General features: G+C 63.9%; 47 protein-coding genes and 3 pseudogenes. 29 read left to right on the forward strand and 21 right to left on the reverse strand.

Translation table 11 applies throughout. The annotated features are described in order from the left end of the window. The first annotated feature begins 281 nt into the window (after positions 1 to 281). Positions 282 to 773: a hypothetical protein gene (locus tag DXK94_RS07335; protein WP_115524443.1), complete on the forward strand. Its 492-nt coding sequence runs from the start codon at positions 282 to 284 to the stop codon at positions 771 to 773. Positions 774 to 775: 2 nt separating this feature from the next. Here DXK94_RS07335 and DXK94_RS07340 read toward each other — a convergent pair whose 3' ends face one another. Further along, positions 776 to 2,188 carry a PLP-dependent aminotransferase family protein gene (locus tag DXK94_RS07340; protein WP_115524444.1) on the reverse strand — a complete coding sequence of 471 codons (1,413 nt, stop codon included), beginning with the start codon at positions 2,186 to 2,188 and terminating at the stop codon, positions 776 to 778. On the opposite strand from DXK94_RS07340, the gene DXK94_RS07345 reads away from it, so the two are divergent. Beyond that, complete coding sequence (locus DXK94_RS07345) at positions 2,187 to 3,164, forward strand: DMT family transporter (protein ID WP_115524445.1); 978 nt, start codon at positions 2,187 to 2,189, stop codon at positions 3,162 to 3,164. The two genes, DXK94_RS07340 and DXK94_RS07345, sit on opposite strands and share 2 nt — an antisense overlap. A gap of 4 nt (positions 3,165 to 3,168) precedes the next feature. Then, entirely contained in the window at positions 3,169 to 3,822 is a 654-nt protein-coding gene (locus DXK94_RS07350; protein WP_115524446.1) for an FMN-binding negative transcriptional regulator, read from the forward strand. Here the strand turns inward: DXK94_RS07350 and DXK94_RS07355 are convergent. The 3 genes from DXK94_RS07355 to DXK94_RS07365 form a co-directional block, all read right to left on the reverse strand. Then, complete coding sequence (locus tag DXK94_RS07355) at positions 3,806 to 4,630, reverse strand: SDR family NAD(P)-dependent oxidoreductase (RefSeq protein ID WP_115524447.1); 825 nt, start codon at positions 4,628 to 4,630, stop codon at positions 3,806 to 3,808. The two genes, DXK94_RS07350 and DXK94_RS07355, sit on opposite strands and share 17 nt — an antisense overlap. 156 nt (positions 4,631 to 4,786) lie before the next feature. Beyond that, positions 4,787 to 6,190, reverse strand: coding sequence for a GntP family permease (locus DXK94_RS07360; protein ID WP_115524448.1), 1,404 nt, complete (start codon positions 6,188 to 6,190; stop codon positions 4,787 to 4,789). Between the two features lie 46 nt (positions 6,191 to 6,236). Then, the gene (locus tag DXK94_RS07365) at positions 6,237 to 6,782 is read right to left on the reverse strand and encodes a gluconokinase (RefSeq protein ID WP_115524497.1); all 546 of its coding nucleotides are present in this window, start codon (positions 6,780 to 6,782) and stop codon (positions 6,237 to 6,239) included. A 191-nt stretch (positions 6,783 to 6,973) separates the two neighbouring features. Here DXK94_RS07365 and DXK94_RS07370 point away from each other — a divergent pair, with 191 nt between their 5' ends. Next, positions 6,974 to 7,708, forward strand: a complete 735-nt coding sequence (locus DXK94_RS07370; protein ID WP_115524449.1) for a FadR/GntR family transcriptional regulator — start codon at positions 6,974 to 6,976, stop codon at positions 7,706 to 7,708. A 196-nt stretch (positions 7,709 to 7,904) separates the two neighbouring features. Here DXK94_RS07370 and DXK94_RS07375 read toward each other — a convergent pair whose 3' ends face one another. After that, on the reverse strand, positions 7,905 to 8,108 hold the full coding sequence (locus DXK94_RS07375; protein WP_009372930.1) for a cold-shock protein: 204 nt from the start codon (positions 8,106 to 8,108) through the stop codon (positions 7,905 to 7,907). Between the two features lie 304 nt (positions 8,109 to 8,412). Between DXK94_RS07375 and DXK94_RS07380 the strand changes: the two genes are divergently transcribed. The 4 genes from DXK94_RS07380 to DXK94_RS07395 all read left to right on the forward strand — a co-directional run bounded on the left by DXK94_RS07380 (position 8,413) and on the right by DXK94_RS07395 (position 10,903). Next, a complete protein-coding gene (locus DXK94_RS07380) occupies positions 8,413 to 8,967 on the forward strand; it encodes a hypothetical protein (RefSeq protein WP_115524450.1) in 555 nt (184 codons plus the stop codon). An 84-nt stretch (positions 8,968 to 9,051) separates the two neighbouring features. Continuing rightward, a complete protein-coding gene (locus DXK94_RS07385) occupies positions 9,052 to 10,137 on the forward strand; it encodes a C2 family cysteine protease (protein ID WP_115524451.1) in 1,086 nt (361 codons plus the stop codon). Between the two features lie 8 nt (positions 10,138 to 10,145). Continuing rightward, the gene (locus DXK94_RS07390; protein WP_147294358.1) at positions 10,146 to 10,415 is read left to right on the forward strand and encodes a hypothetical protein; all 270 of its coding nucleotides are present in this window, start codon (positions 10,146 to 10,148) and stop codon (positions 10,413 to 10,415) included. A gap of 89 nt (positions 10,416 to 10,504) precedes the next feature. Then, positions 10,505 to 10,903: a TfoX/Sxy family protein gene (locus tag DXK94_RS07395; protein WP_115524453.1), complete on the forward strand. Its 399-nt coding sequence runs from the start codon at positions 10,505 to 10,507 to the stop codon at positions 10,901 to 10,903. Positions 10,904 to 10,998: 95 nt separating this feature from the next. Here the strand turns inward: DXK94_RS07395 and DXK94_RS07400 are convergent, their stop codons facing one another. From DXK94_RS07400 to DXK94_RS07410, 3 genes are read right to left on the reverse strand one after another with little or no spacing between them, the layout of a single operon-like run. Further along, positions 10,999 to 11,694 carry an aspartate/glutamate racemase family protein gene (locus tag DXK94_RS07400; protein ID WP_115524454.1) on the reverse strand — a complete coding sequence of 232 codons (696 nt, stop codon included), beginning with the start codon at positions 11,692 to 11,694 and terminating at the stop codon, positions 10,999 to 11,001. Between the two features lie 36 nt (positions 11,695 to 11,730). Beyond that, positions 11,731 to 12,786 carry a 2,3-butanediol dehydrogenase gene (locus DXK94_RS07405; RefSeq protein ID WP_115524455.1) on the reverse strand — a complete coding sequence of 352 codons (1,056 nt, stop codon included), beginning with the start codon at positions 12,784 to 12,786 and terminating at the stop codon, positions 11,731 to 11,733. Between the two features lie 15 nt (positions 12,787 to 12,801). After that, positions 12,802 to 14,601, reverse strand: a complete 1,800-nt coding sequence (locus DXK94_RS07410) for an NAD(P)/FAD-dependent oxidoreductase (protein ID WP_115524456.1) — start codon at positions 14,599 to 14,601, stop codon at positions 12,802 to 12,804. 149 nt (positions 14,602 to 14,750) lie between these two features. Between DXK94_RS07410 and DXK94_RS07415 the strand changes: the two genes are divergently transcribed. The 7 genes from DXK94_RS07415 to DXK94_RS07445 all read left to right on the forward strand — a co-directional run bounded on the left by DXK94_RS07415 (position 14,751) and on the right by DXK94_RS07445 (position 23,729). Next, on the forward strand, positions 14,751 to 16,043 hold the full coding sequence (locus DXK94_RS07415) for a GAF domain-containing protein (RefSeq protein ID WP_115524457.1): 1,293 nt from the start codon (positions 14,751 to 14,753) through the stop codon (positions 16,041 to 16,043). A 99-nt stretch (positions 16,044 to 16,142) separates the two neighbouring features. Continuing rightward, positions 16,143 to 17,723 (forward strand): alkaline phosphatase, encoded by a 1,581-nt coding sequence (locus DXK94_RS07420; protein ID WP_115524458.1) that lies wholly within the window; start codon positions 16,143 to 16,145, stop codon positions 17,721 to 17,723. A gap of 171 nt (positions 17,724 to 17,894) precedes the next feature. Continuing rightward, positions 17,895 to 19,472: a sugar ABC transporter ATP-binding protein gene (locus DXK94_RS07425; protein WP_115524498.1), complete on the forward strand. Its 1,578-nt coding sequence runs from the start codon at positions 17,895 to 17,897 to the stop codon at positions 19,470 to 19,472. Further along, on the forward strand, positions 19,469 to 20,515 hold the full coding sequence (locus DXK94_RS07430; RefSeq protein WP_115524459.1) for an ABC transporter permease: 1,047 nt from the start codon (positions 19,469 to 19,471) through the stop codon (positions 20,513 to 20,515). The genes DXK94_RS07425 and DXK94_RS07430 overlap by 4 nt, the downstream gene beginning before the upstream one ends. Next, on the forward strand, positions 20,512 to 21,624 hold the full coding sequence (locus DXK94_RS07435) for an ABC transporter permease (RefSeq protein WP_115524460.1): 1,113 nt from the start codon (positions 20,512 to 20,514) through the stop codon (positions 21,622 to 21,624). The genes DXK94_RS07430 and DXK94_RS07435 overlap by 4 nt, the downstream gene beginning before the upstream one ends. After that, positions 21,624 to 22,847, forward strand: a complete 1,224-nt coding sequence (locus DXK94_RS07440) for a substrate-binding domain-containing protein (RefSeq protein WP_115524461.1) — start codon at positions 21,624 to 21,626, stop codon at positions 22,845 to 22,847. Before DXK94_RS07435 ends, DXK94_RS07440 begins: the two co-directional genes overlap by 1 nt. 33 nt (positions 22,848 to 22,880) lie before the next feature. Next, positions 22,881 to 23,729: a sugar phosphate isomerase/epimerase gene (locus DXK94_RS07445; protein ID WP_115524462.1), complete on the forward strand. Its 849-nt coding sequence runs from the start codon at positions 22,881 to 22,883 to the stop codon at positions 23,727 to 23,729. Positions 23,730 to 23,734: 5 nt separating this feature from the next. Here DXK94_RS07445 and DXK94_RS07450 read toward each other — a convergent pair whose 3' ends face one another. The 4 genes from DXK94_RS07450 to DXK94_RS07465 all read right to left on the reverse strand — a co-directional run bounded on the left by DXK94_RS07450 (position 23,735) and on the right by DXK94_RS07465 (position 27,870). Then, positions 23,735 to 24,571: a CPBP family intramembrane glutamic endopeptidase gene (locus tag DXK94_RS07450; protein WP_181884759.1), complete on the reverse strand. Its 837-nt coding sequence runs from the start codon at positions 24,569 to 24,571 to the stop codon at positions 23,735 to 23,737. Positions 24,572 to 24,740: 169 nt separating this feature from the next. Further along, positions 24,741 to 26,186, reverse strand: a complete 1,446-nt coding sequence (locus tag DXK94_RS07455; protein WP_258868474.1) for an amidase — start codon at positions 26,184 to 26,186, stop codon at positions 24,741 to 24,743. Between the two features lie 344 nt (positions 26,187 to 26,530). Then, on the reverse strand, positions 26,531 to 27,418 hold the full coding sequence (locus tag DXK94_RS07460; protein ID WP_115524464.1) for an SDR family oxidoreductase: 888 nt from the start codon (positions 27,416 to 27,418) through the stop codon (positions 26,531 to 26,533). Next, positions 27,415 to 27,870 (reverse strand): nuclear transport factor 2 family protein, encoded by a 456-nt coding sequence (locus tag DXK94_RS07465; protein WP_115524465.1) that lies wholly within the window; start codon positions 27,868 to 27,870, stop codon positions 27,415 to 27,417. The genes DXK94_RS07460 and DXK94_RS07465 overlap by 4 nt, the downstream gene beginning before the upstream one ends. A gap of 100 nt (positions 27,871 to 27,970) precedes the next feature. Here DXK94_RS07465 and DXK94_RS07470 point away from each other — a divergent pair, with 100 nt between their 5' ends. Then, positions 27,971 to 28,645: a TetR/AcrR family transcriptional regulator gene (locus tag DXK94_RS07470; protein WP_115524466.1), complete on the forward strand. Its 675-nt coding sequence runs from the start codon at positions 27,971 to 27,973 to the stop codon at positions 28,643 to 28,645. A gap of 81 nt (positions 28,646 to 28,726) precedes the next feature. After that, entirely contained in the window at positions 28,727 to 28,993 is a 267-nt protein-coding gene (locus DXK94_RS07475) for a type II toxin-antitoxin system Phd/YefM family antitoxin (RefSeq protein WP_115524467.1), read from the forward strand. A gap of 201 nt (positions 28,994 to 29,194) precedes the next feature. On the opposite strand, the pseudogene DXK94_RS21890 reads toward DXK94_RS07475, so the two are convergent. The 3 genes and pseudogenes from DXK94_RS21890 to DXK94_RS21895 all read right to left on the reverse strand — a co-directional run. Then, a pseudogene (locus DXK94_RS21890) lies at positions 29,195 to 29,326 on the reverse strand (hypothetical protein); the annotation flags it as partial. Between the two features lie 41 nt (positions 29,327 to 29,367). Then, positions 29,368 to 29,631: an antitoxin MazE-like protein gene (locus tag DXK94_RS21610; protein ID WP_258868475.1), complete on the reverse strand. Its 264-nt coding sequence runs from the start codon at positions 29,629 to 29,631 to the stop codon at positions 29,368 to 29,370. A gap of 340 nt (positions 29,632 to 29,971) precedes the next feature. Continuing rightward, positions 29,972 to 30,397 (reverse strand): annotated as a pseudogene (locus tag DXK94_RS21895) (SRPBCC family protein); the annotation flags it as partial. Between the two features lie 212 nt (positions 30,398 to 30,609). Here DXK94_RS21895 and DXK94_RS07490 point away from each other — a divergent pair. From DXK94_RS07490 to DXK94_RS07500, 3 genes are all read left to right on the forward strand, one after another. Then, positions 30,610 to 31,059, forward strand: coding sequence for an SRPBCC family protein (locus tag DXK94_RS07490; RefSeq protein ID WP_115524470.1), 450 nt, complete (start codon positions 30,610 to 30,612; stop codon positions 31,057 to 31,059). A gap of 13 nt (positions 31,060 to 31,072) precedes the next feature. Continuing rightward, a complete protein-coding gene (locus DXK94_RS07495) occupies positions 31,073 to 31,837 on the forward strand; it encodes a bifunctional 2-polyprenyl-6-hydroxyphenol methylase/3-demethylubiquinol 3-O-methyltransferase UbiG (RefSeq protein ID WP_115524471.1) in 765 nt (254 codons plus the stop codon). An 82-nt stretch (positions 31,838 to 31,919) separates the two neighbouring features. Further along, positions 31,920 to 32,702 carry a GntR family transcriptional regulator gene (locus DXK94_RS07500; protein WP_115524472.1) on the forward strand — a complete coding sequence of 261 codons (783 nt, stop codon included), beginning with the start codon at positions 31,920 to 31,922 and terminating at the stop codon, positions 32,700 to 32,702. A 21-nt stretch (positions 32,703 to 32,723) separates the two neighbouring features. Here DXK94_RS07500 and DXK94_RS07505 read toward each other — a convergent pair whose 3' ends face one another. Then, the gene (locus DXK94_RS07505; RefSeq protein WP_115524473.1) at positions 32,724 to 33,983 is read right to left on the reverse strand and encodes a S8 family serine peptidase; all 1,260 of its coding nucleotides are present in this window, start codon (positions 33,981 to 33,983) and stop codon (positions 32,724 to 32,726) included. A gap of 167 nt (positions 33,984 to 34,150) precedes the next feature. Between DXK94_RS07505 and DXK94_RS07510 the strand changes: the two genes are divergently transcribed. From DXK94_RS07510 to DXK94_RS07525, 4 genes are all read left to right on the forward strand, one after another. Beyond that, on the forward strand, positions 34,151 to 34,876 hold the full coding sequence (locus DXK94_RS07510) for a hemerythrin domain-containing protein (RefSeq protein ID WP_115524474.1): 726 nt from the start codon (positions 34,151 to 34,153) through the stop codon (positions 34,874 to 34,876). Between the two features lie 95 nt (positions 34,877 to 34,971). Beyond that, complete coding sequence (locus DXK94_RS07515; RefSeq protein WP_181884760.1) at positions 34,972 to 35,745, forward strand: alpha/beta fold hydrolase; 774 nt, start codon at positions 34,972 to 34,974, stop codon at positions 35,743 to 35,745. Positions 35,746 to 35,915: 170 nt separating this feature from the next. Then, positions 35,916 to 37,613, forward strand: coding sequence for an amidohydrolase (locus DXK94_RS07520; RefSeq protein ID WP_115524475.1), 1,698 nt, complete (start codon positions 35,916 to 35,918; stop codon positions 37,611 to 37,613). 109 nt (positions 37,614 to 37,722) lie between these two features. After that, complete coding sequence (locus DXK94_RS07525) at positions 37,723 to 38,889, forward strand: MFS transporter (protein WP_115524501.1); 1,167 nt, start codon at positions 37,723 to 37,725, stop codon at positions 38,887 to 38,889. 85 nt (positions 38,890 to 38,974) lie between these two features. On the opposite strand, the gene DXK94_RS07530 is transcribed toward DXK94_RS07525, so the two are convergent. Further along, complete coding sequence (locus tag DXK94_RS07530; protein ID WP_115524476.1) at positions 38,975 to 40,000, reverse strand: nucleoside hydrolase; 1,026 nt, start codon at positions 39,998 to 40,000, stop codon at positions 38,975 to 38,977. A gap of 25 nt (positions 40,001 to 40,025) precedes the next feature. Beyond that, the gene (locus DXK94_RS07535) at positions 40,026 to 41,465 is read right to left on the reverse strand and encodes an MFS transporter (RefSeq protein ID WP_115524477.1); all 1,440 of its coding nucleotides are present in this window, start codon (positions 41,463 to 41,465) and stop codon (positions 40,026 to 40,028) included. A 143-nt stretch (positions 41,466 to 41,608) separates the two neighbouring features. On the opposite strand from DXK94_RS07535, the gene DXK94_RS07540 reads away from it, so the two are divergent. From DXK94_RS07540 to DXK94_RS07560, 4 genes and pseudogenes are all read left to right on the forward strand, one after another. Beyond that, positions 41,609 to 42,475 (forward strand): ribokinase, encoded by an 867-nt coding sequence (locus tag DXK94_RS07540; RefSeq protein ID WP_115524478.1) that lies wholly within the window; start codon positions 41,609 to 41,611, stop codon positions 42,473 to 42,475. A gap of 119 nt (positions 42,476 to 42,594) precedes the next feature. Beyond that, positions 42,595 to 42,777, forward strand: a pseudogene (locus DXK94_RS21615) (GNAT family N-acetyltransferase); the annotation flags it as partial. Between the two features lie 941 nt (positions 42,778 to 43,718). Continuing rightward, positions 43,719 to 44,018, forward strand: a complete 300-nt coding sequence (locus DXK94_RS21900) for a TauD/TfdA family dioxygenase (protein WP_395928550.1) — start codon at positions 43,719 to 43,721, stop codon at positions 44,016 to 44,018. Then, positions 44,015 to 44,938, forward strand: a complete 924-nt coding sequence (locus DXK94_RS07560; RefSeq protein ID WP_115524480.1) for a hypothetical protein — start codon at positions 44,015 to 44,017, stop codon at positions 44,936 to 44,938. Before DXK94_RS21900 ends, DXK94_RS07560 begins: the two co-directional genes overlap by 4 nt. A gap of 371 nt (positions 44,939 to 45,309) precedes the next feature. Here the strand turns inward: DXK94_RS07560 and DXK94_RS07565 are convergent, their stop codons facing one another. After that, on the reverse strand, positions 45,310 to 46,809 hold the full coding sequence (locus DXK94_RS07565; RefSeq protein WP_115524481.1) for a DUF6119 family protein: 1,500 nt from the start codon (positions 46,807 to 46,809) through the stop codon (positions 45,310 to 45,312). A gap of 466 nt (positions 46,810 to 47,275) precedes the next feature. Between DXK94_RS07565 and DXK94_RS07570 the strand changes: the two genes are divergently transcribed. Then, positions 47,276 to 47,935, forward strand: a complete 660-nt coding sequence (locus DXK94_RS07570; protein ID WP_220272958.1) for a DUF4231 domain-containing protein — start codon at positions 47,276 to 47,278, stop codon at positions 47,933 to 47,935. 499 nt (positions 47,936 to 48,434) lie between these two features. Here DXK94_RS07570 and DXK94_RS21205 read toward each other — a convergent pair whose 3' ends face one another. Both DXK94_RS21205 and DXK94_RS21210 read right to left on the reverse strand, forming a co-directional pair. Beyond that, positions 48,435 to 49,229 carry an HNH endonuclease gene (locus tag DXK94_RS21205; protein ID WP_147294360.1) on the reverse strand — a complete coding sequence of 265 codons (795 nt, stop codon included), beginning with the start codon at positions 49,227 to 49,229 and terminating at the stop codon, positions 48,435 to 48,437. A gap of 742 nt (positions 49,230 to 49,971) precedes the next feature. After that, a complete protein-coding gene (locus tag DXK94_RS21210; protein WP_147294361.1) occupies positions 49,972 to 52,017 on the reverse strand; it encodes a hypothetical protein in 2,046 nt (681 codons plus the stop codon). Positions 52,018 to 52,115: the final 98 nt, after the last annotated feature.

The raw sequence follows: 52,115 nt of genomic DNA on the forward strand, positions 1-52,115 counted from the left end.
TATGACAACCAACGGCCCCAGCGCCCTGATCCACAATGTGCCCATTGCCGAGCACCCCTCACTGACCGGCTGCAGAAGCGGGCTGACCCGTTCCGGCAGAGCTCTCGACCAGCGACCCCTAGCGTCCGCACTGTCACTGGTGCACCCCGAGGAGCGACACCAACCCCATCATGCTCCCGGGCACGGGCGGGGTCCAGTGTTCTGGTCCAGATTAAGGACGGGTTAAGCCGCCGGAGCCATTCTTGAGCCACTCAACCGAGTAAATCTGAAAGGAAGATCCCATGAAAACTGCTATAGCCCGCACACTGGCCCCCGCCGCCCTTGCCGCAGCAGCCCTCGTGGCGCCGGCACCTGCGGCTGTTGCCGCTGCCGTCCCCGGCCCGATCGAAGGCTCGTTCACAGTGTCCTGTCCTGGCTTCAAAGTGGTGCTCACTGCCGAGGGCAAGATCGGAGTCATCACACTGCCCGGCGAGCGCGAAAAGATCATTTGGCCGGGGCTCAGCATGACTGTCACTAATAAGGAGGGCGAATCCGTCACCTATACGGGCGCCTCAGGCGTGACCCACATCCAGTACCTGGAGGATGGCAGCCAGCTCGTTACCGCTACCGGACCCAATCTCATCACTGTTCCACGGGCGAACGGACACCCGGTGGGGGTTTACTTCACTACCGGCACGGTCAGTTGGACGCTCGACCGTAGGGGAAAGGAAGTCGGGGGCATGTTCACTGGAACGGGCACGGTGACTGACGTCTGCGCGGCCCTGGCCGACTGATCCTAAGTCAGGTTCTGCTCCAGCATCCGGCCAATGATCCGGGCGCCTTCCGGGAAGGCGCCCGGATTCGTGCCCGAGAAATTGAGCCGGATGAATGGACCCGCCGGTTCCGCGGGAAACCATTCGTCCCCCGGGGCGATGATGACCCCGGCGGCTTCGCAGTCCCTGGTCAGACGCTGCAGGTCCGTCCCATCAGGCAGCCGCAGCCACAGGTTCAGGCCACCCTTGGGCACCTGCACGATGTGGGCATGGGGAGCGTACTCGCGCAGGCTGGTGACCAGCAGGTCCCGGCGGGACTCGAGCTGGTGCCGGAGGCTGCGCAGGTGCGTCTGCCACCCGGGCTGCGTGACGACGTCGAGCGCTGCGGCCTGCAGCAGGCCACTGACGTACATGGATTCGGCCGCGCGGTCGGCCAAGATGCGTTCCCGCGCCGGACCCCGGGCAATCACCGCTGCCACCCGGATAGATGTGGACACACTTTTGGTCAGCGAGCGCAGGTAGACGACGTGCCCGGAGTCGTCACGCGAAGCAACCGGCACGGGATTCGACGTGATGCCGAAATCGTGCGCCCAGTCGTCCTCCACCAGGAACGCGCCCTTGGAACGGATCACGTCCAGGACCTGGTCGCGGATCTGGGCCGACCACTGCGCGCCGGTGGGGTTTGCATAGTTGGGCTGTGCGTAAAAGAGCCGGGCACCGGATTCGTCGAAGGCGCGAGCCAGCTCTGCCGGGTCCGGCCCGTCGGTCCCGGTGGGCACCGGGACAACGCGCACTCCGGCCTGAGCGGCCGCCAGGATGGCACCCCAATAGGAGGGCGATTCCAGCAGCAGCGGCTGGCCCCTCCCCACCAGGGCGCTGAAAATGGAGCTCAGCCCGCTCTGGCTGCCGGGGAGTACGACGACGTCGCTCGGGTTGGGCGGCGTGGTCCCGGCCGGCGTGGACGCGCCGAGCTCGTGCGCAAACCACGACTGCAGCTCCGGCATTCCGGCAGCCGGCGGGCGGGACAGCGCGGCGTCACCACGTGCAGCACGGGTGAGGGCTGCCCGCACCAGGCGCTCGGGCAGGAGCTCACGGGCCGGGTATCCGGAATGGAAGGAGATGGCGTCAAGCGGCACGTCACGCATGGTCGAAGAGGCCGATGGCAGTGAGGCCAGCGGTGAGCGGAGGGCCGCCGTCTGCCAGCCGTAGTCCGATGGGCGGGCTGTGCGTATCGCACGCACGAACGTCCCGACGCCAGGGCGGCTCTCGATCAGCCCCTGGGCCGTGAGGGTTTGCAGGGCCTTCTGCACCGTGACGGGGCTGGCCTGGTATTCGGCTACCAGGGAACGGGTGGACGGCAGCTTCGCTCCGGGGGCGGCTGCGGTCATCCAGGATTTCAGGTGCGCCACGATCCGCGAACTGCTATCGTTGTTCATGAGAGACAATAGTAGCGCTACTCATCCACAGCGCATAGTGTTATCCAGCGCGAAGCCCTCCGGAGTATGGCTGGGCTTCATCGGCGTGGCGGCCTTCTCGTTCACTGTTCCGTTCACCAAGGTTGCCGTGGCCGGCCTGTCCCCGCTGTTCATCGGCTCCGGCCGCGCAGTGGTGGCAGCCCTACTGGCAGCCTTTGCCCTCGCGCTTACCCGGCAGCCGCTCCCCCGCGGCGCGCAGTGGGTGCGTGTCGCGGTGGTGGCTGCCGGCGTCGTCGTTGGCTTTCCGCTAACCACTTCCTTTGCCCTGACAACCGCCCCCGCAACCCACGGCGCAGTGGTCATTGCCCTGCTGCCGGCCGCGACGGCCACCGCCGCGGTCATCCGAGGGCGGGAACGTCCACGGCCCGCCTTCTGGCTCATTACCGCTATGGGTGCCCTGGCAGCGATCAGCTTCGCTTCCATGCAGTCCGGCGGCTTCGGTCAGCTGCACTGGGCGGACCTGCTGCTCCTGGGCGCCGTCGTCGCTGCGGCAATCGGCTACGCCGAGGGCGGCATGCTGGCCCGCGAGCTCGGCGCGTGGCAGACCATCTCCTGGGCCTTGGTCCTCGCTGTGCCGCTGATGCTGGTCCTGGCCGTGCTCTCCATTGCCCAGCAGCCGCCGTCGGCCTCCCCCGCCCAGTGGGCGGCGTTTGCCTACCTCGGCGTGGTGAGCATGTTCCTCGGCTTCTTCGCCTGGTACCGGGGCCTGGCCATCGGCCCCATCGCCCAGGTCAGCCAGATCCAACTTATCCAGCCCGTCCTGAGCATCTGCTGGGCCGCCGTCCTGCTGGGCGAGGACCTGACGTGGACCACCATTCTCGGTGGTGTGGTTGTCATCCTGTGCGCCGGCGCCGCCGTGCGCGTCCGGCTCAGACCTGCCACTCCCAACCATGCCCTGCCGCCCATCACCAGAACCCTCCAGCCCGTAAAGGACTAGCACCATGTACATTCCAGCCCATTTCGCTGTCACCCCCGACGACGTGCAAGACCTGCTCACCCGGCCGGGCGCGCTGAACCTGGTCACCATGACCCCGCAGGGCCTGCTCGCCACACTCCTGCCGTTTGTTTTCGATCCCACCGTTGGGGAGCACGGCGCACTGCAGGGCCACGTTGCCCGGAACAACACGCAGTGGTCCGAGCCTGTCACCGGAGAGGCCCTGGCCATCATCCAGGGCGAAGATGCCTACATTTCGCCGTCCTGGTACGCGTCCAAGGCTGAGCACGGGCGGGTTGTCCCCACGTGGAACTACACCACCGCCCACGTCTACGGCAGGCTCGTCATTCACGACGATCCGGAGTGGCTGGAGCCGCAGGTCAGGCGGCTCACCGGAGTCCATGAGGCCGGCTTTGAGCACCCGTGGAGCATGGACGATGCGCCCGAGCGCTTTATTTCCGGCCAGCTCCGGGCCATCGTGGGGGTGGAACTGGTCATCGCCCGCATCGAGGCGAAGGCGAAGCTGAGCCAGAACCGGCCCGAGGCCGACGTTGACGGCGTGATTGCAGGCCTCAGCGGCCGGGGGCACGCAGAGTCTGCCGCCGACGTCGAACGCGCCCGGGAAGCAACCCGCGCGGGCGGTCTCAGGCAGCAGGCTTGACCAGCTCCTCGCTCTTCTCCCACAGGCCGCGCGCCAGCTCGGCGTCGTACGCCTGCGGATTGGCCTTGGCCAGGGCACGCTTGGCGTAATAGGCCCCCGAGATCCAGTCGGTGCCGGGCGTGCCGTTGATCAGCCAGAGCATGGTGTCGGCGCCCTGGTCGGGAGTGAGCATAAAGCGGTTCAGCAGCGTCTTGTACGCGTGCCGGAACGGGCTGGTGGACTCTGCCGCGAAGTTGGTGCGGACCACGCCCGGGTGGAACGCCGCCGTCGTAATTCCCTGCCCGCTGAAGCGGCGGTGCAGCTCGGACGTGAAGAGGATGTTGGCCAGCTTGCCCGTGCCGTAGGCGCGGTTGGTGGAGTAGCTGTGCTCGGAGTTGAGGTCGAACAGGTCCAGCTTGCCGATGCCGTTGGCGCCGCTGGCGGTGTTGATGACCTTGGCGTTGCTGGCGGTGAGGGTGTCCATCAGCAGCGTGGTGAGCAGGAACGGCGCCAGGTGGTTGATCTGGAACGTGGACTCGTTGCCGTCCACCGTGAGTTGGCGCTTGCCCATGATGCCGCCGGCGTTGTTGGCGAGGACGTCGATGCGCGGATAGTCGGACGTCAGCTGCGCGGCGAGGGTGCGGACCTGGTCCAGTTCGGCGAAATCGGCCACGAAGTAGTCCGCGTTGATGTCCTTGGCGACGGCACGGGTCTTCTCGTCGGATCGGCCAACGACGACCACCTGCTCCCCCGCCTCGCTCAGGCTCCGCGCGGCTGCTGCGCCGATGCCGTCGCTGGCGCCGGTGATCACGATGGTGCGTTGGGTCAAGGGGTGTCCTTTGGTCGGTTCGTTCCCGAAGAGGGTGACTCTGGCACAACGACGCCGGGCCGGCCGGCGTTCCCCGCCCTCACATGCAAGTAGCGCCAAGTGCCGTTTTGGGGGTTCAAAACGGCACTTGGCGCTACCTGGTTGGGAGAAGGGAAGCTAGCCTGCCACCCCGGCCACCAGGAAGATCACTGCGGCGATGGCGAAGCCCATCACACCGATCAGCGTTTCCATCACGGTCCAGGTCTTCAGCGTGGTCTTGACGTCCATGCCGAAGAAGCGGCCCACCAGCCAGAAGCCGGAGTCGTTGACGTGGGAGACCACCACGGAACCGGCTGCAACGGCGATGACCATGGCGGCAACCTGCATTCCGTTCAGCCCGGCGGCAGCGACAGCCGGGGCGATCAGGCCGGCGGTGGTGGTCAGTGCCACGGTTGCAGAACCCTGGGCGATCCGGAGGATGGAGGAGATCAGGAAGCCGGCCAGGATGAGCGGGATGCCCAGGTTGCCCAGAACGTCGGCCAGGGCCGCGCCGATGCCGGAGGTCCGCAGGACGCCGCCGAACATGCCGCCAGCGCCGGTTATCAGGATGACGGAGCAGACCGGGCCCAGCGAGGACTCGAGCAGCTTCTCCAGTGCTCCGGCGTCCTTGCCGCGCTTGGCTCCCAGGACGAACATGGCCACCAGCACGGCGATCAGCAGGGCCACCGGGGTCTCACCGATGGTGCGCAGGACCTGGAACCACTGCTGGTCCTTGGTGCCTTCCGCCAGCACGCCGGAGGAGGCCAGGGTGTTCAGACCGGTGTTGAGGAAGATCAGGACCAGCGGCAGGAGCAGCAGGCCAACGATGGTGCGGAAACGCGGCGGGTGGGCTTCGGCTTCTGCCGTGGCGTGGCCCAGGATTTCGGGCACGGGCAGAACCAGCTTCTTGCCGGTGTAGAGGCCGTAGAGGTAGGCGGTGACGTACCAGGTGGGGATGGCCACGAGGAGGCCGGCGATCATGACCAGGCCGACGTTGGCTTCGAAGAATGCGGAAGCGGAGACCGGGCCCGGGTGCGGCGGCAGGAAGATGTGCATCACGGAGAACGCACCGGCGGCGGGCAGGCCGTAGCGGAGCACTCCCCCGCCCAGGCGGTGGGCGACGGCGAAGACGACGGGCAGCATAACCACCAGGCCGGCGTCGAAGAAGATGGGGAAGCCGAAGATCAGCGAAGCGAGGCCCAGCGCGAACGGGGCGCGCTTTTCACCGAAGACGCCGATGAGGTAGTCGGCCAGCACCTTGGCGCCGCCGCTCGTTTCCACGATGCGTCCGAGCATTGCGCCCAGGCCCACCAGGAGTGCCACGGTGCCAAGGGTTGTTCCGAAGCCGTTGATCAGCACCGGGACCACCTGGTTGGCGGGGATGCCGGTGGCGAAAGCGGTGGCCAGGCTGACCAGGATCAGGGCGAGCAGGGCGTGCACGCGCAGCTTGATGATGAGGAACAGCAGGACGACGATCGCGGCTGCGGCGATGAGCAGCAGGGGGCCTGCTCCCAGCGTCTGGGTCCATCCTTCGATGGTCATGGTTCTCCTTTGAAACAGAACTGTTGGTGGGGAATTGAGGGGGTGCTTAGGGGGTGCAGGGCGCCTGGCCGGTGGGAAGCTTCAGGGCCTCCACGACGGCGGCGACCAGCTCCTCCGGTGAGCGCGAGATGTCCAGGCGGAGGCTGCCGGCGTCGAGCTCTTCCTGGCTGAGCGCCTCGAGCGTGGCCAGCTGGCTGGGCAGCAGTGTGGGCGGCATGAAGTGGCCTTCGCGGCCCTGCATGCGCTGGCTGATCAGGTCAGCGCCGCCGTCGAGGTGGAGGAAGAGGACACGGCCTTCGGCTTCGGACAGGAGCTGGCGGTAGCTCTTCTTGAGCGCGGAGCAGGTGAGGACGGTACTGCAGCCGGCCTGGGCCTGGGCGGTCATCCAGTCGCGGATTTCCCGGAGCCAGGGCCAGCGGTCCTCGTCCTGCAGCGGAATGCCTCGGGACATCTTGGCGATGTTGGTATCCGGGTGGAACTCGTCAGCCTCGGCGCAGGTCCAGCCCAGCTGCTTGGACAGGGCCGCCGCCAGGGTGGATTTGCCGGACCCGGCAACGCCCATGACCACAAGATGCGTGGGTGGATACTGCATGTTCATACCTCCGGAGAAGACGTCTTTGGCTTTCGAAGAAGCTCGCTGCGTGCCCGTGATGAAGTGGGCTACGCCATAAGGTATCACCTTTCGATACCAAAGATACTATCTTTTGGTGTCACAAGTCATACCTTTTCTAATTTTCGCTATCCTATAAGGGCGCTGCGGCGCGGAGAGAGGCGGCGAAAACAATGTCGACGGCGACAGCAGGGGACGCGGACAACGCGTACGACGGCGGGGCCTCCCCCGCGATGCATGAACGCGTTCTGGAGGCGGTTGGCATCGCCGTCGCGTCCGGAAGCCTCCCGCCAGGAAGCAGGCTGACCCTCGAGGGGCTGCAGCAGGAGTACGGAATTTCCCGCACGGTGGCACGGGACACCATGAAGGTCCTGGAATCGATGAACCTGGTCTATTCGCGCCGGCGGGTGGGCATCGTGGTGCAGGAGCCCGATCAATGGAACGTCTTCGATCCCAAGCTGGTGCGCTGGCGCCTGGCGTCGGACCGGCGCGAGATCCAGTACAGCAGCCTGACGGAGCTGCGCATCGCCGTCGAACCCATCGCCGCGGCCGGGGCGGCGCGTAGGGCCAGCGCCGCCGAACGCGCACAACTGGTGGCCCTGGGAGCAGAGCTGCGGCGGCTGGGCGAGGCCGGTGATCTTCAGGCCTTCCTGGCGGCGGACATCGAGTTCCACCAGCTGCTGCTCCGGAGCTGCGGCAACGAGATGTTCCGGGCGCTGGAGGGCATGGTGGCCGAGGTGCTCACCAGCCGCACCCAGCAGGGGCTGATGCCGTTCAAGCCGCGGAACGAAGCACTGCAGGCGCATGAGGATGTGGCTGCGGCAGTGGCCCGCGGCGATACGGTGGTGGCCGAACGGGCCATGCACCACATCCTGGACGAGGTCCGGAACGCAATGGGGCTGGGGTAGCCCGGCGGCTGGTGGTTGAGCCTGTCGAAATTACGAACGGCCCTGAACCGCATGAACGGTGCTGCCCAGCGCCGCTTGTGCGGTTTGGGACCGCTGATGCCATTTGCCTTTCGGCACACCCGGGTTAACAAAAGCAGGGCCTGCCCGGAGGCAGACCCTGCTTGAAGAAACCTAACGGTCCCGGAACTCTAGGAAATTAGAGAGCCTGGATGTTGGTTGCCTGGGGACCCTTGGGGCCCTGCTCGGTGTCGAAGGAAACCTTCTGGTTCTCTTCGAGGGAGCGGAAACCGTTGGAGTTGATCGCAGAGTAGTGTGCGAAAACATCCTGTGAGGAGTCATCGGGGGAAATGAAGCCGAAGCCCTTTTCAGCGTTAAACCATTTGACGGTACCAGTAGCCATTATTTTTGTCCTTCGTGAAGGTGGAGGGAAAATCCCGACTTTCGGGCCCTCCGGCGTGGGGTGTTCAAAAACCGCTACTTCAGAAGAACGCGGACTTTCGACCGCGCGTACTGCCTGAACTACCAACTGCATAAACACAACAACAAGAACCACACTACAGGAGATTCCACCGGCGTCGAGCCAAGTACGTCACAGGGCGCCCTCCCGTCATCGGGATTGTTGTCCCCATCGCCATATCCGCAACAGCTGTGAAAGCATTCCCTGTGGGCCGTTCAGGAGGTCCGTCATCAGAATTGGGGGCACGATGAACCGCCGAACGAACCGGCTGCCGCAACACTTTCTGGCAACCCTCCTGGTGCTGGGGACAACCGTTGTGGTTGGCTGCACCGCGCCGGAGGGACCCGCAACGGAGACAAGCAGCCCGCCGCCTGTCACCGCGTCCGCCGCTCCCGTGGCCGAAAGCTTCCCTAAATATGACGCGGTGCGCGCGGGGATGGTGGCCGCCCTGGAAGAGAAGATGCCGGATATCAGCTGGACCGTGGACGAACCCGCCACTCTGGCCCGGGTGAAAGACGGCCGGTGCATGCTGTACCCGCAAACCATGAAAAGCAACATGGACGTTGTGCAGCCGTCGAACCAGTTCGCCGACATCTTCTCCGCGGGCGACCCCGTCCTGGCGCAGCACGGCTTTCCCGCTTTCAACGGAACAGACACGGTAGCCGGCGGCTGGGTGGTAGCCCGCAGCACCGACGCGGCCGGCGCCACCCTGACCATTGAATCCAAGAGCCCTGCCTACCTTCGCATCAGCGTCCCGGTGGACTCCCCGGCCTGCGATCCAAACGAAATTCCCGCGGGCTGACGGGGAAGTTCTCCCCATCGCGGCATGCACCGCTGCACGAATAGCATGACTGTGGCTTGAAGCTCATCAAAGGGGGACTCACGGATGCCTGGATTCTACGGCGCCGATACTGAACAGCTGCGGGCACTGGCCAAAACAATGTCGCAGCATTCCGAGAAGATGAAGGCGCTGTCCATGGAACTGGGCCAACTCCTGGCCCGGACCCGGTGGGAAGGCCGTGACGCCACCGCTTTCCAGGCCGCGTGGGACTCGGAACACCGGCCAATGTTGAAGCGCGTTGCCGCGGATCTCCAGAGCCAGGCGGAGGAGCTGAACCGGAACGCCGACCAGCAGGACCAAACCAGTACCGGTGCAACGGGATCCGGCACCTCGGGAACGCCGGACTCAAACCCGCCCGGAGACCCGGGGCCGCTGGATCCGGACCGCCCTGATGTGGACGTCCCCGGCGATGTCCGTGAAGACCCTGACGCCGGCGATCCCGCAGATATCCAGCAAGGCCAGATCGGCGACTGCTGGCTCCTGGCAGGAATCGGCTCGGTTGCCCAGATGCTGGAGCGGGAAGGCAAACTTGATGAGTTCCTCGCCGAGCACCTGAAACCTGTGGGAGATCCACCCACGCACTGGGTGGTGACCCTGTACGAGGACGGCGAGCCTGTGGAGGTGACCGTCGAGGCCAAGTCCACCTCCGGCGGCGTCCGGGGTGCGGACGGCCAGCCAAACTGGCTGTCCATCTACGAACGCGCAGCGGCGGAGCACCGGGGCGGTTCCTATGACGACATCGACGGCGGTTTCAGTCACGAGGCAATGGAGCTCATGACGGGAAGGTCCGCGGACAGGGACGGCGAGCTGGACCTGGACGAGATCGAGGACAGGCTTGGTGATGGCCAGGCCGTGTCCGTGGGGACTGAAGACACCAAGGATGACGACTTCGACTGGGTCTGGGAGTCCGATGAGGTCAACCGGACCGACGTTGTCCCCAACCACGCCTACGTCGTGGTCGACGTGAAAACCAACGACGACGGCGACAAGGTCATCGTCCTGGCCAACCCGTGGGGCCCCTCCGGCGGCTACATGGGCGGCGATGACGACCACAAGTCCGGGACGCTCGAACTGACCGAGGATGAGTACAAGGAAAACTTCGACTCCGTGTACTCCGTGGACACGAAGTAAGGATGGCCGTGGAACAGCTCGTCACAGTGAAACAGGGCATGCAGCCCAGGTTCGGCGATGTCCTGGTGGGGATCGTGAAGATCGGCGTGGCCGACGGCGCCCCGGCCATCCAGGTCTGGATCCGGACGGCGGAGCAGGAACGCAAGCAGGCGTTCCGCGAAGGCCAGTCCGTGGCCCTGCCCGGCGCCGGGACCCTGCGTTTTGATTCGATCAGCCCCGCCGGGGCCGGCACCGCAGCATCGGCCGTCCTGGCCTACGACGCCGTCGCGTCCGCCTGACCTGCGGCAGGAGGCCCGAACCTCTGTACCCCGGCGGCGGTGCGGGCATATCCTGCAAACCAGACTGCCCAACTGACGGGAGAAGAACCATGGAGATGCCCAAGGCGTCCGACGCCGACAAGGAACGCTTCCGCTCGATTGTCCCCGACCATCCGGAGGTGGCGGTGAAGCCGATGTTCGGCAATTTGGGGGCGTTCGTGAACGGCAACATGTTCGCCGGCCTCTTCGGATCCACGGTTGGCGTCAAGCTGTCCGAGGACGACCGGGTGCTGCTGGAGTCCTCCGAGAGGACCCTGCCGTTCGGCCCTGCGGAGCGTCCCATGGCCGGTTACTCCGGTCTGCCTGAGATGTGGAATGAGGAGGGCGACGGCGACGACGCCCGGGCAAAGGCATGGGTCACCAAGGCTTATGAGTACGTTGCCACGCTGCCGCCGAAGGAGCCGAAGGCCCCAAGGGCCAAAGCTGCCAAGACGAGATCCGATGGCTGAGTCCACCTCCGGCGGTTGAGCCAGCCGAGCCCCGGTGGTTGAGCCTGTCGAAACCCCGACTGACCCTGCCGAGCTAAGTGCCCGCCGCGCCGGGACTAACGTAAGTCGGGCGTTTCGGTCCCTGTCGGCATTGCAGCCCCGACCGCTTCGACGGCGGAGCGCGGGCTGGTAAGGACAGTGACCGAGAGTTCGGTGAGCAGGGCGGCAGCGGGTTCCATGCTTGCCTGTGCGAGGACGACGACGTCGCAGCGGCCTGCGAGCGCACGCGCCGCCCGGGCGATGCGCGAGTGGTAGGCGTCCGCATCGCCGGCCAGGAAGGCGTCCCACGCATTCTCGACGACACTGACTTCGACGCAGATATCCGATCCTGCGTCTGCGGCTTCCTCGGCGAGGACGCGGGTGGTGGGCTCGACGGTGCTCGTCAGCGCCACAAGGACACCGACCCGTGGACCGAGACCCACGGCCCGGCGAAGCATCGGCCGATCGATACGGATCACCGGCATCCCATCGCCCGACAGTTCCTCCGCCACCTCGCCGAGCGTGGAGCAGGTGCACAGGACCACCGCGCAGCCAGCCGCGCGGAGTTCCTCGAGATGGGCGGCGACGACAGCCCGGACGCTCTCCGCCGTCCCCTCCTGCTGCGCGAGCTCCAAAGCGTCGGGATCCACGCGGTGGACCGTGGCGGCGCTGGGCAGGTGTTCCCGGGCAAGTCCTTCGAACGTCGCCACATGAACGTCCGCAGTGTGGAGGAAACCAGCCGTGCCGGAAGCATCGGGGCGAAGTTCGGTCATGGAGCCCGACTGTAGCAGGGCACGGTTTGGCGCCGGCTACGGATGCACCAGCACCTTCACCGCCGTGTCCTTGTGGTTGATGAGGGTGTCGAAGCCCTGCTCCACCAGGTTCTCCAGCGCGATCCGGCCCGTGATGAACGGCTTGAGGTCCACCTTGCCTTCCTGCACCATCCTGATCACGGCGGGGTGGTCCCGGACATAGGCGATGGTGCCGCGCAGGTCGATCTCCTTGAGGACCAGCTTCTGCATGTCCACGGTGGCCGGCGCACCCCAGATGGCCACGTTGACCACCACTCCCCCGGGCCGCACGGCGTCGAGCATGGTGTCCAGAACGGCGTTGACGCCGGCGCATTCGAACGCGACGTCGGCCCCGGTGCCGCCGGTCAGCTCCAGCACCCGCGCCGGGACGTCCTCCCGGCTGGGGTCCAGCACGTGGTCCGCCACCCCGCTGGACGTGGCCTTCTCCTTCCGGGCCTGGGACAACTCGCTGACGATCGTGGTCACGCCCATGCCCTTCAGCACTGCCGCGGTCAGCAGCCCGATCGGCCCGGACCCGCCCACCAGCGCCGTGTCGCCCGCCTTCACGCCGCTGCGCTCCACCGCGTGGTGCGCCACGGACAGCGGCTCGATCAGGGCGGCCTCGTCGAGGGGAATGTCGCCGATGGGGTGCACCCACCTCCTGTCCACCACGATTTTCTCGCTCAGGCCCCCGCCGCCGCCGGAGAGGCCGATGAAGCCCATTTGCCGGCACAGGTGGTAGCTGCCCGCCTGGCACATGTCGCATTCGTCATCCACGAAGTAAGGCTCGACGACGACGTTGTCCCCCACAGCGAGCCCCTCCACGCCTTCACCGACTTCAGATACCGTCCCCGAGAATTCGTGCCCCATGGTTACCGGCGCGTCCTCGTGGGAGAGCGGGTGCGGGTGCCCCGGGGCGGGGACGAAAATGGGCCCCTCCAGGTATTCGTGGAGGTCGCTGCCGCAAATGCCGCACCACGCGACGTCGATCTTCACCGCCCCGGCGCGGAGTTCCGGTTCCGGGATGTCCTCGATCCGGACGTCCTCACGGCCGTGGAAACGGGCTGCCTTCATGATGCGCTCTTCCTTTCAGCGGGTGTGATGGCTTGGCTGCAGTTCGTAGACCGGGGTTTCCAGTCCTTCCATCCGCGCCTTGAGCTGCAGGGCCAGGTAGGAGGAGTAATGGCGGCTCTGGTGCAGGTTGCCGCCATGGATCCAGAGGTTGGGCACGTTGGTGGGCTTCCACATGTTGCGCAGCTCCCCCTCCCAGGGGCCCGGGTCCTTGGGAGTGTCCGAGCCGTAGCCCCAGCACTTTCCCACCCGGTCTGCCACCTCGGGAGAGACAAGGTCCGCCAGCCAGCCGTTCATGGAGCCGTAGCCGGTGGCGTAGACAATCAGGTCCGCCTCCAGCTCGGTGCCGTCGTCCATGACCACGGCGTTGCCGGTGATCTTGGAAACCTGCCCGGACTTCAGCTTTACCCGGCCGTCGATGATCAGCTGGGAAGCGCCGACGTCGATGTAGTAGCCGGAGCCGCGCCGCAGGTACTTGACGAACAATCCGGACCCGTCCACGCCGAAGTCGAGGTCGAACCCGGCGGCCTCCAGCTGGGAGTAGAACTCGGCATCCCGTTCGGCCATCGCCTGGTACACGGGCACCTGCGCCTCGGGCAGGATCCGCATGGGCAGGGACGCGAACAGCAGGTCTGCCTTCTCCGTGGTCACTCCGGCAGCCAGCGCCTTCTCCGAATACAGGTCGCCGAGTGCCAGGTCCATCAGTGACTCGCTCCGGGCGATGTGGGTGGAGGACCGCTGCACCATGGTGACGTCGGCGCCGTGCTCCCACAGGTCGGCACAGATATCGTGTGCGGAATTGTTGGACCCGATCACCACGGCCTTCTTGCCGGTCCAGTCCCCACCGCCAGGGTGCTGCGAGGAGTGCCGCTGCTCCCCCAGGAAGGACTGCGCGCCGTCGAACGTTGGGATGTTCGGGTAGCCGGACACACCCAGGGCGAACACGAGCTGCTTGGGCCGCAGCGTCACGGGCTCCCCGTTGCGGAGGACGTTGACCACCCATTCCTGCGTGCCGTCGTCGTACTCTGCGCCCACGCACTCGGTGCCGCCCCAGTAGTTCAGCTCCATGATCCGGGTGTAGTGCTCCAGCCAGTCGCCGATCTTGTCCTTGGCGGCGAACACCGGCCAGTCGTCGGGGAACTTCAGGTAGGGCAGGTGGTCGTACCAGACGGGGTCGTGCAGGTGCAGGGACTTGTAGCGGTTGCGCCAGGAGTCGCCCGGCTTCTCGTTTTTCTCGATGACCAGGGTGGGGACGCCGAGGCGTCGCAGCCTCGCGGCGAGGCCGATGCCGCCCTGCCCGCCGCCCACAATCACGCAATACGGCTGTTCGTCGTAGCCGAGCCGGGCCTCCCGTTCCTCCTTGAGCTCCAGCCAGGAACGGCGGCCTTTGATGATTTCGTGCGCCACACCCTGGTCGCGGCGCGGGCCCTTTTTCTCTTCGAAGCCCTTTAGCTCCTGCATCGTGGTGAGCAGGGTCCAGCATTTTCCGTTCCGGAGCCGGAGGTGGCCGTAGCCGCGGGCAGCACCGGTTTCGAACGTGATCCAGGCTTCCACAGTGCCGTTAGCGCCGTCGCTGCCGGTTGCGTCCTCCGACAGGGCCCAACCAGAAGGCTGCACGTGGTCCAGCGTGGCCTCAAGCATCCGGCGGATCTCGGCCTTGCCTTCCAGCGTTTTGAGGTTCCAGGTGAACGCCACGAAGTCCCGCCAGAAGCATTCGTCGTCGAAGAGCTCCAGCGCGGCGTCCACGTCGCGCCGCTGCAGCGCGGCGTCCAAACCCGCCAGCCAGGCCTGCGCGGCTGCCGTGGGTGTTTCGGTCATGTCCACTCCTTTGTGTTGGTCCGTGTGGCTCCGCCCGTGGAATCCCCTGCGATATGCTGGACCGGGCGTGAGCTGCATCACCATTGGAACTCCGCGGGGGTTTCAACCGCGTTACACACTGCAGGCAACGGCGCTGGCAGGAGGAAGCTGTGGACTACGGCCTGAGGTTTTCGGATCCGGCAAAGTATGCACGTGCGCTGCGCCGTGCCCACGAGCTGGTGATCTCCGGCGTCCCGCGCCCGGAAATCCCGGACGTCCTGGCCGATTCGTGGCGGCGCTCCATGGCCCTGGGCATTAGCCCGGACCAGCACAGTCCGCGGCACCTGCATGACGCAGCCGAGGTGCTGGAGCTCCGGCGGGAGCACCGGCTGCAGCAGGTCATGCCGGCCCTCGACGAGCTGCTGGCGGATTCCTCGAGTTCCGGCAGGCACCTGCTGGTGCTGACCGATGCCAGCGGCGAGATCCTGTGGCGTGTTGGCAGCCCGGAGGTGCTGCGGCGGGCGGACCGGCTCGAGTTCTTCGAGGGGGCGGACTGGTCCGAGGCGGGCATCGGCACCAACGCGATCAGCGAGGCGCTGGTCACCGGGCGGCCCGTGCAGTTGTTCTCCGCCGAGCACCTGGTCCGGACCCACCATGAGTGGGCCTGCACGGCGGCGCCGATCACGGACCCGGTCACCGGCCGCCTGCTCGGCGTACTTGACGTTTCCGGGCCGCTGGACACCCTCACCGCGGACACGCTGCGGATGGTGCGGTGCGCGGTCCGGGTTGCCGAGTCGCTGCTGGTGGCGCCCGACGGCGGGAAGCCGGCAGGAGCCCCTTCTCCGGTGCGCGCGTCCCGGCAGTCCCCGCGCCGGCAGTCTGTGCGGCCAGCGGCCGCCGTCGAGTCGCTGGAGCTGCTGGGCGACCGGCCTGCCGCCGTTTTCCGGGACGGCAGCAGGATGCCGTTGACGCTGCGCCGCGCGGAGATCCTGGCGCTGCTGGATTCCCGGCACCAGGGCTGGAGCGCGGAGGAACTTGCCTACGAGCTTCACGGCGATGCGGGCACGCCGGTGGCCATCCGCACGGAGATGTTCCGGGTCCGCTCCCTGCTGGGTGAGGCCGTGGAGTCGAACCCCTACCGGCTGGCTGCCGGCCTGGCCGGCAGCTCGGACTCGGGGCGGGTGCTTCGGCTGCTGCATGAAGGGCGGGTCTCCGACGCGCTGCAGGCCTACCGCGCTCCCCTGCTCAGCCGCTCCGGTGTTCTGTCGGTGCAGATGCTCCGCGACCAGCTGGATCTCGCGGTGGGGTCGGCCGTGCGGTCCAGCGATGACGCCGGGCTCCTGGTCCGCTGGCTGTCCACTGACATGGGTGCCAGTGATTTCACTGCGGTGGAGGAGCTGGGACGGCTGGTGGGACGCGGCGATCCGCGGTACCTGGCGTTCCTGGCCTCCTGCGGTGGCTAAGCCCCCAGAAGCGCACATCAACAGCCCTTGTCACGCCGTTAACCGTTCATTCATATCCTCCTCAGGACCTGTCCAACCGGCCTTCCTACGGTCGAAGCCATGGACAACATCTCACGCAGATCCCTCATCTCCGCCGGCCTCGGGGCCGGCCTGGTCGCCGCCCTGCCAGGTGCCGCCGTCGCTGTTTCAACAGCGGACGACGCCGGACTCCGCACCGATCCCTTCCTGCTCGGCATCGCCTCCGGCGAGCCGTGGCCGGACGGCTTCGTGATCTGGACACGGCTCGCTTTGGACCCGCTGGCCGAGGACGGCCTGGGCGGCATGCCCTCCCGCAACGTCGCGGTGGCTTGGGAAGTGGCGGAGGACGCCGGCATGCGCACCGTAGTAGCCCGCGGCGTCGAGCACGCCCGGATCGAAACCGCCCACTCCGTCCACGTGGAGCTCCGCGGCCTCAAGCCCGGCCGCGAGTACTTCTACCGGTTCCGCACCGGCCGTCACGTCAGCGCCGTGGGCCGCACCCTCACCAGCCCGGCGCTGCACGAGACGCCCGCCGCGCTGGCCATGGCGTTCGCCAGCTGCTCGCAGTACGAGCACGGCTACTTCACCGCCTACACCCGCCTGGCGGAGGACCACCCGGACCTGGTGCTGCACCTGGGCGACTACCTGTATGAGTACAAGAAGGACAGCTACGTGATCGGCGGCGGCAACCCGCGCGACCACCAGGGCCCGGAGACCAGCACGCTGCAGGGCTACCGGCAGCGGCACGCGCAGTACAAGTCCGACGCCGACCTGCAGGCCGCGCACGCGATCGCACCATGGCTGATGGTCTGGGATGACCACGAGGTGGACAACAACTGGGCGGACGAGGTCCCGGAGAACACCGACGCCGGGCAGCTGAACGACACCACCGAGCGGTTCCGGCAGCGCCGCTCCGCCGCGTTCCAGGCGTACTACGAGAACATGCCGCTGCGCGCCTCCTCCGTGCCTGCCGGGTTCGACATGAAGATCTACCGCACCATCCAGTGGGGCCAGCTGGCCAACTTCCATATGATGGATACCCGGCAGTACCGCGACGACCAGCTCGCCGGGGACGGCTGGAAGAAGAACGTGGCCGAACGCCTGGCCGAGGACCGCACCATCACCGGCGCCGAACAGGAGAAGTGGCTGCTGGACGGGTTCAGGAGCTCCACGCAGCGCTGGGACATCCTGGGCCAGCAGGTGTTTTTCGCCGAGCGTGACCGCGCCCAGGCCCTCGAGATCGACGACGTCTCGATGGACGGCTGGGACGGCTACGCCGCCTCCCGCCGCCGCATCACCCAGGGCTGGCTGGACGCGAAGGTGCGCAACGCCGTCGTCCTCACCGGCGACGTGCACCGCAACTGGGCCAACGACCTCAAGGTGGACTACAAGGATCCCGCCTCCCCGGTGGTCGGCTCGGAGCTGGTGTGCACCTCCATCACCTCCACGGGCAACGGCACCGGTTCCACGACGGACCCGGTGATGGCGTGGAACCCGCACCTGAAGTTCTACAACGACAACCGCGGTTACGTGAACACGAAGATCACCAAGGACTCGATGACGGCTGACTTCCGGACGCTGGAGTACGTCACGACGCCGGGCGCTCCGGTTTCCACGAAGGCCTCGTTCAGGATCCAGGACGGGGTGCCCGGACTGCAGTAGCGGCGCGACCGGAAGGCTGTGGGGCGGTCAGCGATCCTCGCTGGCCGCCCTACCCGTGTCTGACGTGCCGAGATACCCGCAAAACGCAGCCAAAGAGGTCTGGTAGTAAGCCATCGCTTATCCCTTGACGGAACTGAACCCGCCCTGTAACAGTTAGGCGTGGGCGGATCGATGGAGAACCCCGGACGGACGGGCGAGGCGTCAATCCCCAGCGGGCGCCCTCAAGGTTCAGCTGATCCCCCGCCACTCCTGGAAGTCCGTGGACTGACCAAGAGTTTCTTCGGGATTCCCGTTCTGGAAGACGCCCACCTTACCCTTCACCGGGGCCAGGTCCACGGGCTCGTGGGTGAAAACGGCGCCGGGAAATCCACCCTGATGAAAGTGCTCGCGGGCGTCTACCAGCCGGACGCGGGAACGGTGCTTCTGGACGGCCGGGAAGTCAGTTTCAGCCACCCTACAAAGGCCCACGAAGCCGGCCTCTCGTCGGTATTCCAGGAGTTCAACCTGCTTCCCGACCGGACGGTGGCCGAGAACATCTACCTGGGCCGGGAGCCCCGCCGCGGAGTCCTGGTGAACAAGGCGCTGATGAACGCGAAAACGGCGGAACTGCTGGAGTCGCTCGGGATCACCGCCATCCGGCCCACCGCGCAGGTGCGGACCCTGACCGTTGCTGAGCAGCAGGTAGTGGAGATTGCGAAGGCTGTCAGCTACGACGCCCGGATCGTTTCCATGGACGAGCCCACCGCCGCACTGGCCGGCGCCGAAGTTGAGCTCCTCTACCAGATCGTGTCCCGCCTCCGGGAACGTGGAACGGCCATCCTCTATGTCTCCCACCGGCTTCGGGAGCTCTTTGACCTGTGCGACGTCATCACCGTCCTGAAGGACGGCCGCGTGGTCAGCACCGGCCCCGCCTCGGAACTCGACGACACACGGTTGGTCCGGCTGATGGTGGGCCGGCCCATTTCAGCCTTCTTCCCGGACAAACTGCCCCCTGCGGACAGCGGCGCCGACGTCCCCGCACAGCCGATCCTCGAACTGCACGATGCCGGAAACGGCCAGCTGGACGGGATCAGCTTCAGCGTCCAGCCGGGTGAGATTGTGGGGCTGGCCGGCCTCCAGGGCTCCGGCCGCACTGAGCTGCTGCACGCCATTTTCGGTGCCGCCCCCTTTACCCGCGGCACCATGAAGGTGGAAGGCCGTGAAGTGGCACCGAAATCGCCGCGCGAGGGGGTCCGGGCGCGGATGGCCCTCATCACAGAAGACCGCAAGGCCGAGGGCCTGAGCCTGAACCAGTCCATCCTGAACAACGCGCTGACCGTCATCAGATCGGTTTTCCCGCGCCGCACCGGGACGGCCCGAACCGAGATCCCCGGCGTGTTTTCCTCCCTGGAAGTTGTGGCCCGGGACCTGGACCAGGAGGTGCAGTACCTGTCCGGCGGGAACCAGCAGAAAGTGGTCCTTGCCAAATGGCTGGCCATCCGCCCCCGCCTGGTCCTGCTGGATGAACCGACCCGCGGCATCGACGTGGGAGCCAAAGTGGCGGTGTACCGGCTGATGCGCAAGCTGGCAGCCGAAGGCAAAGCCATCCTGATGGTCTCCAGCGAGTTGCCTGAGGTCATCGGGATGTCGGACCGGATCCTGGTCATGCGCGACGGGCGCCTGGCCGGCGAGCTTCCGGCCGGAACGTCCGAGGAAGCCGTCCTGCAGCTGGGAACGGGCGCCAGGACAGCACCTGGAGGAGGAACATGAAACAACGGGGCAGCTTCTTCGACCGCCTGTCCTCCACCCAGATCGTCTACCTGGTGGCGCTGCTGACCCTGGTCGTGGGCGCCGTGCTCGTCAGCACGGTGGGACGGAATTTCTTCAGCCAGGGCAACATCTCGAGCATCCTGACCGGAACCAGCGTCCTCGGTTTCATCGCGATCGGACAGACGCTGGTCATCCTGGCAGGCAGCCTTGACCTCTCCGTGCCCTACGTCGCCAGCCTCGCCAGCCTTATTGCCGCGGGGGTAATGGCCAACAACCCGGGCAACGTCCTGCCCGGGGTCCTGCTTACGCTGGGCGCCGCCGCCATCATCGGCCTGGCGAACGGGCTGATCGTGGCCCGCCTCAACGTACACGGTTTCATCGCCACGCTGGGCATGGGCCTGATCATCAGCGGCTACCTTGCGACCAACTTCAAGGGCAGCTTCGGACAGACCCCGCTCTCGTTCCGGCTGATCGGGGCGACCGGCCTGGGGCCTGTGCCCATCTCGACCATCATTATGCTGGCCTGCGCGGGCCTGGCCATGCTGCTGCTCCACCGCACCCGCATGGGCCACCACCTCTATGCGGTGGGCGGTGACATCTCCGTGGCCCGCACCTCTGGAATCCGCATCGACCTGCCGGTCATCACGGCCCATGTGATCTGTTCGCTGCTGGCGGGAATGGCGGGGCTGCTCCTCGCCAGCCGGCTGGGGGTGGGCAGCCCGACGGTGGGTTCCCAGGGCGGCTACGATCTGCTCTCCATTGCCGCTGTGGTCCTCGGAGGCACCCTGCTGGCCGGCGGCAAAGGGACCATCACCGGCACCCTGGGCGGCGTCCTCATCTTCGCCATGCTGGACAACATCATGTCCGTCATGCAGATCAACCCCTTCCTCAAGGACGTGGTCAGGGGCGTGGTGATCGTCGTCGCCGTCGCCGTGTACGCCCGCCGCAGGATCGTCAACAGACCGGAGCGGTTCAGTTCGAAGGGCCCGGCGGAAGCGCCTGCGGCACAGACTGCATCGGCTTCACGGGCGGAGGGACCATGAGCACAGTACTGCCCTCCGACCGCAGTGCGGTCCTCCGGCAAAACCGCGCCAGCCGGTCCCAGCGGCTCCTGCGGGCTTTGCGCACCCCCGGCGGCGCCGTTTTCATCCTGTTGATCGGGCTCCTGGCGGCCATCATCGCGCTGAACCCCTCGTTCGGGGAGCCGGGCTCCTTCATCCGGTTCATCGGCAGGACAGCGCCAATTGCCATCGCCGCCATCGGCCAGTACTTCGTCATTGTGGGCGGCGAATTCGACTTGTCCATGGGATCAGTGGTGACCATGCAGGTCATCGTTGCCGGCAACCTCATCCGGCAGGACGACTCCAGGGTGATCCCGGTCCTGATCCTCATGTTTGTGCTCGGCGCCTTCATCGGGCTGGTGAACGGACTGATCACAACGCTCCTGAAGGTGCCCAGCTTCATTGTGACGCTGGGCATGATGCTGGCCCTGCTCGGGCTGGTCCTCTACTGGACCGGCGGCGCGGCCCAGGGAAACCCGGCGGACAGCTTCCGCCAGATCGGGCGTGGCGGGATCCAGGACGTCCCTGTCCTGGACATCATTCCCTACCCGGTCATCATTCTGACGGCGGTGGCAATCCTGGCGGTCGTCCTCATGCGCCGCCCCTTTGGCCGCATGCTCATCGCCGTCGGTGACAACCCGAGGGCTGCTGAGCTGTCCGGTTCCCGCGTCTGGTGGGTGCGGACGCGGGCGTTCATCATCTCGTCCCTGTCGGCCACCGTGGCCGGCATCCTGCTCGTGGGCTATGCCGGAGTCCACCCGTCCGTGGGGCGGGGCTACGAGTTCACGGCGATTACCGCCGTCGTGCTCGGTGGCGTGGTGCTGGGAGGCGGACGCGGCTGGGTGCTGTCCGCGGCGGCCGGCGCGTTCGCCCTCGAGGCGCTGTTCACCCTCCTGAACTTCATGGGGGTCCAGGCCACGTGGCGGGACACCGTCCAGGGGGTCATCATCATTATCGCTGTGGCAGCAGCGTCCAAGTCATGGCAGCGAAAACGCAAGGGAGCCACATCCGCTGCCCATGACGAACGGCACCAGCTAAGCGCAGCACCCATGCCCCGCGAGGGCACCGAACAAGGAGGAGATCGAGTCTGATGCGCAAACACTCTATCCGCGCTGTCGCGCTTGGGGCGGCGTTGCCGCTGGTGGTGCTGACTGCTTGTACCACCACGGATCCGTCGGTTACCGAAACAACCGCACCGGGTACCGGCTCACCGGCGGCAACCACTCCGGCCAGCCAGGACTGGTTTGACCAGAAGCTGTACGACGACCAATTTGAGCAACGCTCAGCGTCCTTTGAAGGCAACGCGGAGCAGCCGTACCTGCAGTACATTGCCGGTGACATGACGGACACGGCGAAGTTCGCTTCCTCCGGGGCGAAGAAGGTCTGCTTCGCCAATGCTTCCATCTCGAACCCGTGGCGCCAGACCGGCTGGATCACCATGAACCAGCAGCTCAAGGTCCTGCAGGACTCGGGGGCCATTTCCGAGATGGAAACCCGGGATGCCAAGGACAACGACAACACTCAGATCGCGGACATTGACTACTTCATCGACGAGGGCAACTGCGATGCGTTCGTCATTTCGCCCAACTCGACGGCGGCCCTGACGCAGGCCGTGGAACGCGCCTGCGAGACCGGCAAGCCGGTGGTGGTGTTTGACCGCGGCGTGGAAACCGAGTGCGCCACCACGTTCATCCACCCGATCGGCGGCTTTGCCTGGGGCATCGACACCGCCACGTTCCTGACCGACAAGCTGCAGTCCGGTGACAAGGTGGTGGCCCTCCGCATCCTTCCCGGCGTGGACGTGCTGGAACACCGCTGGGCGGCGGCGAAGAAGATCTTTGAGGAGAAGGGCATCGAGGCCAAGGACTACTTCACCGGCGCTGACCCCACCGAGATCAAGAAAATCATCTCCGACGAACTGGCCACCGGCGACGTCAAGGGTGTGTGGATGGACGCCGGCGACGGTGCGGTGGCTGCCCTAGAAGCCTTCGAGGATGCCGGCAAGGACCTTCCGGTGATGACCGGCGAGGATGAGATGAGCTTCCTGACCAAGTGGAAGGAAACCGGCATCGATGCCATGGCCCCCGTCTACTCCAACTTCCAGTGGCGGACCCCGCTGCTGGCCGTGGAAAAGATCTTCAAGGGTGAGCAGGTCCCGGCCGAATGGATTCTCCCGCAGAAGCCAATCCTCGCGGACGAGCTGGATTCCTGGCTGGAGCGCAACCAGGGGATGCCCGGTGGCCACTACGCCAAGTTCGGCGGAGAAGACCTCCCCGGCTACCCGCAGGTCTGGCAGCAGCGGCAGATCCCCTAACCCTGCGCATAGGGCGGCGTTGGAGGGAGCGGCGTGAAGCGTCCCATCGGGATCAGCACCTGGGTCTGGGAGTCTCCCCTGACCGATGCCAACCTGGGCGGTCACCTGGCGAGGATCGCCGCGTTGGGGTTTGACGCCGTCGAACTCCCGCTGGAAAACGCCGGCGACTTCACCGCCCCCGCAGCGCGCGAAGCCCTGGAGTCCACGGGGCTAAGTCCGTTTCTTGTCGGTGCCATGGCGCCGGGGCGGGACCTCGTGTCCGCGGCCCCGGCGTCGGTGGAAAGGACGCAGGCCTACCTTCTGGACTGCATCAGTATGGCTGGCAGTATCGGTTCGCCCACTGTATGCGGCCCGTTCTACGCCCAGACCGGCCGGGTCTGGCGGATGTCGCCGGAGAAGCGGCGGGAGGCCTATGCCGAGCTGCGCCGGAACCTGGAGCCGGTGGCGGCCCGGGCCCTTGAAGCGGGCGTCGTGCTGGGCATCGAACCGCTGAACCGGTATGAAACGTCGGTGATCAACACCGTGGACCAGGCGCTCGAGGCGCTGGAGCCGTTGCTCGGCAACGGCGTCGGCATTGCCCTGGACAGCTACCACCTGCACATCGAGGAGCGCTCGCTGGCCGCCGCAGTCCGGGCGGCCGGCGAACACGTGGTCCACGTGCAGGTGTGCGGGAACGACCGCGGCGCCCCCGGCGGGGACCAGACCGACTGGGGAGGCTTCCTCCAGGCCCTGGACGAGGTGGGCTACAGCGGACCGCTGAACATCGAAAGCTTCACCGTGGACAATGCGGCGATTGCCGTTGCGGCGTCCATCTGGCGGCCGCTCGCCCCGAGCCAGGACGAGCTGGCTGCCAGCGGCCTGGCTTTCCTGCGCGGTTTGTAAACGTATTACGACGGCGGCGGGCCGGCTGTGGAGCCGGTCACGCCGCCCCGCTCATCCACCGTGACCAGGCTGTGGTGACCGGGATAGACCGTGATGGCCACGGCCAGGAGGGCGCCCAAGCCGGCAAGGGTCCACCACGCCACCAGATACTGGTCCCCGCCCTGCAGTTCGGCGAGAAAGAACTGCGTGAAGCTGTTGAAGGCGGCATGGAACAAGATCACCACCGGCAGGCTGCCCCGCGTGCAGTTATAGAGCCAGGCAAGGATTACAGACAGCGCCCCGATGTAGACTGCGAACGGCACCAAGGGGCGCTGGCCCGGATCGGACACCAGTTCCGGAAGGTGCCAGGGCAACCACACCAACGCCACCATCAATGCAGACGCCAGTGCGTTCCGCGTGACCTGCAGCCGTGGAAGAAGAAAACCCCTCCAGCCCAGCTCCTCAAAGATGCCCACGATGACGATCGTGACCGCAATCGAACTGGCAACCTGCAACGCGTCAGATGGCTCCCAGCTCGGGGCCGGAGCTCCGGCCATCACCGCTGCAAGACGGGCAAGACCCGGAACGGCGAACGGCACACCCAATGCCACTGCGTACCAGCCAAAGTTGACCCGCCATCGCCAAAGCTGGCGGAGGAAATTGATCAACTCCCGGCGGCCACCTGCCAAGAATGCCACCAGGACGGCGGCCAGCCCGGGCCCGAACGGCACCAGTGGACTACTGCCCGGGTTCAGCAGGACCAACGGCCAGATACACCAAGAGACCGCGTAGGCCAGTACGAGGTAAAGCACGATTTCGTGCCGGGCCGCCCACCCGCGCACCCGGTGTTTGTCCGTCGTCATCGCCGACCTTCTTTGCCCACGCCTGGACTTTAAAGTCTGGCACCGTCTGCTGAGCCCAGACAGGGCAACGGCACCCCTGAAGGACATTAGGTAGGTCCACCGGGGCAGCAGGAACGACGACGGCGGGACTTGCCTCCCGCCGTCGTCCTCCGTCGGTGCCCCAGACCACCTACAAACGTGAAGCCGGCAGATCAATCCGTGTGAACCACTCAAGCCATTCGGCAAAGTCCACCGCCAGCGCATCTGCCCCCGGCCGTGCAACAACCTGGACAGACAGCGGCAGGCCCTCGGACGAGAACGCGACGGGCAGCGAAACAACAGGGGCGCCAACCATGGTCACAGCCCTGCATTGCCCCATGATGTCCCAGCCAAAAATGGACTGCCCGTCAATGTCCAGCTTTCCGGACACGTCGCAGGCAGGTCCACCGGCCACCGGCAGGAGGACGATGTCAGCGGTATCGAAGACCGCCAAATCACGTCTTCTTGCCTGCCCGGATTCGGCAACAGCCGCTTCGAGTTCCCCTGCGTCTGTTTGCAAGGAGCGCCGGATTACGTCGAGGTTCGCAGGAAGGATCAGGTGCTCCTGGCCGGCGACAGCCGCGGCATGATCAACCATCGGATCAACAGGGCGGAGCCGGTTATAGGCTGCCAGCGATCCCGCAAACAGATCCGGTACGTGCGTGAGTGTCCGGACCTCCGGCGCGATCTGATCCGCCAATAAGGCGATCTTCTCCGACACTTCACGGCGTACCGGCCCCAATGCGGAACCATCACTCCATGCAACCGCAATATTGCCGGGGACGGCCCCGGCGGGTGAAGTCCGAACCCCGGGGCGTAGATCCGTAAGCACTGCGAGCGCCGTCCGCAGGTCCCGCACTGATCGTGCGAGCGGCCCAATGACTTGAGTGGCGGCTTGAAGGCGGGCACCGGGCGGGGACGGGTTGCCGCCCCCGTACCAGCCGCCCGCTCCCGGAACGATTCCCAGGTCAGGAACTGAACGCGGGGTGGGCCGCAGGGCGGTGATACCCACGCATTGCGCCGGCCACCGCAGCGATCCGCCGTAGTCGGTGCCCAGGCCGAGCGCCGAAATGCCGGCAGCGACGGCGGCAGCCTCTCCCCCGCTCGAGCCACCCGCCGTCGCACCGGGAAACCTGGGGTTGAGTGTCCGGCCACCGACGGCGCTCTCGGTGACGGCACCGAACGCAAACTCAGGGCAGTTGGTTTTTCCAACCACCACGGCCCCCGCGTCCTGCAGGCGCCGCACAGCAGTGGCAGTGAATGAGGCGATGTTTCCGGCGTATGCAGCACTGCCACCGGTCAGCTGCAGACCTGCCACAGCGATGACGTCCTTGACGCTGAGTGGAACACCGGCCAGTGGCCCCAGCTCCTCGCCATGGGCCCGTCGGCGGTCCACCTCCCTCGCGGTAACGGCGGCCCCGTCCCAGACCTCCTGGATGAAAGCACAAAGGTCGGGTGCTGCATTGGCCCGTGACCGCGCCTCCGCCAGGACGCTCTCGGCGGAGGTTTCACCCGTGCGCACCGCGGAGGCGAGCGCGGTGGCGTCAGGGAGGGCAGGCTCCAGCGGGCCAGTGCCCTGCAGCCTATCGTCCGGCACGCCTGCACCTGGCTTGTTTCAGGCCGGAAAGCCTCGGCGTTGTTGTCACGTACAGAGCTCCCATTGAGTGTCGGTGGTCCCGCACTTCATGGCCTTCATCCGGGAACGTACGGGTGGTTGAACCGAATGTATCAGGACGGCGTCCGCCGGAAGACATCACCAGAAGCACTTCCATCGCCCGCTGGGGGCCGTCCGTGATCCGGCCCGTGGAAACAGCCTGCTCGACGCCGGGCCGGCAGGCCCGGCTGGAACGACGACGCCGGGACTACGTTGCGCAGGTGACTTCAGTCGGCGTCGGGGAACGGCAGCCGCTCCCCTGATCCGAAGTTGTCCTGGGACCGCTGCTATCGCTCCCCCACGACCGGCATCGCCAAGAGGGCATGCCGCAGGCCGGTAACGGGAATGTCCGGGAACTTTGCACGCATCAGCCCCGGATCGAAGGCGGCGGCTCCGGATTCCTCCCAGACGCCGGCCCCGGCAACGCGCGCAAGGAAGGGTGAGAACGGCCTGGCCGCGACGGACAGGAATCGCTCGGCCGCGAGCGGGATCCGCTGGACAGATCCGTGCCCGGCCCGGGCCAGGACAGCCTCAGCCAACTCCATGCCCGTAGTCGTCTCCGAGCCCCATTCGATGACCCTGTTCCGCAGCGCCGGGTCGGACAGGGCACGGCGGGCGAGGGCCGCGGCGTCCCGGACAGTTGTAAAGGTAACCGGGGCAGATCCCGAGCCGAACACCAGCACCTTGCCCTTGGATTCCAGCGGGGCAGTGACGTTTGCAAGGCGCTGCTCCAGTAGCAGGCCGATCCGAATGACTGTCCACTCCATACCGGAGCGGCGCAGGGAGTCCTCGGCCGCAGCCTTGCAGCGCAGAAATTCGATAGGCCCATCGGGGGCGGCGCCCTGCATGGACATCATGACCATGTGCTGGACTCCGGTAGCGGCCGCCGCGTGGATAAGCCTGATGGCGCCATCGCGGTCCACCGCGCGGGGGTCGGAGTCCTTGAGGCCGAATCCCGACGCCGCAAACACGGCCGCGGTGCAGCCTGCCACTGCTTTCCGGCAGTCCGCCTCAGAGGCGAGGTCCCCGCGCAGGTGCTCGACGCCGTCGCCCGCCACGTGCGGGAACGATGAGGAAACGCCGCGCGCCATGACGCGGACGCGGTGGCCGGCGCCTGTGAGCATGGGTACCAGGGCGCGGCCGAGGCGGCCGGTGCCGCCGACAACGAGGATCATGACCCCTCCGTCTCCCCCGCTGCTGCCCCATGGACCGCCATGCGGACCGCCGCGTTCACGTCCCCCGACTCATGCTCCACAGGTTCCAGGTAGAAGTGCGCTGCGGTGATGACGTCGTTGCGGACGGTAAAGATGGCGACCCCCGCGGAGGCAGACACCGTTCCATCAGGCCGGGTCCCGCGGTTGCTCCACTCCATCCACACCTTGCCGTTGGCGCCTATCGCTGCGTCGTGGACCGTGAGGCGGAGGTCAGGCAGCCCGGCGAAGAGCGCGGCCCAGTTCTTTCGCACTTGGGCCGAGCCCTTGAAGCTCCGGGCGGGGTGAACGGGGGTGGTGTTCTCGTAGTCCGCCGCGAACTGCGCGACGACACCGTCCAGGTCGTGACGGTTTGCGGCCGCTACAACGCGTTGTACCGGGCCCTCGGGAAGGATTCCTACTTCTGCTGCGTCCATGATCTGCTCCTTGTTTTATCCGTCGTGGAAGGCGGAGAGGCTGGTACGCTAAATTCGATACAGTTCACTGGAATGAACTGCTGTAAGGAGCATATGCCCGGTGGAACCTGAGGTCAATGAATTGCCCCGCCGGGCTCCGCGCCGCCGCCCCTACGATGCCCGGCGCCGCCGCGAGGCCGCCGAGGCGTCCAGGAAAGAGGTGCTCGCGCAGTCCCGCCAGCTCTTCCTGGCGGGTGGATACGGCCGCACAACCATTGCCTCCATCGCCCGGGCCGCCGGCGTCTCCCCGGAGTCCGTCTACAAGGGCTTCGGCGGAAAGCCCGGACTGGTGCGGGCAATATACGAACAGAGCCTGCTGGGTGCGGGCGGTCCCGCCGCTGAGGAACGGTCAGACCGCGCGCAGTTGTCGGTCCTGCACGCCGGGGAACTCATGGACCAACTGGGCCAGCTCGCAGCCGAGGTCAGCCCGCTGGCGGCCCCGGTTTTCCTGCTGATCCGGGACGCCGCCGCGAGCGGGGACCAGGACATGGCAGCACTCCTGCGCGACGTGGATGACGCGCGGTACCGCCGGATGCTGCACAATGCGCGGCAGGTCCTCGGCAGGGGCTTCCTGCGGACAGACATAACAGACGAGGAGGTGGCCGACGTAATGTTCACCTGCACCTCCGCGGAACTGTTTGAGAACCTTGTGCTCAAGCGCGGCTGGAGCAATGAACAGTTCGGCCGGTTCGTCGCCAGGACACTCGCTGCCAACCTCCTGCCTGAAGAGAAATGAGGTACGGCTGCCGGTGGCTTTCAGGGGGCACACCTACCGCCGTTCCCGAGCCTGCTGGCTACACTTCCTACGGAGGCAATCATGGCAACGATCCCTCACCGCGACCTGCGTAACCAGAGCAGCAAGGTTCTTGAGCGCGTAAAAAACGGGGAAACCATCCACGTCACCAACAACGGGGAAATCGCGGCTACTTTGATTCCGCCCTCGGCTTCGCCGTTCGAACGTCTGCTCCAGGCCGGTCAGGTGCGGCCATCTGCAGCCTGCCCTGTTGACTTCCGGACGTTGCCGCGCATCGTCACGGAATGCAGCACCGCCGACATCCTGGACGACCTCCGCGGCGACCGTTGATCGTCTATGTCGCCACGCCTCTTGTGCTGAAACTGCCGGCGCAGGACGAGGAAGCCCCTCTCTGGGCCGTTCATCGTTGCAGCTCGATCTTGATGTTCGTTTTAATCGAACATTCGTTGGATTGCATGAAATGTTCGTTTTATTGATCATTTCCTCTCGATCGTTCCGAACGTATAGCCTCACGAGTCCCGTCGCAGGCCGTCAGGCGAAGGATCCGACTAACCCCCAGCGAGCAGCGGAGCATCCGAGGTGCGATGTCAGGGGTAGAAGGGTGACAGACCCAGACTCGCCAAAGAGATCGTCCTGGATGATCAGCGCGGGGCTTGGCTTCTGGGCATAGGTTCCGCCGGATAACGTTCACAACTCACCGCGGATCACTCCGGCCAGTCTTCTGAAATATGTTCGACAAAATCCTGGTCGTCCGTTGCCCGGTCAGACGCGGCCACTGCACGCGCCTGACGTTGAGCCTCATGCTTAAACTCCGCAGTATGAGCATCCGGCACCAGACCGAGCCGGGCCATCGCTACAGACAAGGCAAGGCCAGCGGCCAGCAGCGGCGTAGTCTCTGCATCCGGGTGACGCAACGACTCCCGGCTGACGCGCTCCCACAGGATGCCAAGGATGTAGGCAGCGCCCATGACTCCGGCCACCCGACGCAGCCACGGCCGCGGCCTGGCAAAGAGCAGGATGGTCCCAGTAGCATGTGCGGCCAACATAGGCCAGGGAGCCGCCAGCCCGCTGCCTTTGGTCCACATATCGCGTTCGACATTCTGGGGCTCCGTGGGCAAAAGGAATGTCATAAGGGATCTGGTCCCGGATGGCCTTGCGAGCCGCCAGTAGCTGAACAATCAGCTGTACCAGCGAGACTGAAGCCAAAACCTTCATCCTTGTCCTTTCCGGGTCCCGGTGAAAGACCTTTTGACTGCCTACGCCGGGCCGGGACCTCGTGTCCGCTGTTGGGTTTGACTCCACATAGGCCTTGATATCCCGCAAGGTCTTCCGGCGCTCCCGTCCGAGCATCACTGCGGCTAGGGGCTCAAGGAGCCTCATGGCACCAGAGAACGTGGCCAGCACCACGAACCGAAGCAGCGTCCCTTGCTCCCCGGCAGTCGCTACGGACAGCCGGAACTCGACATGGAGCCCGGGACTGTCGTTATAAAAGACGAGGAGCCGGTCCTGTTCGAATGCGACGCACTGATAGTTTGTCCTGCGTCGCCACACGCCCAAGTCCAGCCGTTCCATCACAGCCTTGGTGCCCACTCGGATTGGACCTTCCGTCAGCGGATGGATGGCCACAATGCCGTCTTCCCAAATGGGCTGCGTCTCAAAAAGGCGCGTGCCCACCACATCGAAAACGGTGCGCACCGGCCTATGAATGTAGATGGAACCATCAAAAGTGATCATTCCCGGCGCTCCTCACGACTGAACCGCGCGGTGTCCCCTGGACCCACCTCGCCCCAGGGATGCACGTAACTTACGCCCGGGCCGGGCAGTGGTCTACACCCTGCGGTGAAGATTGGGGTACCCAAAATCCCGACTACAAAAGTAGTGACAACTAGCAAAGGTGGTAGTACCTTGTGTCTACGATCACTGGGGGAGCTTAAAAGGAGAGCTCCATGCCTGTAACAGAAGAAAGCATCACCATTGCCCGGCCGCCCCAGGAGGTCTTCGATTTCCTGGCGAATTTCGAGAACCTTTCGGCCTTCGATGCCTTCGTCACTGCGTCCGGGCAGGTTGGGGACGGTCCCCCGGGATTGGGAACGCGAGGCCGGGGAACCACCCGTTTCATGGGCCAGCAGTTCGACTGGATGGTCGAGTTCACCGAATTTGAGCCGCCGCGGCGGATGGTTTCGCGCTCGGTCGAAGGAAAGCGCGACGTCACTGCGACGTTCACCTTGGAACCGGCCGACGGCGGCACCCGAGTCACGGAGCGGATTGAGACCGGCGCGATGGGTGGCCTCCTGGGCCGGCTGCCCGATCCATTGGTGAATCGGCTGCTGGGCCGGTCTCTCCGGGGAAACCTCAAAACCCTGAGCCGGGTGCTGGCAGAAAACCGGAGTACCTGACGAGGTCGCAGGTATGGCTACCCCGGAGGAGTTCTATGACGCCCTCGCGTCTGAATATCACCTGCTCTTTGCTGACTGGTGGTGGGCGGCGCAGTGGCATGGGCGGCTCATCGCCGGCATCCTCGCCGAACGCGGGATCACCAGGGGGCGCCTGCTGGACTGCACATGCGGCATCGGAACCCAAGCCCTTCCGCTGGCGACGCTTGGATATGACGTGACGGCAACAGACGTGAGCAAAGCGGCGGTTGCCCGGGCCCGGGTGGAGGCCGCCGCGAGGGGAATCGACGTCGCTTTCAAAGTCTGCGACGTCCGCGACCTTCGTGACCATGTCGACGGGACCTTCGACGTGGTCATCACCTGTGACAACGCCCTCCCACACCTGCTCACCGACGAGCACCTGCAGCGTGCCCTCGGCAGTATCCGTGCTTGCCTGCGGCCGCGCGGGCTGTTGCTTATCTCTCTTCGCGACTACGACGCTTTGCGGCTCACCCGCCCCGGCGGCGTGTCGCTCTCGGTCCATGGCGAAGCCGGGTCCCGGCATGGGTCGGGTCAATCCTGGCGCTGGTCCGCAGATGCAGAGTACGTGGACATCGAGCTGTTCACCTTCACCGAAGACGCGGCAGGGTCATGGCGTGCGCGCTCGGCCACCACCCGTTACCGTGCCCTGCCCCGCGCGAACCTCGACGAGCGGCTGATATCGGCCGGGTTCCACGACGTCCAATGGTTGATGCCGGCTGCAAGCGGCTACTACCAGCCGATCGTGCTTGCGGAAGCCTGAATCCTGCACCGGACGCGACAGTTGTCCAACAAACGAGTAGCACTTGTTAAGCTGGAACTCCCCCAGTAAAGCGAGGCATAACGTGCACCAGGACGCCGCCCGGTTCCTGTCCCAGCCGGTGGCCGCCCAGCCCGGCTCACCCCTCCGCGTCGCGGTGTACTCCCGGATCGCCGAGGCCATCCGCAACGGCCTCCTCACGCCCGGCTCCATGATCCCCACCGAAACCGAACTCGGCGCGGACATGAAAGTCAGCCGCACCGTGGTCCGCGAAGCCCTCATGCTGCTCGAGGAGGACGGCCTCATCAGGGCGCGGCGCGGCGTCGGACGTTTCGTCTCGGACACGCTCCCCCGCATCGGCATCGAACGCATCCGCCCCTTCGAGGAAGTCCTCGGCAGTCCCGGCCAGCAGCTTGAGGTCAAGCGCATCCAGGTGGTGCGCCAGCCAGCCTCTGAGTTCGCCGCCCCCGGCGTCGGCGTCGAGCCGGGCACCGACTGCTGGCTCTGGGAATCCGTCCTGATCCGCGACGGCGAGGCCATCGCCCACCTGCAGGAAAACATCTCCGCCCAGCCCGTCGGCCTCGGCAAGGACGCCGCCGCGCCCTTGGACATAGAGGACGACGGCGGCGCCACCTTGCTTGCCGTGCTCAACAACCAGCTGGGCCGGCTGCCGGGGCCGGGCGAGTGCCAGATCAGCCTCAGCCAGGTGGGCCCCAGCCGTGCGAAGCTGCTGGACCTGCGCCCGTCCGACCCCGTGCTGGTTCTCACCCAGTACGTCAGGTACGGCAACCAGCCCTTCTACCTGGCCAAGTGCCTCATCGCCGCCAGGGCCGGGCACCTCTCGGTGATGCAGTCGCTCCAGTCCTGAGGCCTGCGTGCGACCTTCAAGCTACTTAACGGCGTTGTAGGCGTTCACCCGGCCGTGAGCCCAAAACTCCTGCATTTCGGTCACCTTCTCACCGGTTGATTCCAGTTTGGTACGGACGGATGCGCTTGAGGTGCCGGCGGGTGTTGTCCAGACGAGTGCGGCGGTGGCGGCGACTATTGGCGCGGACATTGACGTGCCGTTGCCGACGTCGTACCCCTGGGAGCGGCTGTAAGTGCTTGCTAGGGCGAACCTGTGGTTTGGAAAGGTCGAGTAAACGTTGACACCAGGTGCTGCCACATCCACCCAGCTGGGTCCGAAGGTTGAAAACGATGCTTTAAGGTCCTTGTTGTCCGTAGCACCGACCGCGATGACGTTGGGATATGCAGCGGGATAGAAGATGTTTTCGTTACCGCCGTTTCCGGCAGCTGCAACAAGCACCACACCAGCGTTCCAAGCATTGTTTACAGCGCTTTCAAGGGTTACTGATGCTCCTACTACAAGACTTATGTTGATCACCTTCGCGCCCCTGCTGACCGCCCAGTTGATTCCGTTTGCAAGGGCCGACGTGGATCCCATCCCGCTATCGCTGAGCACCTTGCCAGCCAGGATCGTGCATCCCCGGCATACACCGGCAACACCTCTACCGTTGTCAGCGATAGCGGCAACAATACCTGCCACATGGGTGCCGTGGCCGTAATAGTCCTCGGCGACCTGGTCCTTCCCCCGTGTGGCAGAACTGCTGAAATTTGCCCGGTCGACAACTTGCGGGTTGATGTCGGGGTTGTCCGTTGCCACACCTGAGTCGAGCACAGCGACTTTGACGCCGCTACCGGTCGTGACGCTCCATGCTTCGACCGCATCCACATCCGCGTCTACTGTACCTGCAGCCATGACGCGCTTATCCAAGGTGTTATCAATAGGCTGCCCGGTGTTCTGCAGCGCGTACTGACGAGGAAAATAGGTGTCGTTTGTGGCGGGAGTAACCACCAGGTCCGGCTCGGCATACTCGACTGCGGGGTTCCGGCTCAGTGCCTGGACGAGCTGAAGTTCCTTACCTTCAGGCACTTTGATAAGGCGCGCCCCGGTGTCCCCGATGCCGGGGCCATCGCTGAGCCCATGCTGTCGTAGCACGCCGGCCGCCGCGCCGTTGTCCCGGAACTTCACCATGATTTGCCCTGCAACGTGCGACGGATCAGGCGCCGCGTTGCCAACAACTGCTGAGTTGATTGCCCCGAACGCCAACATTGCCGCTGCGAAGCCAGCCATAACGATCTTTTTCATGGGGTCATATTGCTCCAACCTGTGACTGCTGGGTAGGGGAAACCGGCAAACTCCCCTACCTAATCCCACCGGAGGGAGGGGCACCGCATTGCGCGGCACACGGGCAGTCGTTACGATGCTGGCGGGGAGAGGTCCCGGTCTCGGATGACGACCGTAAGGGGCTACCCATGACCGACTTCTTCACCATGCAGCCCGGCGAGACCGCCGCGCCCGTGCCACCGGGGCCGGTCCTGTGCACTGGCTCGGCGTCCATGCGGCGCATTCACCGCGTCTTCCTGTGGGCCTACGACGAGGCGCCTGGCCTGGTTCGTTCCGCCGCCCCTGGCGATACTTCCCGCGCCGCCTACGTGGGCGAAGTGCTGGGGAACTTCGACAAGCTGCTCCACATTCATCATGAGGGCGAGGACGAGCTCATGTACCCGCAGCTGAAGGAAAGGGCACCGGCGTGCGCCTTGCATGTGGGGCAGATGCTTGAGCAGCACCGCCAGGTCACCCAGCGGCTGGAGGACATCGAGCCCATCCGCCTGCGGTGGATGGAAACGGCGGACGCGGAAAGCGGCAATGAACTTGCCGAGCGCTACGAGGACCTGTCCTCCGTGCTCAACGAACATCTGCGGCGTGAGGTCACCGAGGTGATGCCCGCCGTCGACCGGGTGATGACCCAAGAGGAACTGAAGGCAGCCGCGGAGCACGGGAGCAGCCAGGTCAGCAACAAATTCTTGGTGGGGTACCTGGGAATGGTGCTGGCCACGAACCCGCCGGCGGACCGGAAGGAACTGTTCAAGGAGATCCCCGCGCCGGTCCGGCTCGCCTACCGGCTCATCGGGCGCAGGATGTACCGGAAACAGTACGCGACACTCTTCCCGGGACGCCCGATTCCCGAGACGCTGTAGTTCGCACAGCAACGCATAACTGGTAGACGGAGCCATACCCGATCGCTAGTATTCACTCACTACGCGCTGGGCTACAACAAGGAAATGTATCTTCTATGGCGCCATTTCGAGTCATCCTGCTGCCGGGCGCTGTCCTACCTGCTGATGCCGCATACGGCAGGCTGCTGGAGGTTTTAGGGTCCGGCGTGGACGCCGTCGCCAAGGACTTGGAGCTGTACGCCGAGGGCAATCCACCTCCAGGCTGGAACCTGGACACCGAAGTGGACGGTCTCCTGCGCGAGGCCGACTCCCGCCACTGGGACACGTTCCACCTGGTTGGCTATTCCGGTGGCGGCGCCGCTGCACTCGCCTTCACCGCCAAACATCCGGAGCGGCTGCAGAGCCTGGCTTTGCTGGAGCCTGCGTGGGCCGGCACCTGTGACGGGAGCCCGGGATACCGGCAACACCAACAAGAATATGAGCAGCTGCGTGCGCTTCCTGCCGAGCAGCTCATGCCGGCCTTCATGCAGCTGCAGGTGAGGCCCGGCGTCGTCCTTCCTCCTCAACCGCCGGGACCCCAGCCCTCGTGGATGGCCAAACGGCCGGCGGGGATCCGCGCGTTCTTGGAGGCATTCCGGACCTATGACCTGGACAGGTCGCGGCTGGCCGCCTTCACCCAGCCGGTGTTCTTCGCCCTGGGCGGCCTGAGCCACCCGGATGCCTACGGAGATATTGCGGCCCGGCTGGCCAGGGTCTTCTTTCCCGATTTCCACCTGGAGGTGTTCCCGCGGCGCCACCACCTTGATACGCCGCACCGGGTGGAACCTGAGCGCCTGGCCGAGGAGCTCCGGCGGCATTGGACGCGGGCAGAAGAACCTGCCGCGGCCTGAAGGCGGGCCGGCTTCGGCAGGGCGAACGTCGGAGAGGAGGCGGAGTCCTTGCACCCACGCCGGCGTCCCTCTGCCTGCCGGGATTTCCAAGAGCAGTGCACGGAAAATCAATACATCAAATGGCCCGCACCCTAGTGTTGTGATCCACCACACCTTTAGGGGCCGAGGATATGAACAACCAAGTTGACTTGCTTCTGATCAACGGTGTCATCGACACCCTCCACCAAGAACATCCGCGCGTCACGTCGCTCGCCGTCAAAGCCGGGAAGGTGCATTCATTCGGTCTGCATGCCGAGGCTGCAGCCGGTCCGGGAACTACCGTCATCGACCTCGACGGCGCCTATGTCATGCCTGGACTGCTGGATGTCCACAACCACCACATGCTCGCCGGGCAGATGGACCTGTTCGAGCTGAACGAAGCCCCCACCAAGTCGCTGGATGAGCTCCTCAGCGCCGTCAGTGAGTATGCAGAACGGCTTGGCCCGGACCAGTGGATTGTCGGGGGCAGCTGGGGTTCGGGGCTGCTCTCCGAACTGAATTCCTCGAATGCCCTGGCCCGGTTTGATGCCGCAACCGGCGGACGGCCCGCCCTCCTCAAGGACGACAGCAAACACAACAGGTGGGCGAACTCCCGGGCGCTGGACCTGGCCGGCATCGACGACGGCACGCCCGATCCTGAGGGCGGCCAGGTCATGCGGGACTCCTCGGGGCGCGCCACCGGTGTCCTTATCGAGGCCGGAGGCGTCCTGGTGGAGCAGACCCTGGCGCGGCTTCAGCCCCTTTCCACCCAGGACCTGGCCCGGGCCGCAGCGCGGGGAATCGAAATTCTCCACTCCTACGGCATCACGGGATTCCAGGACGCCGCAGCCTCCCTCCAGCTGCTGCAGGCACTAAAGTCGCTCGACGACTCCGGCGGACTGCTCGCGTGGGTGGTTACCTCCATGCAGGCGAATGACTTCATCTTCGGCACCACTCCCCTTGGTGAGGGCATCATCGCCCACCGCGACGAGACACGGTCCGAGCACCATCGGCCGGACTTCATCAAGATCTTCCTCGACGGGGTGCCGCCGGCCGGGACGGCCGCGTTCATCGAACCGTACCTGTCCGGCGTCGGCTTCCCGGAGTGCCACTGCGGGGGCACCACCATGCCTGCTGCGGAACTTGAGCACTGGCTCATGAGCACCGCTGAACGTGGAATCTCCGCGAAAATCCACTGCACCGGTGACGCTTCGGTCCGGCTCGTCCTCGACACCGTCGCCAAGGTCCGTGCAGCCGGATACCACCAGCCGAAGTACCACATCGCCCACGGCCAGTTCGTCCATGAACAGGACATCCCCCGGTTCGCCGAACTGGACGTCACCGCCGACATCTCACCCTCGCTGTGGTTCCCCGGCGTCATCCCGGACGCAATCGCCACAGTCCTCCCAGCGGAAAGGGCATCAAAAATGCAGCCCAACCGCTCCCTGCTGGACGCGGGCGCCCGCATCGCAGGCGGCTCGGACTGGCCGGTCAGCGTTTCACCCAACGCCTGGGAAGGAATCTACGGCCTCGTCACCCGAAGGGACCCAACGGGACAATTCCCCGGCACCCTCTGGCCCGAACAGGCCATCACCCTGGCAGAAGCCATCAGCATCTACACCACCAACTCTTCCAAGGCCATGGGCCTGGACGACGTCACCGGCTCCCTGGCACCGGGAAAATCCGCAGATTTCATCGTCCTGAGCGACAATCCGCATGAGATCGATATAGAGAAGCTCCCGCAGATCACAACCCATCAGACCTGGTTCGCGGGACGCAAGGTCTTCGACACCGAGGCCTCAGCACGAGCGGCCAGCGGTCCGAGGGGAAGCGAAGCGCTGCAAGCCTGACAGGCGCCGATTCACCCCGGGAGACCTATCAGGCCCGCACGCAGTCATCACCTTTATTTTCCGCCGACGGCGGCCTTCCGCCGCGTCGCCCTGCCCGAAAGACATGACCATGACATCCACAGCACAAGCCGCCCCGGCAAGCATCGCCTCGGACAAGGGCACCTACACGTACATCACTGTCTTCAGTGCCGTCCTCTATACCGTCCTGCTGATCGCCCCTGTCATCGCGGGCAAACTCATCGAGCAGTTCGCCCTGACCCCGGTCCAGGTGGGAACGCTCTTTTCGTTGGAACTGGGAGCCTTCAGTCTGGCAACGGTCCCGGCCTACCTATGGCTCCGCCGCATGAACCTGAGAACTGCGAGCTACCTCTTCACAGCCGTGGTCATTGCCGGCAACGTTGTCTCGGGATTCCTGGACGACTTCGGCCTCCTGATGATCGCGCGGGTGATGACCAGCCTGGCAGCCGGTTCCATCACCGTCATCATCCTGACGCTGAGCGGCAAGACCTCCAACCCCAGCCGCGCGTTCGGAATATTCGTCGTATTCCAGTTGGCCATGGGTGCCCTGATCCTGGCGGTCTTCCCCGCACTGTTCGCGTCAGCGGGTGTTGCAGCGATCTACTGGACCCTTGCCGGCCTCGCGGTGCTGTGCCTCCTTGTGGTCAACCGCATCGACGGGGAAGCCCTGCGCACTGCGGCCCCTGTTTCCGCCGGGGCAGGGGCACGTGAACGTGTTCCGGTCCTCAAAGCAGCCGCAGGCCTGGCCGCTGTACTGCTCTTTTACGTCGCGCTCAGTGGAGTCTGGTCCTTCATCGCCCAAATTCCGGCCGGCTCCGGGATCGACCTTTCCGCCACCAGCCTTGTCCTTTCCGTAGCAACTGTTGCCGGGATCCTCTCGGCCCTCGTTGCAACTGCCCTGGGTGAGACACCCCGCCGGAGGCTCTACCTGGTGGCCGGCTACGCGGGCATGGCGGTCAGCATCGTGCTGCTCTTCGGGGCACCGGCCCTGATCCGGTTCGCCATTGCCGCCGTAATCTTCAAGTTCGCCTGGACCTTCATCCTGCCTTACCTGCTGTCCACGCTGTCCTCCCTCTCCAGCGGCGGACACCTGATGAACACCACCAACCTGATGATCGGCACCGGCTTCTCCATCGGCCCGATCGTCAGCGGGGCACTGATCCAGTCAGGCGGAGGATCGTTCACCGGAATGCTCATCTTCGCCCTCACCGGCGTGCTGGCATCCTGCGCCTTCGTGCTGGTCGCCCAGCGCCGCTGACGGCACTTGCACACGAGGGATGCAGGAACGCCCGGCGGGAAAGTCCCGCCGGGCGTTCCTGTCGGCTGAGGCCGGCTGCCCTGCGTCAGGCGACGGCCGCGGCTGAGGCGACGGCCGCCGTGGTGTCGACGGGCTCGGTTTCGACAGGCTCAACCACCGGGGTAAGCAGCGTCTCCACCAGGTGCGGCGCGAAGTCCTCCTCGAGCGAGAGCACCACGCGGCACCGCGCGCCCTTCACGGAAGGGTAGCCCGCATACAGCCCCCGGAGGTCGCAGATGGTCTGGCCGCGGCCCGGCCCGTCGGAGGTGTCGACGGCGGCACGCACCACCGGGGCAACAGCAGCCGTAACAGCGCCAACAGCGAGCGCCGCCGCGAGCGGATCGTGCATGGCGGAGCAGGGCCGGCCGTAAATGTCCTCGTAGAACCGGAAGTAGTAGCCCAGCATCTCCCCCAGCACCTGCGCCACGAGTGAAGAAGACGCCAGCAGCTGCTGCCGGTGCGTCTCCTCCAGGACAGAGTTCATGGTCACGTCCAGCGGCACCAGGGTCACGTCCCAGTCGGCGGCTAGCACAAGTGCGGCGGCCTCGGGGTCGTTGAAGATGTTGGCCTCGGCCACCGGGGTGATGTTGCCCGGAGCCAGCGCCGCCCCGCCCATCACAGTCACCGAATGAACCAAAGACGGCAGGGAAGGCTCCAGCCGGAGGGCCTCGGCGATGTTCGTCAGCGGACCGATGGCGAGCACCTTCAACGTGCCCGGGTACCTACGGGCCAGCCGGACCAGCATCTCAGCCGCAGACTCGGACGCAACGGAAGCAGCCGCCGTCGTAAGCTGCACCCCGCCGATTCCGTTCTCCCCGTGCACCCAAGGCGCCCCGCCCCCAAACGAGCCAAAGAGGGGGTCGTGCGCACCAAGGGCAACGGGCACATCAGTAGAGCCGGCAAGCGCCAGCAGGTCCAGGGTGTTGCGGGCGCCGGCAGCGGCGCTCACGTTCCCACTCACCGTCCCAACGCCGACCACATCAGCAAAAGGAGAGGCCAGCAGGTAGGCCAGGGCGAGGGCGTCGTCGATGCCGGTGTCGCAGTCGAGGTAGAACGGGGAGGGCGTGGTCATGGTGGTTCTCCTACGGTAAAAGGGGTTAGACGGTCTCGCCCTTGGGGGCGGCGACGAAGAGGCTGACTATGAACGCGGCGGCCGTGATGGCCACCGAGATCCAGAGGGCGGTGGCGTACCCGGCGGCCGTGGCCTGGGCGGCGAACGGCGCCACGAGGACGACGCCGAGGCTCGCCCCGATGCCGAAGGAGGCACCGTTGATGCCGGGCAGGGCGGCCGGGGCTTCCTTGGGTGAGAGGAGCACCGAGAGCCCATTGATGGCGGTGAGGAAGAAGCCGTTGTAGAAAATGCCCAGGGCCGCGACGGCGATCAGCACCGCCGCCTGGTTGTCGGAGAAGGTGGCTGCGGCGATGGCGCAGGCCAGGCTGAGCCCTGTGCCGAACCGGAGGGTCTTGATCCAGCCGCGTCGGTCGGCCAGCCAGCCGGCCAGCGGCGCGGCGAACACGCCAATCAAAGCGGCGGGGGTGAGGAACAGCAGCGCGGAGATGGAGGCGGTGAGGCCGAAGCCGCCGTCGGGGTCCTGGCTGAGCAGCACCACGGTGAAGTTGATGATGGCGAAGATGCCGGCCAGGGTGAGGACGGTGGTGGCGATGACGGGCCAGACCTGGCGGGAGCGCAGGTGGTGGACGGCGATCAGCGGGTGGCTGCGGCGTTTCTCGATGATCCAGAAGGCGGCGAAGGACGCGATGGTGCCGGCCAGCAGGGCCAGCGTGCCGGGTGCGGTCCAGCCTGCGGCCGAGCCGCCGGAGACGAAGTAGGTGGTGAACACCAGGAACAGCGAGAGGGAGCCGGCGCCCCACCAGTCCATGGCGCCGCGCACGCCCTGGGGCCGTCCGGCCGGGACGATTTTGATGATGCAGGCGGCGGCGATGGCGGTGAGGACCAGGACGACCACGAAGATGGACCGGAAGCCGAGGGTCTCGGCCATGAGCCCGCCCACGTAGCCGTCCACCCCGCCCACTCCCCCGTTGATGGCGGCGATGATGCCCACGGATGTGCCGAAGACCTTGGCGTGCAGGTTTTCGCTGAGCACGATGTAGGCCAGGGCGAAGACGGCGCTGGAGACGCCCTGCAGGAACCGGCCCGTGACCAGCAACGGCAGGGTGGGAGCGGCGATGCAGAGGATGGTGCCGGCGCCCATGATCCCGAGGACCAGGAGCAGGGCGGCGCGGCGGCCGATGAAGTCGCTCCACCGGCCAATCACGGGCCCGGCGATGGCGCCGGCCAGGAAGAACATGGACTGGACGGGGGCGGCGCTGTCGGCACCCTGGCCGAACTCGGCGGCGATCTGCGGCAGTGCAGGGGTGACCATGCTGGCGTTCAGCTGGAAGGACAGCACGCCGAGCAGCAGGGTGGAGATCAGCAGGGCGGCGCGGCGGCCGGCGAACGTGGTTTCGTCGGGAAGTACGACGGCGGAGGCGGCTTCCAAGGAAGGCGCGGCGGCCGCCGGGGTTGGGGTGTTCACATCAAACTCCTTTGTTCGGCAGGCGGATCCTGCGCTTGGGATGTGAGTTGTTATACAACCATGTATGACGCACAAGTACAACCGTGGTCTACACTATTTCTCAATCCGGCCGCTTTCAGGCCCCTCCCCCGTTAGGACTTCCCATGAGCACTCGAGTTCCTGCCGTCACCGTTGTCGGCAGCATCAACCTGGACCTGATCGCCACCGCCGATCGGCTGCCCACCGCGGGCGAAACCATCGGCGGCGCGGTGCTGTCCGAGCAGTCCGGCGGGAAGGGCGCCAACCAGGCCGCGGCAGCTGCACGGCTGGGCGGCAGCGCCCGGATGATCGGCGCCGTGGGCAGTGACGCGCACGGGCAGCAGATGCTGGATGCGCTGGCTGCTGCGGGCGTGGACACCGCTGACGTGGCAGTGCTGCCCGAGGCGACCGGGACGGCGCTGATCGTGGTTGACCGCGACGGTGAGAACCAGATCGTGGTGTGCCCGGGCGCCAACTCGCGCCTGTCGCTGGACGGGGTGGAGTTCGGTCCGGAGGAGACGGTGCTGTGCCAGCTGGAGGTGGGCCTGCCCGTGGTGCTGGAGGCGGCCCGGAAGGCGCAGGGCTTCTTTGTGCTGAATGCCGCGCCGGCCATGGACATGCCGGTTGAGCTGCTGGAGCGGTGCGACCTGGTGATTGTGAACGAGAGTGAGTACGCCCTGATCCCGGCCCTCGCAAAGGCGAAGTTGGTGGCGGTGACGTACGGCGGTGACGGCTCGGCCATGTTCGAGCACGGCCGGAAGGTTGCTGAGGCGCCGTCGGCTGCCGTGGCGGTGGCGAACACTGTGGGCGCCGGTGACGCCTTCTGCGCCGCCCTGGTTTTGGCGCTGCGGAACGGGCTGGACTACGGGCGGGCACTGGCTGTCGCGAACGCTGTGGGTGGGGATGCCGTGGGCGATCCGTCCTCACAACCGGAGTTGGCACAGCTGGGTTACTACGTGGAGCGGACCGCTGCCTTCGAGAGTGCCCGGTGATTCTCCTCTTCAGGCGGGCGGTGCCGGCGGACTTCCGGACGTCCGCCGCATCACCCGCGACGCCTACCTACGTGCAGGGCACTTCACTGCGGACCATTCGTACATGAGCGTGCTGGGGGATGTGGAGCACCGGGCGAGCACGCGCAGTGTGGGTGGCCGAGGCTGCGGGGCGGGTGGTGGCGGCGGTGACGCTGACGTTCGCCGGCGAGACATACAGCGAGATCGCCACTGACGGGGAGCTGGAGTTCCGGATGCTGCCCGTGGACCCGTCGTGCCATGGCGGCGGAGTCGGCCGAGCTGTGGTGCGCCAGATCGTGGAGCATGCCCGCGAGCTGCCTGGCATCGGGGCGATCAGCATCACCAGTGCCCTACAGCAGCACGTCCTCGCCCGGCACGTACCAGTCCCGCTCCGGCGCGCGCCGGAACCCCAGCGACTCATACAAGCTGTGCGCGCGCTCCATGAACGTATCCTGCTCGATGACGACTCGACCGTAGGTGCCCTGGGCCACGAACTGCGCGCGGGTTCGAGAAGCTGTCCCTCACCACCCCGGGTGGGTCGACAGGAAAGAACCAGCTCATTGTTCCTCGTTTTGAGCATCAGCATGAGGAGGGATCTACTTCACGACCGGTAATGCCAAACACACACAAGTTCCGGGATTTTTCGGCGGCGGGGAAGTGTGGTTGTTCTCCGGCCTCAGGCCCGATCCTTGACGTCTGCGCGTTACTCGAGTAAGGCTCCGACGGTGCGATAAGGCGCTTCCGGCAACTGAAACGCCAATCATGTGCGTCCATTGCAGCCCTAGATTGGTCGGTACCACTTCATGCGATAGCCTCGGAACGCTGAGCGTTGTTGTCTCTCCTCACAACTGAGGTCACACGAACAAGGTATGGAACTTTGGACCTAACGAAGCTTTGGGAAAAAGCTAAGGAGTCTGGCTGGGCGTCCACCACTGGTGCCAGCTATCTCTTTGAGTACTACGCAGAGCAGCACGGATGGAAGGGCGTAGAGACACGCGCGGGAGAGGGCACCACGTCTGTTCTTCGGCCCACACGTCGAGCGGCTGCGCATCCGAGATCAATCAGCGCGGTTCATGGCTTGGACGAACAGCCCTTGCACGTAGATGGGTCGCATCTACCCTTGCCCCCCGATGCCGTGGTCCTGTTCGCCGAGACTCCCAACGCAACGCCCACTAATCTCTGGCACTTCGCGCCGTTTAGTAACCGGCAGGCACCAGTCACCGACATGCGTCATGGCGTATTCGTAGTCGGCAGCGGTCCGTGGGCATTTCTCTCATCGGTCTGGGACGGCGAGAGGCTTAGATACGATCCTGTGATTATGGAACCGGGGGATGCCAGAGCGAGGACCGCGGCAGCGTATCTGAATTCTATGCAGGCGGCCGCTACTGCTTTTCGATGGGAAGAGCCAAATACCATTCTCGTAATCGACAATAGGCGAGTGCTTCATGGTCGAGCGAAGGTGGCAGAAGGCGACGATGGCCGTGCACTCGTCCGAAAAGCCTTTTACGTAGAGGGGGACATTTGAGTCTGTCTTACGATCATGAGTCTTTGTGGCTGAAGGCGAAGCTGTTCCTAAACCGAGCGATGGATGACGACGGGAGCAGATCCTTTGATGAGCAGGCACTTTGGGCCTCTCTTGCACTAGAGTTGCTAGCAAAAGCTGCCCTTTGCAAAGTTTCTCCTGTGCTTATCGCAGAGCCAACTGAGGACGGTAAAAATGTTCTTGCGGCAGCAGGACTTGGCGGCGCAGATCCTGTGTTCACTTCTGTGCGAGCCACTACAATTTTCGTGAGGTGCAAACGCGCCTTTCCGCCATTCAATGCTGATAAGGCTAAAAAGATCGCTTTAAGCCGTAACGAATATCTTCACGGTGGCGGTATTGGGTTCGGGGTTATACCCGCCGACAATTGGTGGGCCGACTTTTGGAGCGTGGCGTCAATTTTGGTGGATGCACAGGATAAAACTATTGCAGAACTGGTTGGCGCCACGAGGGAAGGTCAAGCAGCCAGTTACTTAGCACGCAACAAGACGTACATGGCAGACCGTCTGGAGTCGCTAATTAGTCGAGCGCAGCAGAGGTTCGCGCAAAAGGAGCAGGGCAATCTTCCGCCTCGTGAGCAAAAGCAATGGAGGTCTGCCGCCGCTCTCATAGCTGAAATGGATTACTCCGTCAATGAAGCATGTCCAGCCTGCGGTAACGAAGGAACCCTGGAAGGCGACTACATCAGCGAAACCCGGCTCGAAGGCTACGATGACCCGCACATGTCCGAGTCGGACTCTTGGGGTGTTGCGGATATCAATTCTGAGTACTTCTCCTGCGAAAGCTGCCAGCTAATTCTTGACACGTATGAGCTGATCGAACTTTCGGAGCTGCCCGATGAGTTCACTGTGCCTATGGACCCGGAATTGGTCGCAGAGCACGAAGGGCAGTACGGCAACGATTAGCCCCGACATACCTGGGGCGATGTCAAGCTACGCCGACCAAGCCTGAGCCCCGAGAAAATATCTGGCTGAGCAGCTAAATCCGGCTCTTGAGGCAGTTGGCCGGGTTCTTCAACTCATTTATACCAGATAAGTATCGAAATGATTTTCCTTCAGGTGCTCGATAGATTCATCATATGCAGGCCGGAGCGGAAGACTTTCTTGAACACATTTGAGATGGTGTCGAATGTTTGAATTGTTGCGATCAGGAAACAGCGTGAATGGTCACAGATATTCTGCCGTTGGGAGCTTTAGCGGCCGGTTTTTCTGGAGATGATCGATCCGCCCGTTCCTTGGTTGCTCCTACTCCGGATATCCGTCTTTTTGAGCTTCTGTCAGTCATGCTGTGGGTGCGCCTTCAGACTCATCTTGAGTTTAGGAACTATACCTATCTCCTCACATCGGCGCGCCCAAGCATCAATCTTCTGCTTCAATATAATCGAACCTGAGTCTGCAAGATTCATGAGTGGCTTCTTCGCCCGATACCCAAACCAAAGACAATAAGCATCGAAGGCAGGAAGTTTCTTGACATTTGCACGATTGTGTATCAAATCAAGTACATTCATGGCCTGATCGCAGACATAGTTTAGCTTTTGAGGAGTGCCAAACTTAACGGCGTAAACCGTATTTCCCTTCTTGAGATCCCAAGCTTCTACCGCTGTAGACGAACTTGTCCTGAAGATTGAAAAGTCTTTATCCGCCACCTCGTAGCCCCGACCACCGAGCACCGCATTGAACTCACCTTCTTCTATCTCGATCACCTGCAGATCGGATTCAGTCTCCTCGACTTCAATTTGGCGAATCGACTCATCCAAATAGTCCAAATAATCCTGATTGAACTTGAGCCACTTTCCTCCAGTGAGCACTACCCTGTCCTCATCACAGATAAAGTCCACGGCTTCCTTTATAGATTGAGTAAACTTCACATCCCCCTCACGGCGGTGAGTGACCTTCAACTTGAGGAGCTTTTCACGTGGAATCTTTCTATCCTCGACATAAAGTTTCACATCCTTCATGGTTAGCTGCTCGAGCTCTAGGGCTTTGTAGTTGCCGCACTTGAGCGTGAACGAACCCTGGCTACTAAACACGAAATCCACACCAAAGAGATCAAAAGTTGCGGTCGAAATTTCAGATGTACCAATAGGCGCGGCCAACTCATCCATCAACTTCGCATCGTATCGTTCAACTTCGGCGCTTTCTGAAAGCAGAATGGTCCGAGGCAAAGTAAACCGCTCGTTCTTGGTGAGCTCGATGTCGATCTGCGACAAGAGTGCACCGATTTTATCTGGCTTGATTGAAGGGCTCAAGAGAGCTGACACCCCGAACTTACCGCTAGACCCGAACGCCTCGGTTTTACTTGGAATGATCGCGGCTTGAAGAAAGTCAACCGACTCACCTGGGGGGACATTCAAGCGCGCGCGAGAACCGAAGCTTCGAATATCTTTTTTCTGTTTACCCTGAAAGCGACGGGCGGATGTTTGGGTGATATCATCCTCATTTGCAATACGCTTGGCTAGCTCCACACCGAAGTCGAAGTCGCAATATGGGCGGACGTAAAAATGTGATTTACCAAAGCAAATGGCGTAGCATGAGTTCGCCTTCTGCATCACAATGACCGCGGAATAGGATAAATTATAGAATTCCTGACCCCCAAAATATTCCGCAAAGGCAGCAACCCACGGTATTTTGCTGGTTGCGGGCGCGTCGGTAAACAAGAATTCACCGCTCCATCCATCCAGATCGAGCTCTTGGATGCGGGTCAGCCCTTTCTCATTCAGCTGGGTCATGAGCGCCGCAGTCTCGTTCGGCGCGATCCTGAAGATATTTAGTCGCATATGTCCCCCGTTTTGTTGGATAAAGTATATGGCTCACGGCCCCTCCCATGACGCAATTCCGCTTTGGCGCGCGCGTTTCCGAAGCTCACAAACTAGCCGGTGGACTGGATCTCATTCCACGACGTTGACCAGAGCATGGGCCGATGGAAGCCGATCTAAGCCGACCACGGCCAACCCGGCTCAAGGAGCTCATGGATACCCGGCGCGGACGGGAAGTCTATGTGCTGGGGACTCGTCAAAGCGGCCTCCGGCCCCTCCACGTGTGGCCCCGGGTGCCGACCTGGACCCTCATGAGGGACGACGCCGCCGACCCCCAGCACGCACAGAATTTCCGGGACGTGGGGAGCGGTTGAGCCGGCTGAGGTCAGTTGGGAGGGAGAATAGCCTTTCGATACTTGCGGCAGATCAGTGGGCATGAAGACCCGTAACCTGCATTGCGCATACAAGAGTGGCAAGGGCGAAGAGTATGAAGCCCATGCCAATGAAGCTGCTTCCCGCAACAGTAATGCCGCAAATTGACATCACCACACTTTTGCGGCTGGCTTTCCTTATGACCACTGACACTAACCACCAAAAATCCGGTGACAGTCCCGCACTTGCGGGAGAGGACCGCGTCCCCGGATCGCAAGACTACATAAGCAATAGGTTGAGGCAGTACCAAGCCTGGTATGACGGCAAAGCAGTGAAGTGTAAGAAGCTCTATCTCCGCATGCGGACTGGATCTGTGGTGGGTGGAGCGCTCGTTCCGGCGCTCATCAATGTCCCATGGGAGTGGATGGCCCCCATTACAACCACAATTAGCCTTGGCGTTGTTGCGCTCGTTTCGTTGGAAAGTGTCTACCACTACCGGGAGCAGTGGAAGAACTACAGGTCGACCGAACAGTACTTGGGCCATGAGGCTATTTATTTCGCCAACGCTGTGGGCGTGTACAAGGATCTTGACAACGCTGCTGCCCTTGAAACGCTCGTAGAGCGAACCGAAAGCGCTATAGCTGCCGAAAACGCATCGACCCTCAGCAGCATGACGCTTGCGGAGCAAGTGTCCACCAACGCCGACTACCCGCGCTACGCGCCTAAGGAGACTGGAAGCGGGCAGCGAGATCGTCTGCAACCCCCTCTGGCATAGGCGGGGCATCTGGGGCCGCGATGGATCGCCGGTAAGGTCTACCGGCAGCACGCCTTCGGCGTCCGCGTTGACGGCGGTGCTGTCGTGATCAAGACGGAGGAGAAGCCAGTCACTCAACCGTCATGCCGGGTCCCGGAACTTCCGCATCTGCTCTGGGCGGGCGCTGCCATCCGTCAGAGGAGTCCAGAGGCCTCCGAGCCTGACGCAGACCTTGGAACGAACTATCCGCTCCAGCGGAGCCTCCATACATATGACGTTGGGCGTCTGTCTAAAGCAACCGCAAGATCGGGGAACATCTGGTCGAGAACCTGCTCGATCCGGAAGGCACACCCATATCTCTGCTCGTCATTACCGAAGGGGATCCGAGCGCATTGAAGCGATCTACGTCCAGTTTTCGAACTTAGCCTCCACTTTGACGCCGTTAATTACGGATGCTGACAGCGACACCATCAGCATTATTCCGAGGGGGGGATCCGGCCCGCCCCCCTAACATTGGAGCTCATACGGTTGTAAAGCCTTGGAGTGCTCCACCGTGTTCTACCATGCGGAACCTCTTACCGCAGCCGCCATCACAATCCACTTCGTCGCCGAAGAAATCGGTCTCCGCGCCACACTCCGGACAGGAAACGGCTCGCGTGCCACAGGAGCCGCAAAGTCCTGCCTTCAGTTTCCTAAACTCACCGTCATCCCACGTTTGCCAGTCAACTTCTCCCGCAATGCAGTTGGTATTGGGGCAATCACCAACGCTGAACACCAGGGACGATCCGTCTGAGTTTAAACCGAGCCTCACGAACTCCGAGAGCAAGAAGTCCATCGTTAGTTCCGGCTCGATGATCTGACTCGCCTTGATGCTCAGCAGATAATCTAGTAGCTCTTGGATGACCTCAGGGTTATCACGATTGGCGTCGATGCTAGCGAGGGTGTTCGTCACCGGCGCGGAAAGCATTTTCTTTAGCTTGTCTGCTTTTTTCTCAACCGCCGGAGCGAGGTTCTTGGCAGTTTCAATGGTCTCAAGTGTTAGGTGATTGAGCAGAGGAAGCCTATTTCCCTTGGAAATATTGCATGGTCCGCAATTAGGAACTACATTGTATGTCTCTTCGAGATCGTAATCTTGGCGCAATCCGAAGGACTCGATCGTTTTCAACAGACCTACGTTATCAAGTGACTTCGGTATGAAGTGATCAATGTGCAGTTCTATGTAGGTGATGGGCTCCTTGCATCGCACGCATTGGTGTCCCCACGTCCGCAACAGGGCAAGACGAAATGCCACGTTGCCAAGATCGTAAACTCCCATGCAGTCTACTGTAATGAAAATGCCTCATAAGCGGCGAAAGTGACGAAGCATCCGGAAGCGTTGGCCGCATGACTGAAGCGAACCCTAGATACCAAGCGATCAATACCCGGCCTCATGTTTAAGATATGCAAGTGGAATGAGAATGTTCCTCACTCTGCTCGGCAACCCTTTAGTGGTGATGACGGAGATACGGATCTCGGATTCATCAGCCGGAATGGGCTCTTTCCTTTGCCGGCGCAGCCGCCGACGTTGGGCTCGATGGCCCTGCAGCAGGCAATCCGGGGGTCTCTCGATCATCCAAGTCCCATCGCTGACGCACCTTTGTTGCCACGCTGTCTGATGTGTTGAAGACCTCTCCGCCCAGCACACGTCCCCGGAAGCCGTTCACGCCCAAACCCGGGTTAGGGAGCAGATGGCGCGCCGCGCTTGGGATGTGCTGGCAGATACTTCCATGCTCCGTCTGCGACCTTTTCATGCCTGGGCCTTCTTGCCTTGCCGTTACTCTGGTAACGGACGACGGCGCCTCATGAGCAGGTGCAGAAGTCTTTGGGACGCTGGGTGCCTTCCCGGGCTGTGGTCGATCGCAAGACAAGCTTTCGGCTTTCGCGAGTCAGGCACTGTTTGAACCGATATACCCCACGCCTTGGCGTGACGAGAATGTTGTGAACCTCGGGATGCATCAGAGACGGAGCAGACAACCTGATGCATCCCGACAGCCCATCAACTTAATATGGTGGGTCTACTACGCGGACTCGTCCCAATCAGCATCGAAATCCTCGTCTTCCTCGTCTCGAGAAGTAGGTGGGTTCCGTCGCTCAGCAATACCGTTCCAGTACGTTAGTTCGCTTGTAAGGCGACTCAGCATTACGAGTTCTTCGCTTAGTGAAAGCCCTACTCGTTCGACCAAAATATCCCCACCTCCGTCCTTGACCTTCTTGACACCTTGGACGAGAACTTCCATTTCCTTGACGCAGTCGCGAAGCTTGTTTTCATAGACCTGACGGGCAGTCTCGGGATCATCCTCCTGAACGGCCGTGCTTCGACTTGCTTGTTCGACGTATGCGTAGAGGTGATCTCTGTTTAGCGGTGTTGCTCCCGGCATATACAGGTCAACCGGGTCTTCGCCAAAAGCGAGCTGACGCGGTTCCCTACCAGCGCGAACATCTAGAATGATCTGGCCAAGCTGCTTCACGCCATTAGTGGTGCTGACCAGCTTCTCCATTATCTGCGGTGGCTCCGCCCGGTATACACCTTCGATTCGCTCACCCGAACGCACTAGTAGCGGCTGGCTGGAGCCCTCAACGAGGCAATATAGGGCAAGGACTCCAAGCTCTGCGGCCTCCGGTGAGATGGTTCTGCGGGTTTGAGCCATATCCCTGCGTTGAAGGGCGAGGTTTTCAACTGCAGCCTCGACTAGCTCGACTATAGGCTTGCGCGAGAGACAGGCCCCCTTCAACGGAGCAGCGGCGAGAACGCGCTGCAAGGTGGAGCGTCGACCTTTGAAACCTGCGTCTTCTGGCCTTCCTGTCGCAATGCGATTTACACGCAGAGCAGTGTCAGCGGCCAATGCAGCTCGTTCAAGGCGCTGGGGCTTTTTCCCTGTCAGGCCGTATATGGACGAAATTACGACACTGCTGCGCGGCGGATTGTTTGAGGAATCTAGATTTTCATAAGCCAAGGCCAGCACTTCGTCGGGAAAAATATCCGGTTCGGCTGCCAAGTCTGCGGCAAACTCGGAACCTTGCTCCGACTCTGCAAGCAAGATCCGCAGTAGACGTTCGGATGAATAGCCCTGAACTGACGAAAGCATCCCCCTCGCAGTGACCTCGGTAAGTGCGATTCTTGACTTGAGGGCAAACTCCGTCGTGTCCTCGAATTTGAGTGGAGGCTCCAGATGGATGTGCCCAACAATTGAACGCCTTACAGAATCAAAGGGTGGTACTTCCTCCAATTCGGTGGGATCCACGCTCCCGTATCCTACGATTACCTGGGCCCGCGGCATGATGCTTGATCGGAGACGAGCCGCAGCTACCTCCCCTTCAGGCGACTTTTGGTCACCCACGTAGTTGTCTCTCATCGTAATGAGGTCTACCCGTAGACGATTTTCCGTTGCCTCATCCTGTAGCGCAAAGAGAACGTCGTCTACATCAACACCTGCACCACGGTGGGCTCCAACTGTACGGCTAAACCCGTCGGTGGCGTCGAGGATGCCAATTTTTTCATTGTCCCCAAGGGACAGCCGAGCAACCGAAAGCAGGCCTGAGTTCTCTATTCCACGAAGAGGAATTGACTTCGAATGAGCATTTTTGGCCCAAATCGTACGCGTTTGCTTCTTCAACTCGACTGTAAGAGCTTCGACATCATCGTAGTCAAGAGTCAGTACTGGTTCGCCGGCTGAGAGTGCACCATATCTGGCCGCCTTCCCAGGAGACCAAGCGCGCTGCCCCTCAAATCGAATGTTTTCAATGGAAGGCAGAATACGCCAAGTAACTACGTCAAATTCGATATAGTCGATAATGTATTTACCATACCGGCGCCGCCGGGGATTGCGAATGGCGTCTTTAAGTTGTGTCAGATCCGCGGCAGATCGCGCTATCGTCATAGCGTCGAATCTATGAAGGCCGAACTCGTCAGATATTAGTTCCGCTGCCGCACCTCTCGCCCTAGCGTTTTGCGTTCTCAAGTTTTCAACTATTGGCCCGTAAGGGGTCACATAGGTCGCTTCATCCGCATCATCATGCAGGTCCTCCAAGGCACGTGAAACGGCAGCAGCATAATCTTTAGACAAAAAAATCGCCTCCCTGGGCTTGATTCATGCCACTCTGACACGAATTCGAGGGCAGCCCACCAGAGGCGAGTCCACCCATCATGCCCCCGAGCTCATAG

This window comes from Arthrobacter sp. RT-1 (genome assembly GCF_003367205.1).
Lineage (GTDB): Bacteria > Actinomycetota > Actinomycetes > Actinomycetales > Micrococcaceae > Arthrobacter.

Coding starts and splice junctions, on each gene's coding strand:
- DXK94_RS07410 (WP_115524456.1), bottom strand. CDS start 14,601: ATGACCGAAACACCCACGGCAGCCGCGCAGGCCTGGCTGGCGGGTTTG.
- DXK94_RS07370 (WP_115524449.1), top strand. CDS start 6,974: ATGTCGACGGCGACAGCAGGGGACGCGGACAACGCGTACGACGGCGGG.
- DXK94_RS07335 (WP_115524443.1), top strand. CDS start 282: ATGAAAACTGCTATAGCCCGCACACTGGCCCCCGCCGCCCTTGCCGCA.
- DXK94_RS07570 (WP_220272958.1), top strand. CDS start 47,276: ATGAAGCCCATGCCAATGAAGCTGCTTCCCGCAACAGTAATGCCGCAA.
- DXK94_RS07350 (WP_115524446.1), top strand. CDS start 3,169: ATGTACATTCCAGCCCATTTCGCTGTCACCCCCGACGACGTGCAAGAC.
- DXK94_RS07510 (WP_115524474.1), top strand. CDS start 34,151: ATGACCGACTTCTTCACCATGCAGCCCGGCGAGACCGCCGCGCCCGTG.
- DXK94_RS07490 (WP_115524470.1), top strand. CDS start 30,610: ATGCCTGTAACAGAAGAAAGCATCACCATTGCCCGGCCGCCCCAGGAG.
- DXK94_RS07425 (WP_115524498.1), top strand. CDS start 17,895: ATGGAGAACCCCGGACGGACGGGCGAGGCGTCAATCCCCAGCGGGCGC.
- DXK94_RS21205 (WP_147294360.1), bottom strand. CDS start 49,229: ATGGGAGTTTACGATCTTGGCAACGTGGCATTTCGTCTTGCCCTGTTG.
- DXK94_RS07465 (WP_115524465.1), bottom strand. CDS start 27,870: ATGGACGCAGCAGAAGTAGGAATCCTTCCCGAGGGCCCGGTACAACGC.
- DXK94_RS07460 (WP_115524464.1), bottom strand. CDS start 27,418: ATGATCCTCGTTGTCGGCGGCACCGGCCGCCTCGGCCGCGCCCTGGTA.
- DXK94_RS07380 (WP_115524450.1), top strand. CDS start 8,413: ATGAACCGCCGAACGAACCGGCTGCCGCAACACTTTCTGGCAACCCTC.
- DXK94_RS07450 (WP_181884759.1), bottom strand. CDS start 24,571: ATGACGACGGACAAACACCGGGTGCGCGGGTGGGCGGCCCGGCACGAA.
- DXK94_RS07495 (WP_115524471.1), top strand. CDS start 31,073: ATGGCTACCCCGGAGGAGTTCTATGACGCCCTCGCGTCTGAATATCAC.
- DXK94_RS07565 (WP_115524481.1), bottom strand. CDS start 46,809: ATGCGACTAAATATCTTCAGGATCGCGCCGAACGAGACTGCGGCGCTC.
- DXK94_RS07340 (WP_115524444.1), bottom strand. CDS start 2,188: ATGAACAACGATAGCAGTTCGCGGATCGTGGCGCACCTGAAATCCTGG.
- DXK94_RS07430 (WP_115524459.1), top strand. CDS start 19,469: ATGAAACAACGGGGCAGCTTCTTCGACCGCCTGTCCTCCACCCAGATC.
- DXK94_RS07385 (WP_115524451.1), top strand. CDS start 9,052: ATGCCTGGATTCTACGGCGCCGATACTGAACAGCTGCGGGCACTGGCC.
- DXK94_RS07520 (WP_115524475.1), top strand. CDS start 35,916: ATGAACAACCAAGTTGACTTGCTTCTGATCAACGGTGTCATCGACACC.
- DXK94_RS07360 (WP_115524448.1), bottom strand. CDS start 6,190: ATGACCATCGAAGGATGGACCCAGACGCTGGGAGCAGGCCCCCTGCTG.
- DXK94_RS07525 (WP_115524501.1), top strand. CDS start 37,723: ATGACATCCACAGCACAAGCCGCCCCGGCAAGCATCGCCTCGGACAAG.
- DXK94_RS07515 (WP_181884760.1), top strand. CDS start 34,972: ATGGCGCCATTTCGAGTCATCCTGCTGCCGGGCGCTGTCCTACCTGCT.
- DXK94_RS07440 (WP_115524461.1), top strand. CDS start 21,624: ATGCGCAAACACTCTATCCGCGCTGTCGCGCTTGGGGCGGCGTTGCCG.
- DXK94_RS07395 (WP_115524453.1), top strand. CDS start 10,505: ATGGAGATGCCCAAGGCGTCCGACGCCGACAAGGAACGCTTCCGCTCG.
- DXK94_RS21900 (WP_395928550.1), top strand. CDS start 43,719: ATGCGTCATGGCGTATTCGTAGTCGGCAGCGGTCCGTGGGCATTTCTC.
- DXK94_RS07375 (WP_009372930.1), bottom strand. CDS start 8,108: ATGGCTACTGGTACCGTCAAATGGTTTAACGCTGAAAAGGGCTTCGGC.
- DXK94_RS07540 (WP_115524478.1), top strand. CDS start 41,609: ATGAGCACTCGAGTTCCTGCCGTCACCGTTGTCGGCAGCATCAACCTG.
- DXK94_RS07365 (WP_115524497.1), bottom strand. CDS start 6,782: ATGCAGTATCCACCCACGCATCTTGTGGTCATGGGCGTTGCCGGGTCC.
- DXK94_RS07345 (WP_115524445.1), top strand. CDS start 2,187: ATGAGAGACAATAGTAGCGCTACTCATCCACAGCGCATAGTGTTATCC.
- DXK94_RS07420 (WP_115524458.1), top strand. CDS start 16,143: ATGGACAACATCTCACGCAGATCCCTCATCTCCGCCGGCCTCGGGGCC.
- DXK94_RS07505 (WP_115524473.1), bottom strand. CDS start 33,983: ATGAAAAAGATCGTTATGGCTGGCTTCGCAGCGGCAATGTTGGCGTTC.
- DXK94_RS21610 (WP_258868475.1), bottom strand. CDS start 29,631: ATGGGCGCTGCCTACATCCTTGGCATCCTGTGGGAGCGCGTCAGCCGG.
- DXK94_RS07435 (WP_115524460.1), top strand. CDS start 20,512: ATGAGCACAGTACTGCCCTCCGACCGCAGTGCGGTCCTCCGGCAAAAC.
- DXK94_RS07405 (WP_115524455.1), bottom strand. CDS start 12,786: ATGAAGGCAGCCCGTTTCCACGGCCGTGAGGACGTCCGGATCGAGGAC.
- DXK94_RS07400 (WP_115524454.1), bottom strand. CDS start 11,694: ATGACCGAACTTCGCCCCGATGCTTCCGGCACGGCTGGTTTCCTCCAC.
- DXK94_RS07530 (WP_115524476.1), bottom strand. CDS start 40,000: ATGACCACGCCCTCCCCGTTCTACCTCGACTGCGACACCGGCATCGAC.
- DXK94_RS07475 (WP_115524467.1), top strand. CDS start 28,727: ATGGCAACGATCCCTCACCGCGACCTGCGTAACCAGAGCAGCAAGGTT.